Source organism: Neobacillus sp. plas4 (assembly GCF_057221695.1).
Genome location: NZ_CM170152.1, coordinates 1558955 through 1615733, shown reverse-complemented (window position 1 = coordinate 1615733; position 56779 = coordinate 1558955). Strand labels below are relative to the sequence as shown.

Sequence of the window (56779 nt, the reverse complement as noted above, 5' to 3'; positions counted from 1 at the left end):
TTTTTCATTACAGCACCGGTGCTCCTTGCAGCAGACTGCCAATCATGGCAAAGCCAATTCCGATTAAGAAGAAGACAATTGCAATCGTCCAAGCCAGCCCTTTTGAAAATTGTGCTGTTTTATGTAGTCCAATTGCCGTGACAATCATTGTCCAGATCGTGAATACCTCAAATGATCCTAAGATACCCACTTTATCTTGATTTAGTAACCCTGCTAAACTAGTAACATATATTTCTGGATTTCCGCCAATTGCATATCTAATTGCAGTATTTAGAATAACTCCCGCTGCACCGATTACCATGATATAAGTATTCATAGAGAAAAGTTGTTTAAACGTAACCGGAGAACTAGCTATTTTGCCAATAATCAGGTGGATTGCACTGCTAATGAGAACACCGATAATTGGTGTTATAATTCCAGTTATGGCGACTGTTACCTTCGTAATTCCCAAAACAATATCTACTTGATCCTCTGGAACCCCCTGATCAATTAATGTTGAGGCGTCCATGGATAATGCCATTAATGTCATTCCAATTGCATAAAGAACACTGATTATTATCAAAGGCACCCAAATTTTTGGCACCCTCTTAATCCTCTCAAACTGTTCACCCGGACTCGTGAACATTCCTAATAATGAAGGCTTTTGTTCTTTTGTAATGATTTCTGTTTGATTTTCCATCCATAACACTCCATTCTTCAATTGTGTAAAATTTCCCTTTTAATAATACGATAGATTAGGAAGAAGGTTTCATTTATCGCTAATGCTCTACGAATACTTTACCATTACTTTACTACTACTTTACACTTAGAAAGAAATCGGTTAAAAAACAATTAAAAAAAAGTTCTTTGAAAATGAATTACGTTCATGTTAGTGATACTATTAATACTGACTTGAAAGGAGAGATATTCATGAAAATCGTAGCACTTGTGGGTAGTAATCGGAAGGAATCGTTTAACAAAAAACTAGCAGTATATATGCAAAATCGTTATAAGACTGCTGAGATTGAGATTTTGCCTATTGAAAAACTGCCGATGTATAATCAAGATGATGAGTTAACACCTCCTGAAATCGTAACGGAAATTAAGAAAAAGGTGGCAGAAAGCGACGGGGTACTGTTTGTTACACCTGAGTATAACCACTCTATTCCGGCTTTTTTAAAAAATGCCATAGATTGGTTTTCTCGTGTTGATAAAGTAATGACCGGTAAACCTGTTATGATCGTCGGAGGCACCCCAGGAGCATTAGGAACCGCACGTGCTCAAATGCACTTGCGCCAAATATTAAATTCTCCTGGAATATCTGCACTAACTTTACCGGGAAATGAAGTATTTATCGGTGCAATCCATGAAAAGCTTGATGAATCCGGAAAGCTAGTCCATGAACCAACTGTTCAATTCATCGATACAGTAATGGACAATTTTATCAATTGGATAAACAAACAAAAATAATAAAAAACAACGCATGGATTTTTCTGATCCCTGCGTTGTTTTTTGGTTTAGTTTGAAATTTTCATTTCTTTTTCTAATTGTTCGATTCGCGAATCAATTGTTGATTGATTGTATTTTCTATTTACTTGATTCTCAAGAGTGTCGATATAATTTTCAATCTCTTCGAAACGTGTGATTGATTTATTAGAATAAGTGTTTGTTTCTAGTACATGGTTGATTCGATGGTTCGCTCTTGTAACATTTTCACGACCCATCAGCTCCATTCGGCGAAGCTGCATATCTTTGAGTTTATTTTTCATTTCTCCATGTTTTCTTTCAAGTTCGCCTAATTGACCATTTACTTGTTCTAGAGAGGATCTTACTCTTTCAGCCCGGTCGGAATAAACCTGCTGTTCATCTGCAGCAAATTGATACAGTTCTGTTTCTCCTGCCTTCAAGGCAACCTCTGCCTGATACTTTCTTTTTCCCGCCATTTCCTCCGATTGTTGCAGTTCTTTTGTAAATTCATCTTTTAGTGAAGTTTGACGGTCTATCAGCTTTCCGACTTTTTCGGTTTCCTGTTCGCATTGGCGAAGGTATTGATTAAGCAATGCGATTGGATTTTGGTTTTCTTTTTTATCAAGTGCCTCGTTTAAATCTGCTGTAATCGTATTTTTAATTCTTGTGAAAAGGTTAGTCATTTTTTTCTCCCCTTTGTTTAATAATTTTTTAATTCATTCCATTGCTTTTCAAAATTTACAAATGGATCTGATTCTTCATTGGTTACTTTGTGTTTACTTGAATTCCAGTTTTTATAAACCAGATAAAGAATGTAGGCAGCAACGACACCAATAATGGCTGGTGCATTAGAGATGGAAGCCATTAGAAGAATAACTCCGATAACGCCAAGTGCAATTCTTCCTCCTGTCGATTCTGTTTTAAGAAACTGTTTATAGATGAAATATAGAAGCGCCATACTTACTAATAACCCCACCATCGGACCAATTGTAGAAAGTAAGATGATGGCAGCAATTCCACCTGCAATAACTAAACCAAACTTTTTCATTTTGTTTTCCTCCTTCGTTTATCTTGATATCATCTTACCTTTTTTCTCAGTTTCATATAATTGAGCCTGAGCTTGATTTTCAAATAGGTCTGAAGACGTAGAAAGGGTCAGTCCTCTAAAAGGACTGACCCTTTACAAAAAAAATCCTAACATCAAATTGATGTTAGGATTAGTGATGACCTGTGAGGGATTCGAACCCACGCCCCCTTCCCTGTCAAGGAAGTAAAGTTAATCTGATTATAACAGTTTTGTTATGAAATGCCTGATTTAATAGGCAACAGTTCCAGCGTAAAAAGGTTTAGGCTGATTAAATTGGTGGCAGGATATTGGATTTTGCCCCCACCATGCCACCAACTCAACACCAGAGTGTTCCCGCATTCGATATGTCTGGACTGCTGACTGTAGACGCATTAATTGATGTAGCATTGTTCACCTTTCCTTTATCACCGTTACTGTCATCTAGTTGATTACATCATGCCGCCCATTCATGACTAAATATAATAGTAGTAAATTACGGATTATTATCAGGGTTTTACTAATCTTGTGTTAAGGCAAGGGTGTTAGATAACGGTCCTGACTATAATGTTAAAACCTGCCCCGGTACTGGATTTTTTGGAGGCAATACAACAACTAGTTCAATAAATAATTTTTACCCGCTAGTGTCCCGTAAAGTACAAGAAATAATAAATTCAAATCAATGAGAAAAACTAATAAACCCGCATGATGAATGCGGGTTTTATTAGTGCACACTTGTTTTTCCTAGCTAATCAAACTCCCTTTTAACCAGGCGCGGGGACGGTATGGACCGACCGGGATTTGGATTAGGCTTGTTTTTCCTTTCGAATTGATCCCATAAAGTCCATCACATCGGTTCGCATCAAATCCTAATAGCGGGTGCCCTCCCATTCCTAAAGCACACGATACCAAGAGCAATCGTTGCAAGAGTATGCCCGCTTCCATTTGTTGAATGCGGTATCCTCTATATCCCAATTCCTTTTTGAGATGTTCCCTGTCTCCAACAATATGCAGTACTAGCGGAACTTGAAACAGATTTACATTGGGCATTGTTAATCCATTTTGTAAAAACTCTCGAAAATCTCCCTGAGTTATTCTTCGAAGTGCATGAGTGGCATTGTCATAAGAATAGGCACCATTTGGAACTCCTTCCACGTTGTAAAAACTACCATATAAAGAAACAGGACTCTCCACATTCCCTTGTGTACCATCAAGGTCATTCTGATACGAGAAGGAAAAGGTCTCTTTTAACAAAATGGATAACTGCGTTTGACGGACTTGACCCATCATAAAATCGATATCTGGAGAATGCCGCTCTCTGCAAACGGATGCAAGATCGTATGAAAATCGCTCTGCAAAGGGAAGCAGGATCATTTCCGAATCTAAGGAAACTTTCACACTACTATCTTTCTTTATCTTCACAAACGACTCTGTTGTTTCAAACATGGATGCTTCATTAAATTTTCTCAAGCTTGGATAATCTATTACCCTCTTTGAACGGTTATAGGAGGTATGCTCCAACAGCGGCACTTCCCGGCACAATTCAGCGGCAGAAACAATTTCCATTTGATTATGATTGTTGCCTGCACTATTGACATTTTGATTAACAGATAAAGGAATTACGGCATATACACTTTCATCCTGATCAGACAGCCCAAGCAAATGATTAATAGTCCTATCAAGAAATTGGTAGCATACCCGCGAAGAAAACCCTATTCGTTTGGCCACTTCTAAAGATTGCCCAATTAACACACCTGCATCTAACCCTTGGAGCCTGTAGGAAAAATTATTGTATTTATAGAAATTTTTCCAAAATAGCGTCGAGACAAAAACAGTACAGAAACAGTCAGAAAGATCACAGCTATTTCCAAGACTTCTTGATAAGTATGAATCGTAATTTCCTTCTCGCAGCAAGAGGAGGCGATGGTGAGCCGCATCATAATGGTAAATTCCCATTGGTGTGTCCTTCAGCTTCACATACACATATATTTCATTGGGATATAACGCCCCGCCAGAGGGTACAAATCTGCGTAATAACTGGGCATAGCTCACAGCACCTTTTTCCTCGGTGTCCTCGATTAAAGCGATTTGCGAGTAGTGAGTAAGGCCGTATACATACCATAAGAAATGTCCTAGCTCCTCCCTGCTGGGTCCAGCCTTAGCTTCCCGTCCGCTGAGTGTTAAAGGTACATCTGCGCTCAGCGGAATCTCTGGCAAGCCCCGGTACAGTTTATAGGGAAGTGGCGCATCCTCCCAATCCACTTGCCAATCTGGAGGGGCAACTTTTTCCGTATCAAAGTGAAGATGATGTACAAATGTTTCAAGTTCCAATTTAATACCTCCTCCTTTTCAATTATGGGAATGGGTGGGGATCTGAATTAAGCTGTTCATACGATAACGGCTGTTCCATAAATCCAAGTTTCATTGGCACTTTAAGGACCCTCTCCAGCCCTTTTACACGGGTTAGGTGATGTCCGAATGTCATCGGTAACATACCAGGGATCAATACCTTCACACAGAATAATCCATTCCGTTTGGTTATCGATGTCGTTTGATCCACCACAATGACCTCCAGATCTAACCGGTGAAACCTCTGAAGAATATCCTGAAGATCCTCCTTCAAATCAGTAGTTGCAGGCGTCTCCTTAAATTCTTCTGCAAATGTACGTAATGGACGTTGATCATCCAGTAAAAAATTCAGCCGTTCCTCTGCTTCCCGCAGCCCGTAGAGCATACCATGGTCCTCCATGGTACGTACTTCGTACGGATTCTGTAACATATGTTGATATTTCTGCTCGTTTGCCTCCAGTTTTTTGTCATGCACCATCATTCCCGCAAGCTCGTAAATTGCGCTTTTTACAGCCCTTAAAGGATCAGGGTTAGCTCCGGCTGCACAAATGAGGTTTACCCCTTTGGATCTTCTGTTTTTTGCTACTGCCCACACACTTGGAATTCCATGCTCCATCGTCGAATTGAAAAAATGAAGGTCATATCCCGCCACCTCACGCATACGATCGACCATCAGCTGTAATTCTTTATCGTTAGCCGAACTAAGGTCAAGACGTGGAAGGGGAAGTTTTGCATACCAGGTTAACAAGAAAGAATCTCGCTCGACAACCTCCATAATGGCATGAAAAATGGCTTCTTCTAAACTACCCCCTAATGCACATCCATTGGAGGTTTCATAAACAAAGCCCTCCCCATGCCCCAAACTGTAATAGGCGAGTAACTGCGGAACCAATACAGAACGTTCTTGTAAAAACGAATAGCCCCAGACCCAATTCATTGGAGTGTCAGGATCAAACGGTTTAAAGGGAAACTGAGGCTTTGTATATTGTTCCTTTTCATGCAAACCTACTCTTTCAGGGTTTAGTGCATTTTGCTTTAAATTATGATAACTATCCCGAACTACCGGTCTTTTGCCTCGAGGCTCGATTCCGCAATATCGTTCCAACCCCTCTAAAATGGCAGTCAGCTCACTCATTTCATAAGAATTAGATCGGCCAGCGACTCCCTCGTCCGCTTCAAATAAAGGCATGTTTACATAAACATCAGCAAATGGCAGGGTGATATCCTGCATTTTTCCATTCATGATACCTGTACGGTAATCCAGATAGTCTTTGACCAGTACTGTTTTAAATTCATCCATCGAACGGCTGCGATAACCACTGCCATTAAATTTAGGACTAGATTCTAACCTAATTTGAGCTAATTCTGGTGTATCTTCAGGTATTGGACTGCAAATTGGGCAGGAAGAATTAGGCAAGAAATAGTGAATAAAATTAGTTAACGTTCTTAAGTTAGTAATGAACACTCTTTCTTCTAAATTGCAGGGTTCTCCTTTAAGAACCCTCTGCACTTCCTTACATATCAAAGCTGCCATTTGTGATAGTCCTGTTCTTGATGTCCATGCATCTTGCATGATATCTACTCCTGCTGCCATCTTTAGCTGTAGCTGCCACATTTCTTTCCGATCGGATCCAGCTATCATGCGCCGGATGTCAGCGCAGAATGAACATCCCGGTGTATCGGGGCGAACTAAAGGACCAATGATTCCCTCTCCAAACGAAACGAAACCTCGAAGCCACGGAATCCCAGTGTTCCTGTATTTTTCTTCTGCTTTTTGATGAATGGCTGGATTCCAGGCATCGTGCAGCACCAGAGCTAATTCTGTTTCTGCGGGTACCTCTTCTAATAGGCTTTGACGCCTAACGAGATAATTGCCGGACAATTGATCAAAAACATAATCCGCTAATAACCCCTCTCCGTCAATGAGAATATGGGCGGCCATTAGGATTCCTCCTCTCGAACCTGCACACCATAGACCCCTGCTAATTCCTGTTTTAAAAGAGGTTCAAACGCAAGATCATAAACGATTAGACGTTTGCTGTTTTGGTTCAAAACCTGAATGGAAGATTGTAATAGCTCCAATTGTGTTATTTCTTCACAAGAAGGGACGTCAAGTTTAAATTCCTTTTCTTTCAAAAAAACAGCTGACTCCGATATTCTTTCGGTTGCATGCACCTGATTTTGTTCATCCATAAGCACTTGTTGTAATGCATTCCGTAAAGCCATCGTTGTATTTAAACCTATACAAGTGTAGCGACGTCCCTGCGACTTTACCCAAATTACGGGGAAGCCTAGTATTTCACTTTCTAAACCGATGGTCGGTGTACCATTTAAAGTAGTCAGGGCATTTAAATAAAATCTGCAACGTTGATCTTCAATTTGTCCCAATTGTACGCGAAAAACAGGATTCAATGGATCGTCCTTTTTATTTCTCAATTCTTTCTCTAAATAGGCTTGCAAGCTGCGACAAACTGCCTCTTCGATTGTTTCACCCGCACCAATGCCGATCAAATCCCCTGCTATGTTTTCACCAGCCTTATCTTTTAGATCACTACATTCCTTGAACATTTGTAAAACATACATTTCAATACCAGTCAGTCCCGCTTCCCTCTTTGCCTCCTCATGTGTAAAACCCGAACAGACAACCTCTGGCAGTAAGTCTGCTGGCCCCTCTGACACTGGATTAGCCGCCTGAACATAACATTGCGAAAGAGGAAGCTGTGTCAAATTTCGCTCCTCCCAGGTATGGAAAATTCCTGTTTCTTCCGAAGTTAATAGACTGAAATATTCCAAGAGGTTACTCGAAGGTTCGTTTTTACTCTTTTCTTGCTTTATCCTTGCATCAAGATCTTCCACCAGTTCAGAAGGGGCAGCTTTATTGGAAACCAATGGATGTGTGATGAATGAAATCCAGTCCCCTTCAAGCGTTTCAAGATCAAGTTTGTAAATTTGGTTACTCTGATTTGACTCTGCAATTCCTGTAGCCTTCTTAAAATATTCGAATACGGTGACATTGGCCAGAATGGCTCCGGCAGTTGTAGAGAAAGATTGGGGCTGCCGATCTAATTGCAATGAAGATTGATGGATTCGGCGCCATGCTGACTCCCAGCATCCCTCTGATTCCGGATGAACCAATGGACCAGCAAGCCCTACTTGTTCTAAACATATGGCAGGAAAAAATGTTTTCTTTTGCTCTTTACAAACCATATTCAGATCCCTAAGTTCATTTACATTTCCATCCGGTGTGACATATAGAATCCAATCATACGGACGCAAAGCTTCTTGCCAAAAACTCCTTCCCTCCCTTTTTTCAAATCGTACCTGCTCAACCTCCACGTCAGCATCAGCATAGTAGGCATTACGCACTAACTCATTTATCCGCAATTGATTTGATGGTACTGAATCAGTCAACATGAAATGGAATTTGGGAAGTCCCGATTCAAGTAATGCGGCAGCCAATGAAACCATAAAGGCTCCAGAACCGATAGCCAGGACTTTCGTTTGACGGTATTCTTGAAAACGGTACGCACCAGAATCTACAAAATTCTCGATAAATTCAATTTGTGAAGCATACTTTTCTAGGACTTTTGGGTTTAATTCATGTGTCTTATCTTGGCTAACATCTCGAACAAAGCCACTCTTGTACAACGTTTCTCCAAGCTCATATACCCTGTTGCGATACTGCTCCGTTAATCCCTCTGTTATATCTCCCAATGAATGCTCTCCGTTAAACAGCGGCATTAATTTTTCAATCCATTGATAGATTGTATTTCCTTCCATTCGGAATGAACTTACGTTATTTCGAAAATACACACCACCCTTTGGATCTGGCAGATAAAATGAATCCCTTTTGACCTTCAAACGTGTGGACGAGGTAAGTTTTGTCATTCAGCTCCTCCTTCATTCAAAGCTATCCTAATTATGCACTATCATTATATGTTCATTTATTTGTCCATTATGAATTTAAAAGCGGAAGCGCCCTCGGACCAAGCCAGAGTGCAGCTTGGTCTTGCGATGATTATTCAAAGGAGCTTTCCTTAGTGGTCAGCAGAGTAATCATATTATTTCTGATAGTTCCCCCAAAAAAGAAGTGCCTCCTGCGGCACATATCCATGCAGGGGGCACTTCCTTTTTATAAAATAACGTATTTTTTTCTGAGATTCCAAAACGACTAAATAAAACCGAAGCCAAAACAGCCAAAACCCAAACCGAAACCTAAACCGAAACAGCTAAAACCGAAGCAGCCGCCGCAACCGCCGCAACCGCCACAGCCTCCACAGCCTCCACAACGGAAGCCTCCACAACGGAAACCGCATCCTCCGCAACGGAAACCGCATCCCCCGCAACGACCAAATATACGCATATCTTGGCTGTAAGAATCTATAGGCATTAATTCACCAACTTGGTAATGATCCATCCCTAATGATTGTAACCCATTCATGCATTTTTCCTCCCCTTTGTATTTATTTAACAGGTTGCACCTGCCAAGAGAGTGGAAACGAAGGTAATTTGCCAGTTTTGAGTAACCCAAACTTTAAAGTACCACGAGTACTCTCTTCAACAAAATATGATTTTTTTAGGTTGTTGCCACTGATTTAACAGCCTATTTTACGTTGAAGGTGTGAATAGAAGAAGCATTTCCTAATCATTGGCTATTTTAGAGCAAAAAAAGACCTCAACCAAATCGGTTGAAAGTCTTTAAAACGCCAATAATTAACGTTTTGAGAACTGAGGTGCACGACGAATTTTACCTACTTTTGGGCACAAACGTATGGACCAAATAAACACCATGCAAATTTTAAATTTTTTAGAAATATTAAGCCAGGATGGGATGAGGTCTGATGGAAAAACAAGCCATTTATCATCTGCAACAATTCAGTTTTACCATAGAATTTTGAAAAACACTTTTAGTAGAGTGGTTGATTGGAAGGTAATAAAAGAGAATCCAGTTGCCAGCATAAAAAAACCAAAGGTAGAATCAAAAAAAGCTAAAGTTTATACCGAGGTACAGGTTAGTACCCTTATGAACCATATTGTACATGAAGATCCAAAATGGCAAATGATTATAACCATAGCCATTACTACCGGGATGCGTAGGGGTAAGATTTTAGCACTAGAATGGGACCATGTGGATTTAGAAAGAGGTAAAATTTACATACAGCAATCACTTACTTATACGAAAGGAAAAGGCTACATTTTCAAGGAGCCAAAAACAAAAAATTCAATTCGGACAATATCATTGGCACCAAGTGTGACAGAACAATTACGGCAGTATAAATTACATAAGAACAAGGAAAAATTAAGTTTGGGAGATAAATGGAATGGTAAAGAACGTTTTTTGCTATTTACTACTTGCGATGGCGAACCAATGTATCCATCGTCAATTTCTTCGTGGTGGAGGAAGCGATTAAAAAAATATGGGCTACCGCAAATTACCTTCCATGAACTTAGACATACATCGGCAACCCTTTTAATAAACGAAGGCGTGCATATGAAAACGATTAGCGCTAGGCTTGGCCAATCAAAAATCGGCATAACCATGGACTTGTACGAGCATGCACTGGATAGTGCTGATGAGGCAGCAGCAAATAAATTTGATCACTTGTTTCAACCAAAGAAAACAGGAGAAGTTATAGGACCAGTATAGTAAGAAATAATCTGCCACCAATTCATCTGTACTAATTAAAAAATGAATCTATAACAATAGATAAAGCCTTGATAACTCAACGTTACCAAGGCTTTGTTTGATGACCTGTGAGGGATTCGAACCCACGACCCCTTCCCTGTCAAGGAAGTGCTCTCCCACTGAGCTAACAAGTCGAATTAAGCTACAAATATAATTATAGTAAAAACGCGAAAAAAGTCAATAGTTATTTATTAGAACACCTATTCTGAAAATAATTGAATAAAGAACAAATGTTCGGATATAATAATACTATATGATTAAGAAAGGCGGGATAGGCATGGATGGGCTTTTATTACGTTCTATAGAAGAACATATGCCGTTAGAGATGATTTATCTATCGGAAGATCAGCAAATTTCACAGCGCCAATTACTTGTGAAAGAAATCAATGATGATTACATTCGAGCTTATTGTCTGCTTCGAAAACAAATTCGTACCTTTCGCCGGGAAAATATCTTATCCATTATGCCAAATACTCGTTCAAATAATCATTTCCTCCATTAAATTCACACCTACCATCCTTCTTCCCTATTGAGCATTTCCTCCATTGTTATGATAAAATGCTGTTGTATATCGAACATTGGGGGAATGGTCACATGGAGATACTAAAAGGCACAATAAAAGAACTGACAATGAAAAGCGTTGAACTTGGGGAAGAAATCCTTCTTCTTATCTATTTGCCTGCAAATTTCTCACCATTATTTAAATACTCCCTGTTGATTGCCCAAGATGGCAGAGATTATTTTCAACTTGGCAGAATTGGACGATTAGCAGATGAGTACCTTTTTGAGCGCGAAATTGAAAAATTAATTATTGTTGGGATATCCTATAAAGATGTAGTGGATCGCCGCAGGAAATACCATCCCGCAGGTGAACAGAATCCGGCATACATTCGCTTTCTAGCACATGAATTAGCAGCTTTCCTAGATAATGAGTTTCCAACCTACAACATGGGTTCCACCAGAGCTCTGATCGGGGACTCTCTAGGAGCAACCGTATCATTAATGACAGCTCTTAACTACCCTCATACGTTTGGAAAAGTAATTCTGCAATCACCATTTGTTGATGAGCAGGTACTTGGTTTAGTCGAAAACTTCACAGAAACTGAGCTTTTAGAAATATATCATATCGTTGGAAATCAAGAAACAGAAGTTCAAATGACAAATGGCAAGACAAGTAACTTTTTAACTCCAAATCGGAAGCTCTCTTCTATCATAAAAAACAAGTCCATTACATATTTCTATGAAGAGTTCGATGGCAATCATACCTGGACCTATTGGCAGCCGGATTTAAAAAGGGCACTAAAGATGATGTTTTAACTGTCATTTCATATTTTTTGAAAATTTGCTATAATAACAAGAAGTTCTTAGAGCAGCACCTATCTAATCGCTGAAAAATTTCTTTTTAATGGAGGTTTATCATATGAAATTTGGGGTTGTACTATTTCCATCAAAAAAGCTGCAAGATTTAGCCAACTCATATCGTAAGCGCTATGACCCGCATTATTCACTCATAACTCCGCATTTAACGTTAAAAAATGCCTTTGAAGCAACAGAAGAAGAAGTTGTAACGATCGCAGATAAATTAAGGCAAATTGCCGGTAAAACCAATGCCTTTCCATTAAAAACAGTAAAAATTAGCTCATTCCAACCAGTAAATAATGTTATTTACTTCAAAGTAGAACCGACTGAAGAGCTAAGTAAATTGCACCATGAAATCAATCAAGAATTTAGTGAGCAGAATTTAGAGTATGCCTTTGTTCCACATATTACGATTGGTCAAAAACTGTCCAATGACGAACATTCAGATGTTTATGGATCATTACGGATGAAAAGATTCGACCATGTAGAAACAATTGACCGCTTCCATTTGCTATACCAATTAGATAATGGTTCTTGGACGGTATACGAAACATTTCGCCTTGGAAAGGAATAATGAATTGTGAATGTAAAAGTTGTAGAAAATGATAAAGAACTAGAAGATGCTTTTTCTGTTAGAAGAACTGTTTTTATTGAAGAGCAAAATGTCCCTGCTGAAGAAGAGATTGATGAGTTAGAGAATGAAGCTGCCCATTTTGTAGCCTACTCGGAAGATTCTCCGATTGCTGCAGGCCGGTTCCGTATTGTTGATGAGTATGGAAAAGTAGAAAGAATTTGTGTGGTAAAAGAAGCAAGAAACACTGGTTCTGGAAAAGCAATGATGAATGAAATTGAGGCTTATGCTCTAAAACAGGGGCTGCATAAATTGAAGCTAAATGCTCAAACACATGCTATCCCATTTTATGCTCATCTTGGGTATGAGGTTGTTTCGGAGGAATTTTTAGATGCAGGAATTCCCCATAGAACCATGATAAAAAAAATATAATTACATGCACTTGCCTCTTACACGGCAAGTGCTTTTTATATTCTTTCAAAGTTCAAGGCCTTTTCGATTTAATTCAGTTTTGATATGATGGAATTTGTCGTATTTCAGAAAAAAGAGGCTAAAAAATGAAAACTGCTATGAATCATAATCAAAGGATTGTTCTTGAACAGGTATCCAGAGAACAATATCAACGAATCTATTTACAAGGAAAAAATGGTGACTTAACTTGTCCTGTTTGCCTTGAAAAAGTACGTTTGTTTCTGGGAATACAGGAACAACCTCATTTTTATCATATAAAATCCCCGGAGAGGGCATGTCCGGAACCAGTTATAGAAGAACGTGAACCGATTATCGTCGAGCGGAATGGATTTCGTATTCCCCAAGGAAGAACGATTATTGAAACAACCAAAAGTACCGGTTTATTCCAACCTGCGAAAAGGATAGAATGCACGATACCCTTTAATAAAACGAATAACGCTTTCCTACTAAAAAATGACTCCTATTTACTCCAGCTGGCTTCCAATGGAGTAGTTCTTGATGACAATCAGGCAGCTGCTGTGATTGAAACAGAAGGTTCCTTATTAGTCCTGGCCGGTGCTGGGAGCGGCAAGACAAGAGTCTTAACTGCAAGAACTGCCTATATGCTATATGTAAAAAATATCGATCCGCGCACCATAATGCTTGTTACCTTTACTTCTAAAGCGGCCGGAGAAATGAAAAATCGTTTACTTTCGTATCCCGGTATTAGGAAGGATCAAATAAATCAGTTGGTGACAGGTACCTTCCATAGTATTTTTTACCGAATTCTAATGTTCCACGAAGGGAGTAATTGGTCTTCGGAACGTCTTTTGAAAAAGGATTGGCAGCGGGATAAGATTTTGAAGGAAGCAGGAAAGGAACTTGATTTGTCTGAGAAAGAATTTGCCTATGATTTAGCGCTTCAGCAAATTGGTTTTTGGAAGAACTCGTTACTTTTTCCACAGAATGTAAAACCGACATCCGATTGGGAAGAAAAAGTTGCCTTCCTCTATAAAAAATACGAGGAATATAAAGCAAAAGAAGGTCTGTTTGATTTTGATGATATGCTGATCGGCTGCTATCAGCTTCTGAGTTCCACCCCAGCTCTTCTCGAATTATATCAAAACCGGTTTCACTATTTTCTAATTGATGAATTTCAGGACATCAATAAAGTTCAGTATGAACTGATAAAGCTGTTATCAGGCAAGCACAAAAATGTCTGTGCTGTAGGGGATGACGATCAGTCTATCTATTCCTTTCGAGGTAGTGACCCAAGTTATCTGCTGGATTTTGAAAAGGACTTTCCCTATGCAAAGATGGTGACACTTGAACAAAATTATCGGTCATCTCATGAAATTATCTCTGCTGCCAATGAAATGATTTCGAAAAATAAAATTAGAAGAATCAAGAAAATGAAGGCACAATTTGAATCGGCAATACCCCCCCTTCTCTTCTTCCCCTTTGATGAGGAAGAGGAAGCAACGATGATTGTAACGGACATTCAAGAGAAAATTTTGCAAGGTGCAGCCCCATCTGATTTTGCGATTTTATTCCGGACTAATGCAGGTTCACGTGCTGTATTCGAACGCTTAGCAAGTTCGAATCTGCCTTTTAAAATTGATTTGGATTCAGAAGCTTTTTACGGACGTCGAATTGTAAAAAGCGTTCTATCTTTTCTAAAATTAAGCTTAAATGAGGATGAACATCAGGCAATATCTGATATTTTGCCTATTCTTTTTTTAAAGCAGACAGTCCTAAAAGACTTAAAGGCTGAAAGCATACTTAACGATTGTACTTATCTAGAGGCGCTTTCGCATGTAAAAACAAAGCATTCATTTCAGGAAAAAAAACTAAAACAAGCTGTACAATTGATTCGATCTTTGAAATTTACTTCTCCTCTTAAGTCAATTGAAATCATTGAAAAGGAACTAGGTTTCCTTGACTTTTTGAAAAAGAGAGGTAATGAATCGAATAAGCAGGAGAAAGGCTCTGATGATTTAAAGGATTTAAAGGTGGCGGCTAAAAGCTTTGATAACATTCAAGCTTTATTGTCACATGCAGAACATATGTCAGCGATGAATAAAGAAATTAAAAATTTAAGCAAGCACTTTACAGAAGCAATTAGCCTTAGTACCATTCACCGGGCTAAAGGCTTAGAATACAAAAACGTGTATATCATTGGATCGGTTGATGGCAGCCTCCCGCATGATTATGCATTGGATAGCAGTAGGAATGGTGATTTTACAGCACTTGAAGAAGAAAGACGGCTTTTCTATGTAGCGATGACCCGGGCTAAGCAATGGCTCCATATCTCTGTTCCTCAGAATCGAAGAGGCAAAAAGGCTCATCCCACCCGTTTTATAACACCATTACTGAAAAAGAAGAAAAGGTAATAGATCTATGGCCAGTTTCCATTAAGGGAACTGGCCATTTTTATTAATGTGTAGCTTAAGGACCTATGCTACCACTTTGCTTATTTCTTATTGATCATCTTAGATATGGTATTGAAATCTAGTTGTTTACCATCGTTAATGATGGATTGAACAATTTTATCTTCCATTTCTTGATTCACTGGCTTATTCGCAATTTGCGACACACGACGAATAACATTTCGAACGGTTTTTTCATCTTTAAAATTTGCATTTTGTAAGGAATTAGCTAATTCAAAAATATCTTTCATATTAACGCCAGTTTTCTTCTCGACGTTTTTAAAGAATCCATTATCCATGATAAATATCACACTCCCTCATAAACTACTCATAGTGTATGAAGGAAGTAAAAAAATGTGAAACAAATGTCAAAAGAAAAGGCTGGCCTCTGAAATGGCCAAACCCTTTCTTTTCCACTGCAAGTTTGTGCAGTTTTTTAATAAAAGCTTGCACCAACGATGATTAAAAGAATGAATAACACAACGATTAAAACAAATGTTGAACCGCCGCCGTATCCACCACCGTAGCCATAGCCGCCATAGCCGCCATATCCACAGAACATAGAGTGTCACCTCACTTTGTAAGTCTCATTTATAACATATGAGATATAGCTTCAAAGTGTACCGGGCTCTCCCCTAAGGACAACCTGTGAAAAGTGTAAAACTTTTTACCCCTTTGGTTTAAAGAGTAACGCACCGATAAATCCAAAAATAATAGCTGCTGAAATTCCTGAACTGGTTACTTGAAACATACCTGTTAACACACCAATCAGCCCATGCTTCTCTGCGTCCTGAAGTGCCCCGTGCACCAAGGAATTACCAAAGCTTGTGATTGGTATAGTAGCTCCAGCCCCAGCAAAATTCATGAGCGGCTCATACAGACCGAAACCATCTAAAATGGCACCTGCTACAACAAGCAGGCTTAATGTATGCCCAGGTGTAAGCTTAGCAACATCAAATAAAAGCTGCCCAATAACGCAAATGATTCCTCCAACAACAAATGCCCAAAAAAACATTGCAAACAACGAAATTACCTCCCCTCTTACATCATTTCAATTGCTACTGCATGTGCAATACATGGAATGGATTCCTTTTGTTGAAAACTAAGAGGCGACAACAAAGCACCTGTTGCAACAACTAATATTCTCCTATACATTCCCTTTTTCATTTGATTCAATAAATGACCATATAAAACGGTTGCTGAGCAGCCTGCGCCGCTTGCCCCAGCCTGAACCGGCTGATCCTCTTTATAAATCAATAGGCCACAATCTTGAAATTGCTTCCTATCTAATTTAAGCCCACTTTTGCAAAGTAATTCAAAGGCAGTATCATGTCCAATTCTACCCAAGTCACCAGTAATAATTAAATCATAGTGGGAAGGATCTAATTCCATATCCCGAAAATGTGCCATAATCGTATCCGCAGCGGCCGGTGCCATGGCACCTCCCATATTAAAGGGATCCGACAATCCCATGTCCATAACTTTTCCAATCGTTGCAGAAGTGGTAACAGGCAGTTGTTGTTCAGGAGTGTTCTCTGTAATAAGTGCCACCCCAGCACCAGTAACCGTCCATTGAGCTGTTGGCGGCTTCTGCCCTCCATACTCAGTTGGATAACGAAATTGTTTTTCCGTTGCAGCATTATGGCTGGAGGCACCTGTTAATACATTTTTAGCGCCTTGGTAGTTGATGACAAAAGAGGCTAATGCCAACCCTTCCATTGAAGTTGAGCATGCACCAAAAAGTCCAAAATAAGGTATTTGCATGGTTCTTGCAGCAAAGCTGGTAGGAGTGATTTGATTAATTAAGTCTCCAGCAAATAAAAATTCAATTTGTTCTTTCTCCATTTTGGCTTTTGCTAATGTTGTTTTAATGGCTTCCTCAAGCAGCACCCGTTGTGCTTTTTCGTATGAATCCATCCCCATCCATAAATCTTCATGTAAGATATCAAAATCATCAGCTAAGTTCCCATTAGCCTCAAAGGGCCCCCCGGAAACACCTGTAGCTGCTATCATTGGCCGATTATGAAAGACCCAAGATTGATGCCCTTTTAACAATTACAAAACCCCCCACATTCCCAGTAACGTTTTAATTAGCGCAACAACAAACGCAGAGAATACTCCAAAAAGAATAACTGAGCCGGCCAGTTTAAACATATTGCCGCCAACACCCAATACAAACCCTTCCGTTCGGTGCTCAATTGCAGCCGAAATCACAGCATTACCAAATCCGGTGACAGGCACCGCACTCCCTGCACCTGCAAATTGTCCAAGACGGTCATATATACCGAAGCCAGTTAGCAGCATCGATAAAAATACCATTGTCGCAACGGTCGGATTCCCGACATTTTGTTCAGTAAAGTCAAAAAAGTAAATATAAAAATAACTAATTGCTTGACCTACAACACATATTAACCCGCCAACCCAAAAGGCCTTTATGCAATTTTTTAGCACTGGCCTTTTCAATTCATGCTTTTGTTGGAGTTGTTGATATTTTTGTTGCTGCGGCGTCATGTTTTTTTGCTTGCTCGCCATATATTGTCATCCCTTCTCACTTCATATCTGATGTCATCTTAACAATTTCGTTTAGCCTTTTCTCAGCCTGTTTATCGGAAAGGGTTCCATTTTTCTTCCTTTCTATAAGCCGGGTAGCTTCTAAAAATATCTTATAATCACTCGAAACAGTAAATTCATCTTTTGGATATTTATCTTCCAGTGATTTGGTTAGGTTCTTTTCGATTTTCTTCATGTTGAAACGCTGCATATGCTTTACTTTATAAACGACAAGTGTTGCCTTTTTGCCCTTCACTACTGCCACATCATAAATTTCATCATAATCGCTGACTTCCTTCTTAATCTTTTTTACGTTGTCCTCACTGTTATTATCCACTGTAACAGTTGGGTTAGGATTGGTCGTTTTCATGAGAGCCATATTGCTTTCCTTAAGCTTTTGATCTTGACTACAGGAGCTCACGAAGAGAACGCTAGTGATTAATATAAATCGTATTATGTAGACCATTTTATTTCCTTCCCTTATTCAAATTATAGGAATTACACTATGGGTTAGTTTTTTCGAGTTTAAGCTAAATTATGACTAGACGGTACTAACATTTTTTTACTTGTTTTTTGAAAAAGAAAAACTGCCAATATGCACTGGCAGTTTACCCGATTATCTTTTAGTTTTTTTATTACAACCGCAACCTTTTTTCCGCCCTTGCTTATTCGTTTGAGAAGGCTTCGTAGCTTGGGTTTTCTTATTCTGACTGTTCATGAATCACCACTCCCATAAAGAATTTTCTCCTACTTCTAAGATATGAGAGCTTGACAACCTTGTCTAAGGCGGACGACTATTTCCACTAAATTTTCTATAACCATAGCTGGATTAATGTTTCCAATATTGCTGCTATACCGGCTACAGCAAGAATAAGAATTATAGGGACAAAAATGATTGGTAACCAAAGGTATCCTGCGACGACAAATACAGACATCCATACTCCTGTACACCAATAACAGCTAAGAAGCTCCCCAATAAATTTTCTCATTGGTGTCTCTTTAGGAACATAATATATTTCCATTGTCCCCTCTTCATTTTCTTCCCTGACTTCATCAAAGAATGGAGCACGGATAAACTCTGTTATTTTATCAAAGACAAATAGCCTGGTCAGCCGGAAACTGGCTAAGGCCAATAGTAAAAAATCGAAAAGGTCAACATTCATTAAATTCTAGTCCTTTCCTTAAATTTTCGCCTAATTTACTTCAAAAAGGCGATTGTCCGTTACCCAATAGGTACTGTTGAAATATGTTAGTAATGTAAGATATATATCACAGATAGGAGGAGTAATTAATGGGTTGTGGCCGAAATAGTGACGAGCGCAGCACCAGTGGCTGTGTATGCGATGTCGTTCGTGCAATAAAAGACATCCAGGATAATGCTGTACAAGATGATGATTGCCTAGATTGCCCAAGTTGTTTCTTGGAACCACTTGGTACATTGGTTTCACCGGCTAGAGATCGCGCTGATACACGTGTTTTTATATTAAAAAACGCTGATGGATCACCTTTCCACGCGTTCTTTATGCCAACAAACGGAGCATGCGTTTCAATTTACTTCCGCGTTGAGGATGTATTTGATAATTGCTGTGCAACACTTCGTGTTTTAGAGCCAGGAAACAGGGCCAATGGTAGATTTACGCCGGTTGACCTCGTTGGCGGAGGCGAAGTATGCTGTATTAACCTTGAAAGAGTATGCCAGGTTAACGCATTTCGTTCTACCAATGACTGTATTACGGTTGATTTAAATTGTTTCTGTGCTATACAGTGTATTGCTGATGTAGACCTTGGACTATGCGATTAATAATTGGGTATAAAATGAGCCAGTCGATAATCCGGCTGGCTTTTTTTAATAGTTAAGATAAGTTTTTAGACCTAGATTACTGTCCAGCTCAAGACCATACCCCGCTGACCACTAAGGAAAGCTCCTTCGAATAATCATCGCAGGACAAAGCCGCACTTTGGCTTGGTCCGAGGGCGCATGTGTTTTACTTATTACCTTTTTATCCCAATCAAAATGATGTCTTTTATATTTTTGACTGGTATGGTTTCTGTTGTTTGATTTGGAATTCTAATGGTTATTTCTTGTTCGTTGTATTCTACTAAATAACCTTGGTAACTCTTTTCTTCCGTATAAAAAACGCATGGAACAGGCGGTAATGCCTTAGGGAAGTTAGCCAGGTATTCCAAACGTTCAATCAGGTTCATTTCCTTAAAGCCTTTTACTCGGTTGAAATTTCGTTGTTTTTCTTGATTTGTTTGAGCTTTATTCTCCTTTTTCACTTCTTTTTTCTTAGACACTTTAGGTAGATCAGTCTTGGCCAGTGAGACCTCGAATACCTCTTTCTTTTCTTTTTCCTCCTCTAGCTGTGGTTCTTCGATTGGCAGCTGGACCTCCTGTCTATTTGTAAATATTTCCTGATTATTTTTTACAGGTGTATTTAGAAAAGTCTGAGATACATACAATAACGGTCCCTTTTTTGTGTTTTTCTCCACCCAATTCACCTCCATTTACATAGCCCTACACTTTATATGTATGCAAATTGGGTATCCTCGTTCACAAAATTTGGCATAGAAAAAGCCCGCTAATCAATTATTAGCGGGCATTACAATTATTTAATGTGAAATCCGGAATCAACGTGAATATTTTCACCCGTGATTCCACGAGAAAGGTCGCTGAATAAAAATAGTGCTGTGTCACCGACTTCTTCTGGCGTTGTGGCTCTACGTAACGGAGCTTTTTCTTCAATCAATTTTGTAATTAAATTAAAATCACTGATACCTTTTGCTGACAAGGTTCTTATAGGACCAGCTGAGATTGAATTGACACGAATTCCTTCCTTACCCAGGTCTTCAGCCAAATAACGAACACTTGCATCCAGTGAAGCCTTTGCAACTCCCATTACATTATAATTCTGAACGACTCGTTCTCCACCTAAATACGTTAGTGTTACGATACTTCCGCCTTCTGTCATCAATCCTCTGGCCTCTTTTGCTACAGCCGTTAACGAGTAAGAACTAATATTGTGGGCCAGCAAGAAGCCTTCTCTGGTTGTGTTTAAGTATTCTCCGCTTAATTCTTCTTTATTAGCAAATGCGATACAGTGTGCAATACCGTGGATCGTTCCAACAGTTTCTTTAATCTCAGCAAAGCACTTAGCCACTTCCTCGTCAATCGTTACATCACATGGAAGTACAAGTGTTTCTTCAGCTTCTAATGATTCCGCTAATTCACGGACACTGCTTTCCAGCCTTTCCCCTGCATAAGTAAAAATTAAACGCGCACCTGCACTGTGCAAGGAGCGAGCAATTCCCCAAGCAATACTTCGTTTATTTGCTACACCCATTACCACGTATGTTTTTCCTTTTAAAGAAAGATTCATAAAGAAAAAGTCCTCCCATTTAAAACTTTATATTAGTTATTAGTACTTGGTACTAATTTTACACTATTTCTTAAAAAATTGAAAGTATCTGCTTTACAGCTTGGATTTTTTAATTAGAATTCAAATTCTCTTTTTAACTCATCCACATATTTTTTAGATCCAGTAACAATTAAACGGTCATTTAATAAGAGTTCCGTATCACCATGAGGAACAATGGAGTCCTTTCCGCGGAAAATTCTTACAAAGATAACATCTCCTGTAAAGGGGAATCTTCTTAACGTCATTCCATCAAACTGTTCATTCTGCATTTTTATTTCATAAAGTGAGGTGTCTTGATTTGTTAATATGTTGATTACACTTGGAGTTTCAATTAAAGCACGAAGCAATGTTTTTGTAGACATGAATGACGAGAAAACTTCAATTTCATTTTCCCTTAAGGTTTGCTCTATTTCAGGAGTTTCAATACGCGTAATGATCCTTGATACGTCCATTGTTTTCGCTTTTAGAGATAAATCCGCATTTTTTTGATCATCACCTGTTGATATAACGAGTATATCTGCTTCAAAAACCTTATTCTCCTCAATTGTTTCCATCTTATAATCAGGAATTTCAACAATATCAAATAATGAATTGGAAATCAGTTTATCTGATTTATCTATTTTCGTATGATACAGGGTAGGTTCATATAAACTTGACTTTAGCTCCCTCGAAACAGGGAGTGTTACTTGGTTTGCTCCTAAAAAGGCAATTCTAAGTTTTCGTTCAACAGCCACTTCTCTTGGAAACAATTTCTTAAAGGCAATCGGCGTAAATATCGAACTGATGACTGCTACCAAAATAAGTGTTCCACTCATTGCTGGAGTAATCACCTTCATACGCTCTCCAATTGTCGCCGCTGCAATGACTAACGATAGTGTAGAAGTAAGCAAAAAACCTGAAGCAAAAACTGTTTTCGTATCATACCAGAATTTTAATAAATAGACCGGAACAAGCTTTGAAAGAAGGAGTCCCAATAATAAAAGCGGTATTAATAACAACAGCTTTTTATCTGCAAATAGCGACCAAACATCTAACTCCACTCCAATCATCACGAAAAAAATGGGAATTAAGAAACCATAACCAAAGGAATCCAGTTTATGAACCAGTTCCTGATTTGGTGATAGAAGAGAAACAAGTACACCAGCTAGGAAAGCTCCAAGTATGTTTTCAGCTCCTACACTTTCTGAAAGCCCGACTAAAACAATAATGAGCATAAATACCGCACGGGTACCGATTTGTATCGTTCCTCTTGACATTGATTCCATTAAAGGTCGATTCTTAAACACTTTTCCTACAAAATACAAGATAACTCCTGCCGCAAACAAAATGAGAAGCAGCCAAGTATTCCCCTGTCCTGGGTCATATATAGATACGAAGACTGCCAAGAGGATCATCGTGACTAAATCCGCTATGACCGCCACTAATAAAATAATTTGACCAATATTAGATTTCATCAGATTTGCTTCTTTTAATGTTGGTACAACCACCCCTAGAGAAATGGTTGAGATAATAAGGGTCATTAAAAAGGCATTGTCAATAAAGCCAGCAAATACAAATACATAAGATAATACCAATGAAAAAACAAATATTCCTAAAAAAATTATAGCTGAGACCAAGAAGGTGTTCGGTTCCTTTTTGCCACTAGGAAGTGTATTTTTCTTCTTTCCTCCACTAAAGGCCGTAAAGTCAATTTCTAGTCCGCTTAAAAACATTAAGAAGATAAATCCTAATGTGGATAGCGTGGATAACCACATATCTTCATGAACGACATTAAAGCCGCTTTTCCCAATCACAAGCCCCATAATAATTTCCGCAACCACGACTGGAATAAAATTTAATTTTAACCGATGTAATAAAATAGGCGTTACAAAGGCAACTGTTACTACTACTAATAAAGAAATTACAGAAGCATGCTGCTCCATAAATCAACCTCCTTTGTTTCTCTTATAAAAACATAAACTCGGGCAAAAATATAATGAAAGGGGGCACGATTCCAATGAAAATTGATATTATCGGTGATATACATGGCTGTTTGCCTGAATTTAAAGCTCTAACACAGGAATGCGGTTACGAATGGAAGGACGGACTTCCGGTTCATCCAGATAATCGCCTGCTAGGATTTGTAGGTGATTTAACTGACCGCGGACCATCTTCTCTAAAGGTTGCTGATATAGTATGGCGACTGGTAATGGAGCAAAAAAGGGCTTTTTACACACCCGGAAACCATTGCAATAAATTGTATCGCTACTTTATGGGGAACAAGGTTCAGGAAACCCATGGACTAGAAACAACCGTTGCTGAATATAAATCATTACCGAAAAAAGAGCAGCAAACGATTCGAAACAAATTTATCGACCTTTATGAAAAGTCACCGTTGCATGTAGTATTAGACGAAAATAGACTGGTTATCGCACATGCTGGAATAAAGGAAGAATTTATCGGGAAGACAAACTCTAAAATGAAGACATTCGTTTTATATGGTGATATTACCGGTGAAAAACACCCTGATGGTTCACCCGTCAGAAGGGATTGGGCAAAAAAATATCGCGGCAAAGCAATTATTGTTTACGGCCATACTCCTGTAAAGGAACCTAGAATCATCAATAATACCTATAATATTGATACTGGTGCGGTTTTCGGCGGAAAGCTTACTGCACTCCGATACCCTGAGATGGAAATCGTTTCTGTAGCTTCTACTATGCCATACATAGGTGAAAAATTTAAAGACTTTACTTAGAAAAAGGGAAAATAAGCCTAAAACTGCATCGACAAATTTCCTAGGAAATCATCAAATTACGCAATATAGGCTGACACTTTGGTGAGTCAGCCTATGTTTCGTAATTCATTCATATCTAATGGAAGTTCTGCCGTGAAACTCAATTGCATACGAGTAAACGGGTGATAGAATTGTATCTTTTTGCAATGAAGTGCCTGGCGTTCAATAAGATTGAGACTGCCGCCATATAGGTCATCTCCTAATAATGGGTAACCAATAAAGGACATATGAACGCGAATTTGGTGGGTCCTTCCAGTTTTTAACTGCAATTCAACATGTGTAAATTCTTTATATGTTTTTAGTACTTTGTAATCAGTACGGGCATATTGCCCATCACTTCGAACTTCTCTCTCTATTATGCTATCACTTTTTCTTCCAATCGGTTTCTCTATTGTACCTATTTCTTGGGTAAGAATGCCCTCAGCAAAAGCTTCATAGGTTCTTTTAACATTACCTTTTTGTTGCTGCTTGCTAAATAAATGATGGATATGACGATGTTTAGCAATTAACACAATCCCAGACGTATCACGGTCCAAACGGGTGACGATATGTGCAGTTGCCATAATCCCAATTTCTTCATAGTACCCAACCAAAGCATTTGCCAGGCTGCCAGTCGGATGTTCCCTCGAAGGAATGGTACTCATCCCTGCAGGTTTGTTTACTACGAGTAAATATGGGTCTTCGTAAAGAATCTCCAAAGGAATTCTTTCCCCTGCTATTCCTTCACTAGGCTTTTCTGGAGGAAAGATAACCGTTAAGGTTTCTCCTTCTTTTAATACATAACGAACATTCACTTCCCTGTTATTTACCACTATATTTCCGCCCCTGAATTTTATATCCGTTAAGGCAATGCGAGATATTTCCTCTTCTTTCAAGAATTCCTTGATTGTTTGTCCAGCATGTAATAGATTAATTTTCCACTGAAGTTGAAAACGAGAATTCATGTTGTTTCCTCCAGCTATTAGGATTAGTCGGAATCTGAAATAAATGAATCATGGACTCTTTTCCAAAAAGGAAATGGACGGAAACGTGCAAAGCGGATTTTTTCGTCAGGTACCCTAAATTGTATGGATTTTACGTCCTTATGAAGCAAAGTAAGATGATCAACAGTCACTTGGAAATCAACATGATTGACTGGTTTTAACATACAACTATGATGGGATGGCAGAATAAGCGGCGATCCGACTGTTCGAAACACACGGTTGTTAATTGACGCCATTTCAGCAACCTGCAGAGCAGAAATAGATGGATGGATAATTGCTCCTCCAAGCGCTTTATTATAAGCAGTGCTGCCGGATGGAGTTGATACACACAGGCCATCACCTCGGAATCGTTCAAAATGCTGTCCACGAATTTCGACATCCATAACCAAGGTCCCTTCTACACTTTTAACAGTGGATTCGTTCAACGCAAGGTATCGTGACTCCTTACCAGCATGTTGATAACGAATAATCACTTCAATTAAGGGATATTCCACCACTTGGTAAGGGGTTTTCGCTATTGCAATCACTAATTTCTCAATCTCATCAGGGGTCCAATCAGCATAAAAGCCTAAATGACCGGTATGGATTCCGACAAAAGCAGTTTTATCCAAGCGGCTGCTATATCGGTGAAAAGCATATAGAAGTGTCCCGTCACCGCCGATGGATACAACAATATCTGGTTGGTCCTCATCATAAATAAGATCAAAATCAAGTAAATACGTCCGCATCTTGTGCATTAAGATATTCGATTTCTGATCTCCTTTGGATGTAATGGCAAATTTCATAATCGTATGCTCCTCATACTGATATGCTTACAAAAAAACTATCAGCTTTTTTCCTCTTGCTTAAACTCCTTATTTCTTGTAAAAAATGCTTGTGCTTCTTGAATCTCACCACGGATTAATGACATTTCTTCATCTAACCGAAATGCAGCTTCCGAAGCTCGTTGTAATCTGATTTTAATATCCGTTGGGAAAGCCCCTTTATACTTATAATTTAAAGTGTGCTCAATTGTCGCCCAAAAGTTCATGGCTAATGTTCTTATTTGTATTTCAGCAAGAATCTTTTTCTCACCATGTATGGTTTGTACAGGGTACTGAATAACTACATGATATGAGCGATAACCACTTGTTTTTGTATGTGAAATATAATCTCTTTCTTCCAATATATCAAAATCATTCCGGTTTCTTAATAAGCTGACAACCCGATGAATATCGTCCACGAATTGACACATGATTCGCATTCCAGCAATATCTTGCATTTCCTCTTCCAATTTATCTAGTGCAATCCCTTTCTGATTTGCCTTATCAAGAATACTTGCAATTGGCTTAACTCTGCCTGTCACAAATTCAATAGGTGAATGGCTAGAATCTAACTCAAATTGCCCCCTCATTCCTTTTAATTTTATTTTCAGCTCCGATACTGCTTGTTTATATGGAGCTAAAAATTGGTCCCAATGCTTCATCATTCCACCTCAATAAAACTAAAATATATTAAAAAATTGCTTCTACTTTCGCAACCATCTCTTCACCATAATTACTGTTTCCTTTAATGTTGTTTATTAGAAAGACTAATTCCTCATAAAAATTAGTTAACTCTAATTCATCATCTTTAAATTGGACCCACACTGGAGTAGTCATTTCTAATGAATTTTTTATTAATGGCCAAATACTTTCTGGAATATCGAGATATGTATAACCATCTTGATTCTCCAATAAGTAAACAAACGAGAATTGCTTAGAATCAACAAGAATTTGTTCAGATGGCATGAATCCATTTATCGATTCGCTTGCCTGTAAAAGTAATTTGTTATCCGTAATACTAGCTTTTTGAATTGATATTCTTTTTTTCATTATGATTACCTCCACTATTTACTCTTCCATTTTAGCATAATCTATCCAATTCCCCCAAGAATTGCGATTCAAACTAAAGCTAAGATACAATAAATGAATGAAAAGAAAGGAATGGATCTAGATGAGCGAAACCATTGAAATAGAATTTAAAAATTTACTCACGAAAGACGAATACCAAATTCTTATCGGAGCATTTAAAGTTGAGGAAGGTCAAATCAAAAGCCAAAAAAATCATTACTTTGACACCCCAAATTTTGCATTAAAAAAATTAGGCTCCGCATTAAGAATTAGAGAAAAGGGTAATCACTTTGAAATGACATTAAAACAACCTGCAGCTGTTGGATTATTAGAGACCACTCAACTTTTAACTGCAAATGAATTCCAAGCGGCTATTCAATATGGAACACTCCCTAAAGGAGAAATTCATGATCGCATCCAACAACTAGACGATATCTCTTTTAGCCTTATTGAATATTTCGGATCATTATTAACAAAAAGAGCTGAATTCCAATATAAAAATGGAATACTAGTATTAGACCACAGCCTTTATTTAAAAACAGAAGACTATGAGGTTGAATACGAAGTAGAACACTTTCAACTAGGTCAAGCAGCATTCCAAGAACTGTTGCATCAATTTAGAATTCCAATTCGAAAAACACAAAATAAAATTGAACGGTTTTATCAGCAAAAATATTTTTTATAAGCGGTTTATTTGAGATATCAAAACTCCATTGATAGAATATAAACAACCAACATAATTAAAGGAGTTGTCAACATGTTTGAGAAAAAGCCTACTCCATATGAGGCCATTGGCGAAGACACCTTACACAGCCTAGTGGATAACTTTTATGGTCTAGTTGCACAACATCCTGATCTTGCTCCGATCTTCCCAAATGATCTTACAGAAGTTGCTCGAAGACAAAAGCAATTTTTAACACAATATTTGGGAGGTCCGCCAATCTACACGGAAGAGCATGGTCATCCTATGATGCGTGCACGACATTTGCCTTTTCCCATAACTCCTACCCGTGCAAAAGCATGGCTTTCTTGTATGAAACAAGCGATGGACAAGACTGGTCTTCGTGGTCCGCTAAGGGAAGATTTTTATTCTAGGCTCTATCTTACTGCACAACACATGATTAATACGCCTGAGACACGTGAGATATCAGGTGAAAATTCGTGAGTTACCCAGGATTCAATTCAAAACCGCCATTTTCTAATCATGACAAGAAGCCACTTGAAATATATATGTTCATCGATCCTTTATGCCCTGAATGTTGGGCACTTGAACCGATTTTAAAAAAGCTGTACATTGAATTCGGTCAATATTTTTCCCTGAAGCATGTGTTAAGTGGTCGTATCGCAAATTTAAATGTCAGCAAAAAGAAGAAGTATGAGGTCATTGCAGATTTATGGGAAAAAACAGCAAGCAGATCTGGAATGTCCTGTGATGGAAGCCTTTGGCTGGAAAACCCTGTTGCTTCTCCATATATTGCTTCCATTGCAATAAAAGCAGCAGAACTGCAAGGCAGACGAGCTGGAATTAGGTTTCTCCGTAAGCTCCAAGAAAATCTTTTTATTAATAAACAAAATATTTCTCATTTTGATGTACTAAAAACTTGCGCAAAAAGTGCAGGCTTAGACGTAGAGGAATTCATTTCTGATTTCCATTCAGAAAGTGCGGCTAAAGCATTTCAGTGTGACTTAAAAATCACTACTGAAATGGAGGTCCAGGAAATTCCAACACTTGTATTTTTTAATGATAATGCAGAAGATGAAGGGATAAAAATTACAGGACCATACCCTTACGAAGTCTATGTACAAATTCTTGAAGAAATGTTATCCGAACAGCCTGTAAAAAACCAGCCTCCCCCTATGGAGTCATTTTTAAGGTATTTTAAAGTAGTCGCTTCGAAGGAGATTGCAGTTGTTTATAATATGACCATCTCTCAGGTAGAGCGTGAAATGAAAAAACTACTTTTACTTCAAAAGGTCGAACAGCTCCCAGCAAAATATGGTACGTTTTGGCGCTATATTGAGGACTAATATTATCGCTTTCTTTAAAGATACGAAAAGACCTTGCAGCAAACTGCAAGGTCTTTTTCTATTAATACGAACAAAGGGGATGGGAGAAATTTTTCACGGTCAAACAAAGGGGTATATGTTTGTTGTGATTAACTTCACGTATAAAATATATCATGTGTGTGAACCATTGACAATATGATTGTGTATGATTTCACAATATTGTCAAAAACATATTTTTTGATATTGGACAATAAACTAGCTACTAGGTTGAAATGTACTATAACAAAAAGGTGGCATGCTTTCATGAAGAATTTACCGATATTCCTGATGGTTCTGTTTATTGTTTTAGGATTTTGTCTTCATATCCTTGCCTTATTGAAGGTCTTTCCCTTAGTCATTAGCATTCCGCTGTTGTTCATTGGAATCCTTACACTTCTTTTCTACCTGAATGACAGAAAAAGATTTAGAGGTTTTTAAAGGGATAGCACCGTTAGGTGCCATCCCTTTACATCTTATGATAATAGCTGTTCTAATTCATTTAACTTTTCTTCAAATACCTTACATGCATCCTTAATTGGGTCTGCGCTCGTCATATCTACGCCAGCTTTCTTAAGTACTTCTATTGGGTAATCTGAGCTTCCAGAACTTAAGAAATCAATATAGCGTTTAACAGCAGGCTCCCCTTCCTCGAGGATTTGTTTACTTAATGCGGTAGCGGCACTGAAGCCGGTAGCATATTGGTAGACATAATAATTGTAATAGAAATGAGGAATTCTAGCCCATTCCAAACCAATTTCTTCGTCAATCACAATATCCTCTTCTCCGAAATACTTCTTATTTAATGTATAATATTCACTCGTTAATAAGTCGGCAGTCAGCGCTTCATTATTTTGAGCCTTTTGATGAATTAAATGCTCGTATTCAGCAAACATGGTTTGACGGAATACAGTGCCTCTGAAACCCTCTAAATAATGGTTTAATAAATAAATCCTTTTTTGTTCATCATCAATCGTTTTCAATAAATAATCATTTAAGAGTGCCTCATTACACGTAGAAGCAACTTCTGCTACAAAGATTGAATAATTCCCATACGGATATGGCTGATTTTTTCTTGTATAGTAGCTATGAACAGAATGCCCAAATTCATGAGCCAATGTAAATAAATTATTTACATTATCCTGCCAGTTCATAAGAATATAAGGGTTTGTTCCATATGCTCCGGAAGAATAAGCTCCACTGCGCTTTCCTTTATTTTCGTGAACATCTACCCAGCGGTTCTCAAATCCTTCTTGTAAAATTTGTGAATACTCTTCACCTAATGGAGCAAGACCTTTAATAACAAGCTCTTCAGCCTCTTTGTACGGTATTTCCATCTTCACGTCTTTCACTAGTGGAGTATAAAGATCGTACATATGCAATTCGTTTACGCCTAACAACTTTTTCCGAAGTTTCACGTAACGGTGCAATAAGTGTAAATTTTCGTTTATGGTGTTAACTAAATTATCATAAACACTTTCAGGAATATTATTGGCTGAAAGTGCTGCATGCCTCGCTGAATTATATTTTCTGATTCTTGCATTAAAATTATCCTTTTTCACATTTCCACTAAGCGTGCTGGCAAACGTATTACGGAACTTTCCATATGTTTCATATACCGCTTTAAAGGCATCACGACGGACTTCTTGTTTTCCACTCTCAAGGAATCGGATGTAACGTCCATGTGTGATCTCAACCTCTTCACCATTTTCATCTTTAACAGTCGGAAACTTTAAATCTGCGTTGTTTAGCATCCCAAAAGTATTACTGGATGTGTCCATAACTTCACTCGCTTCTGCTAACAATGCTTCCAACTCCGCAGACAAGACATGTGGCCTCTGAATGTTTATTTCCTCAATCGCATGTTCATAAAGTTTTAATTCAGATTTCTCTTTTAAAAATCCATTCACCTTGCCTTCGTCAAGCGATAGGATTTCAGGGACAATGAATGCTAACTGACTGCCAGCCTGGGAGTAGAGGTTTTTCATTCTGTCATCTAATCCCTGGTAAAAGGAATTCGTCGTGTCTTGGTCATAGCGCATGTGGGCGTATGTATATAGCTTACCAATTCTTTCAAGAAGCTTATCTTGAAATTGAAGGGCATTATAAAGTGTATCAGCACTCTCACCTAGTTTACCTTCAAACTCTTTAATCCCAGAAATTTGATTTTTTACCTCTTTAAACTCTTTTTCCCATTCATCATCACTAGCAAAAATATCTTCTAATCTCCATGTATCCTCAACTGGAATTTCACTTCTTTGTGGCAGTGCCTTCACCGTAGAAGTTTCGTTAGCCATCTTTCTTCCTCCATTCAACATTTTTTCGGTTTACACTAAAGTTTTACAACCCTGTTAAATATTCTCCTTTTTCCTGCAATTTCCTCTTAAAAAAGGCTCTTTTCTTAACCTAAAATACTTTTTTGAGCAAAATTTTATAAGAAAAGAGCCTGCAAACTAAATTCTAAAGCGCAAAATAACTATTTCCACGTTAAAATCGGCTTTAAGATTTTAACAACAATATTTCGAGAACATTCCATCTTATTTAGATTTACCCATTATATTATGCCCCAAACTAATATTTCATTTATCCTTTTGCAAAGATAGAAGAATTTTTTTGAAAAAATGCCTGCTTACGTTCTTCCTTTTCCCTGTTAGAATTGGGGATCATGAATCCTTGTTGCATTTGATAAACAGATTCGTCCCTTTTTATAATGATTCCGAGTCTCTCTAGTAGTTGAAAATACTCCCTCACCACCATAAAAGGATTTACACTTGTGAGTTGTGGTAAATTCCGGATGATAATATTATTTATTTTTATTCTATCGTTAAATATTCTTTCCACATCCCTCAAATCAATATGGGTATTCGGTGATTTATTCTGGAAAACATCTACATACAAATACGTTTGCCAAATGATAGGTGGTGTTTGAATGAGAAGAGCATGACGAACCGGTAAACCGATTTCAGGTGGAAGCAAATATAAGTTGAGGTTATGAGGATATATTTCGTGAAGAAAATGATTTAATTCGGGACTAGCGTGAAGTGAAGAGTTAATCATAGATTTCTCCATTTCATTTGCCCATTTCGTAAAGTTAATTGGATTGAACAGTGTTGGTTCTAGAATTTCTTCGATCTTTGCCTTGTGAATAGAAAGAATACTGCTGCTTGCGGTTGTATTTTTTATAGAAAATGGGTGAATCTTACTGAGGATATGAAACCTTTTTTCTTCGGAGCAATAAGAAGGAAGGACCAATTGCCTGCTCGGTGTTTTTCTTAAAAAGAAATAATTAAAGTTTGATAAGGAAAAAACATTACCCCTTTTCGCTTTGATATGTTTGCCGCCTAAAATCCAAAAGGGAATGTAATGATGGTGGATGTAATTCTCTGTTCGTTTAACAAATATTTCTTCAGGTATTGGCGAACACTGATATTCCAATGCGTATTTGTTCCCTCTAAAATGGAACATGATATCAGGACGCTGCCCAATCAACGAATCATAATACTCTAATTTTGCGGAAATCCCCTGCATATGTAACCACTGAAAGAGCTGAAGTTTTCCTTCTAAATGATACAGAGATTCACTTTCATGAAAATCACTGCAAAAAGTGCCGCTTCGATGAGCGAAATGGTAAATACGTTGATTTCCTAATTTAAGAGAAACCGCTTCCCCGCAAACCGGACAGAAAAATTCCTCATTGTTTCGAAGAATTAATAAATTTTCTTTTTCATAATGATTACTTAAGCTAAATATTGTTCCTGATTTTGTTCGTGCTGTCAGCAAATAAAAACCAACCTCCTTTTGTACCTTACATTCGTGTTAACAGACTAGAACTCCTTTTTTTACTCAAAAAGAAAACTCGCCATTATGGCGAGTTTGTGAACTTAAAGAAGCGGTGACAGTAACCTTGCTGTTGACTCAAGCAACCGTAAGCCAATATGCCTTTTCTTAAACGATATTAATTCAAGCTGCTTTGCATATTCAAGGTCATTAATGTATTCAGCCACCAGCTTTTGGGTACTTTTTGTACGAAATAGGAAGGCATTTACCTCAAAGTTCAAATGGAAACTGCGCATATCCATATTTGATGTTCCAATAGAGGCAAGTTCATGGTCAACAATTACAATTTTACTATGCATAAACCCTCGTTCATACTCGTAAACCTTAACACCTGCTTCTAATAGCTCCGGAAAATAAGAGCGTGAAGCATGAAAAACAATCCGTTTGTCTGGACGGTTGGGTACAAGTAATCTCACGTCAATCCCGCTCAAGGCGGCCACCTTAATCGCAGAAAAGATGTCATCATCAGGGATGAAGTACGGAGAGGCAATCCAAACAGATTTTTTTGCGGAAGTAATCATTGAGAAAAAAATATTTTTTATGACACTCCATTCATTATCCGGACCTCCGGCAATTAATTGGACTCCTCCATGGTTTTTTTCATCAATTTGTGGTGACAAATATTCCGCCGTTAAAAAGCTATGGTTTGTCATATAATACCAGTCTTGTAAAAATATTAGCTGTAGAGACCGAACAGCTTCACCTCTTAACAATAAATGGGTATCCCGCCAAAACCCATATTGTTGATTCCTGCCTAAGTATTCATCACCAATATTAAGTCCGCCAACAAACCCAACCATACCATCAATGACAATAATTTTCCGGTGGTTTCTAAAATTAAATTTATTATTTAAAAATGGCAGCTTAACAGGACCAAAACAAACTATTTCTACACCGGCGGTTTTCAATTCATTTATGTATTTTTTCGATAATTTCCAAGAACCCACTGCATCATATAAGAATCTAACCTCTACCCCTTGTGCCACTTTTTCAACTAAGATGTTTTTTATTTCCTGCCCGATATGATCATCCCGGACAATATAATACTCCATATGGATATGATGTCTCGCTCTTTTCAATTGTTCAAGAATATGATGGAATGTTTCCTCCCCATTGGTTAAAACCTTGGTTGAAGTATCGAAGGAAATCGGGCTGTTTCCTAACTTTTGTGCCAACATAAATAATCTTGCTTGGTGCTCCCCCATTAAACTAAGCTTCTCTTCGCTTCTTGGGTCATTATCGCCCTCCACTGTTAAAAAAGCTTGTTTATCAAGAAAATACTTCTTCCGATACATTTTCTCCTTGCGATAGTTCCTTCCGAAAAGTAAATAGAAAAAGAATCCGACTAAGGGAAAACTGCCTAAAACCACTAACCAGGTTATCGTCTGGGTCGGATGACGATTCTCTAGGAAAATAACAAAGGCAATAAAAATGACCGATAACGTAATTAGCAGGCTTAGGAAACCAAATATGCCGCCATCTAAATACCCCTTAAAGAAAAATAAGAGGATGGAAAGAACCAGCACAAACAAAATAACCCTGACTGTGTTTTTCATTCTTATCACCGCCATTGATAATCAACCTATGTAAAAAATACCGATTTCAATAATAGAAATCGGCACAATTATTTAAAATGTTTTCTAATTTCAGCAAACACATTTTTAGAAATTATTTCTTTTCCATATTCTTGAATTCGATGGATCGTTAATTGCGTTTCATATCCATATTCAAGCAGGATACTTAATATATCGTCAATTTCGTCCTCACCAAACAAATCTTCAGGGAACTCAGTATATAAATAGTATTTATTATCAAAGTTGTACAACACGGTGATTAATTCATCTAGACCGCCACGATTCGATAACATGATGACATCTTCAAAATCCTTGAAGGCAATTAAAAATTCTAAAGATTCCTCTTCAAGTAAAAGATCTTCTTCATCACGAGGTGAATGGAAGTGCTGATCCAGGATATCTTCAATATTATTATCAACTGGTAAATCCTTTAATTTATCATTTGGAATAGGAAGCTCGAACTTTTGTCCATCCTTTGAAACCTGAGCTTTTGTTACAAGAATTTCCAAACCTTTTTCTAAAGCCTGTACTTGGATCCATAGTGGACCTTCCACAACAAACTCTTCCTCTTGATGGACCTCATCCATCATTTCCCAGAATAGTTCCTCACTTCGCTCCCGATTGTACCAAATTTCCTCACGATCAAAGCCTCGTTCTTCTATATCACCATAAGAAATGTAAAACTTAACAGTATTCTCATTAATTCTTTCAATCTCCATCTTTACCTCTCCCTTCCTTTCATATTGAAGGGACTAAATACCCCCAAACAGACAATGCTTTTTAGCAATTCCCCAAAGTAGAAAGGCTTTCTTTGTTGTGAAGAAACAAGGGTATAATCCTTGTACCTTCATTTTATGACAAAAGTATTAAATTGGGAAATAAATTTGCCCTTTATTGTAAAAACCATTCATTTGCCTATTAATTAGATATTCCTTACATTGTAACAAAATGACATAGAAATCTCAAACTTATTGAAACGGGAGGGTAAAAAAAAGCCTTCTAATGAAGGCTTTCATCTTTTTGTTAATTAACCATGCGCTGGGCTTCTCTTAATTGGAAAGTACGAACTCTCCTTGGCAGGAACCGTCGAATTTCATCCTCATTATAACCAACCTGCAATCGTTTTTCGTCAATAATAATTGGGCGGCGCAGCAGTCCAGGATTAGCTTTAATTAATTCAAATAAATCTTGAAGCGGCATTGTATCTAAGTTTACATCTAATTTTTGAAAAGTCTTTGATCTTGTTGAAATAATTTCATCCGTACCATCTTCAGTCATGCGAAGGATTTCTTTAATTTCTTCGATCGACAAAGGCTCAGAAAAAATATTTCTTTCCGTATATGGGATTTCATGTTCCTCTAACCATGATTTTGCTTTCCTGCATGATGTACAACTTGGTGAAGTGTATAATGTAACCATTCTTCTCCACACTCCTCTTTTAATTACTATTCAAATTTATAGTAAGCCATCTATATATTGATTGATTGTTGATCGTTGATTAAAATAATTATAAATAAGTAATTTATATCATTAATTATACACTACTGATACTAAAAAAGGTATCATTTTTTCAAAATTTATTGAATGTCAAACTTTTCGCCTATATTGGATATTTTCATTATATTAGACGAATATATAACAAAAAGGTTTCATTCTTTTTTTGTTTTCATCTAGAATTTTTCTATAACAACATCTTCACAACAATAGAATCTTTGAATCAGTAGACTTTATTGTATTTTTCTCAGAACTTTTTTAAGCAATGGTTACAAGTTGTTTTTCACTGAACAGATCCCATCTATTACACCTATGAATATTCTCAATTAAAAACCAATAAATGAAAACGCATTCAATTTTTATAAATATTATCGGTTTTATTCGTTTTCCTCTTTCAAAACCAGAGGGCTTCTTATAAAATAATGATAAGGGGATGTACAAAACAAACAGTTTACTAACTTTTGAATTGAAAATGGAGGTTTTATCATGGGTGGTTACATAGCTGATTTATCAATGGTTGCACTATTAATTATTGGAATTACTGCATTTATGGGTGTATTGACAAATGGATTCGGTGAAAAGGTTCTTGGAGGAAAAAAACGTTCTGAATTCGTTGACCAAAGCGCAAGGTTTCAAACCAGCTGGAAAAGCGTTGGCGGCAAGAAGAAGTAAACCTTATCCGACTTGATTACCATTATACATTTAATTATAATATAAATAAATAATTTATTAGCTTAAGCGATGATAAAGAATAGTACGTATTTTTAACCGATTCAGAGAGTTTGTGGCTGGTGAAAACAAACACGGAAAAATACCGAATGGACTTTTGAGCTTCTTTCTGAACTTCTATTTGATAAGTAGGAAAAGACGTTCCCTTGCGTTAAAAGGTTCCCTGATGATCAAGTTAAGATTCTCAGGAATTGAGTGACTCTTTTGAGTAATTTAGGGTGGTACCGCGAACCATTCGTCCCTATTGTTGTGGGGATGAATGGTTTTTTTATTTTATATATATAATTTAGGAGGAATTAGGTCATGCAAACCATTTTTTCAGGAATTCAGCCAAGTGGCACGATTACACTTGGAAACTATATTGGGGCAATGAAGCAATTTGTAGAATTGCAGAACGATTATAATTGCTACTTTTGTATTGTCGACCAACATGCAATAACGGTCCCACAGGATCGGTTAGTACTTCGAAAAAATATTCGCAGTTTGGCAGCTCTTTACTTAGCTGTAGGCATTGATCCAGAAAAAGCAACCTTGTTTATCCAATCGGAAGTTCCAGCACATGCTCAGGCGGGATGGATGATGCAATGTATCGCTTATATTGGGGAATTGGAAAGAATGACTCAATTCAAAGATAAATCTGCTGGTAAGGATGCTGTATCTGCAAGTTTATTAACGTATCCGCCATTAATGGCTGCAGACATTTTATTATACAACGCCAACCTAGTACCTGTTGGAGATGATCAGAAGCAACATATGGAATTAACCCGAGATTTAGCGGAAAGATTTAATAGGAAATATGGGGATGTATTAACGATTCCTGATATTCGGCTTCCTGAAGTTGGTGCACGGATTATGTCGCTGCAGGAACCAACAAAGAAAATGAGTAAATCCGACCCAAACGGTAAAGCTTTTATCACTCCAATAGATGAACCAAAACAAATTGAAAAGAAAATTAAAAGTGCAGTTACAGACTCTGAGGGCATCGTTAAATTTGATCAGATCAATAAGCCTGGAATATCAAATTTACTTTCGATTTACTCTATTCTTGGAAATAAAACCATCCCTGAACTTGAGGCATTGTATAGTGGTAAAGGATATGGGGATTTCAAAGGTGACTTAGCCAATTTGGTTGTAAATGTATTTAAACCAATTCAAGAAAAATATTTTAACTTAATGGAATCGAGTGAACTTGATAGAATATTAGACGAGGGTGCTGAAAAAGCAAACCAAGTTGCAAGTAAAACACTTAAAAAAATGGAAAACGCCATGGGATTAGGAAGAAAGAGAAGATAATAAGAAAAGCGCAAGTGCCCTCGGACCAAGCAAAGTACAGCTTGGTCCTGCGATGTTTATTCTAAGGAGCTTTCCTTAGTGGTCAGCGGCGTATGGCCTCCTCGTAAAAGCTAACGCTTTTCCTTCGTGCGAAGCTTACGATGCCGAAGCGTCCCTTGTGGAGGGCTCCAACTGAGATAAAGGAAACCCGAAGAGCCGGAGGCGCATTCGTGCTTGACTTATCGTAGGTAGGTAAAAATCCTGAAGGGATTTTTACTCGCGGAGACCGAAGGACACTAGCCGTTAGGGCACTCCTCAGAAAAGCTAACGCTTTTCTTTCGTGCGAGGTAACGCTACCGAAGCTTACTCTTGTGGAGCTAGAAAAAATTCCGGTCACGAAAAGTCTCGTGACCGGAATTTTTTAGTTTACTTTAGGTCCATGCTCCATTTCCCATAGTTTTTCGAAAAACGGCTGACCTTTTATTAGATTTTCACAAAATGTTTCATGCCTGGTGGACCAACCGTATTTTGTTTCCTCAAACAATTGCTGCCATGCATTTTCAAAGTTTAATTCTTGAATGGCTGTGTAACGCTCTGGACACCATTCAGTAAACCAGTATCGAACCTCTGCCTCATTCTTAGATGTATGTAATTGATCAAGTGCCATAAATAACAGTTGTTTTAGTTGACGTTCTTTTCGTGTTAGCCCTGTCATTAAATCTGGTTCAGGTGATAAAATATGGAAATCCTTATCCACTGAATTCTGTTGGAAATGATATTTTTTTGGCTCATGTGCAGCAATCATTTCATAGACAAGCTGCTCTTGTCTTGGAATAAGCCTGCTCTTTCTAATCGGAATCGAGTAACCAATTGTATCAACGGCTAAGATTCCAACCCCATCTGTAACGATGAAGCAATAATCTAGTTGAACTCTTTCATGATTTTTTCGTAAGTATGCCTTTTGAAAAATATCATCTAGAAGCTGTTGAGGTAATTCTGAGAGATCGTTCTCAATATAGTGAAAGAGAATCGGTTCTACTTTTAACAAAGGAGCCTGGTCTAACAGCTCTACACCGTCATCTTTGCGCCATTCATGAAAGTGGCACACATTATATCCATTTTCTTCACCTTCAAACCAATTTACCCAAACATCATGAAGATACAACATTGTACAACCCCTCACTTCAAGTAACTGTTTGTCAATCAGTATGGGCAGACATAAGTTAATTTATTCCTTAATATATATTTTGAGGAAGATAGTAGGACAAAAAAAAGCCTATTTTTTCCGGCTTTTTTTTGTAAAGCTATTTTCAGTCAATAAATATTTCTTTGCAGGTATTTTGAAGGAAAGTTTTGTAGAATAGTGATTATTCCGATAAAAATTCTCCACAATTTTAAATCCAGCCGCATACCCCAGTAAATTAGGAACCCTGCCTAACCCATATAAAAAATCGTCATGTTTTCTTTCGCTTTTTTTTAATTCCAAGTTATCTTGCAAATATATATTCCATAATTTCTCCAATTCTGCATCTGCATACATTTTGCACCAGTCTGCTAAATAGTTTCTCCCACAGTGAACAAGCACAGCGTATTCCGCAAGCCCTTCGATAATTATTGAATCCAGTAATGTGTAGTCTTCAAACCTTTTCGTTTGCATTTTCAACCTGCAAATATGATGGTATTCATGGACAAATAGCGCTTCCAACTCTTTTGAAGTTAATTTGTTAGAAAGAAATAAAAACATTTTATCTGGGTAGGAGACTCCACCTTTGACTTTTTCTTCTTGTCTGGAAAAAAAGCTCCTTTGCTGGCCAATTGGAAAAAGATAAATTGGTATATCAGGTCCTCCCCATGCCTTTTTATAATCATGAAAAATGCCTCTTACTTCATCCCACACATTTGTTTCTTTCATCATCGTGAAAATTTCTTTGGTTAGCGGTGATGGTTTATACATCCCGAATTCGGTTAATTGATTATAAATTTTTGGTGCACTTTGTCCATTGAAAGCAGGGAGCAGCTTTTCGCATATTTTTGTTGGTCGATCAAATTCCTCTTCCAACCATTTATCTGTTTGAATGATGCCCATTTCCTCACTCCATACTTTTTCATTTTTTACATTTTATGAATGGTATGGATAGAGGGTTCTGCAATACTTTCCCTAGATAATAAGAAAAGCGGAAACGTCATTCGTGCTTGACTTATCGTAGGTAGGTAAAAATCCTGAAGGGATTTTTATCGCGGAGAGCGAAGGACACTAGCCGCTAGGGTGCTGGAGCTGGAACAATAAAAAAAAACGACCAGGAGATTTCCTGGTCGAGCTGTTTACGCTTCATATTTCTTGAAAACAATCGTTGCATTGTGGCCGCCAAAGCCTAAGGAATTACTCATTGCTGCCTTAATTTCTTTTTGACGTGCCTTATTTGGGACATAATCCAAATCACATTCTGGGTCAGCTGTTTCATAATTAATGGTCGGAGGAAGAATACTGTTTTTCATCGACAATACAGTAAAGATTGCTTCAACCCCGCCTGCTGCTCCAAGAAGATGGCCGGTCATTGATTTAGTGGAACTCATTGCCAACTTGTATGCATGGACTCCAAAGACCTCTTTCACAGCAAGCGTCTCAAACTTATCGTTATACTCAGTGCTCGTTCCATGGGCATTAATATAATCAATCTCTTCAATATTTAACCCAGAGTCGTTAATGGCCATTTTCATGGCACGCGCGCCGCCTTCCCCACCAGGGGCCGGTGCTGTTATATGATACGCATCACCAGTCGCACCATAGCCAACGATTTCCGCATATATTTTTGCTCCACGGGCTAAAGCGTGTTCTAATTCTTCTAGTACAATGATACCCGCACCCTCACCGATAACAAAACCATCACGATTTTTATCAAATGGTCTGCTGGCACTCTTTGGATCAGGGTTTGTAGAAAGAGCAGTATTTGCACAGAAGCCGGCTACTGACATTTTCGTGATTGGGGCTTCCGCTCCACCTGTAATCATCGCATCCGCATCGCCGCGTTGAATGACTTTAAAGGCGTCACCGATTGAATTGGTTCCTGTAGCACATGCTGTTACTGTACATGAATTAAATCCTTTTGCTCCTAGTCTGATCGAAACTTGACCTGTAGCCATATCAGGAATTAACATCGGTACAAAGAATGGACTTACTCTCCGGTAACCTCTTTTTTGAAAGATTTCATATTGTTCTTCGAATGTTTCCATACCGCCAATACCTGAACCAATCCAAACCCCGATACGAGGGGCATTTTCGTCAGTAATCGTTAGTTTTGCATCCTCAACGGCCATCAGTGCCGCTGCAACCGCATACTGAGTAAAACGGTCCATTTTTCTAGCTTCTTTTCTATCCATAAAAGTTTCAGGATTAAAGTCATTTATCTGAGCAGCAACTTTTGCTGGATACTCTTCTGCATTCACTCTTGTTAAAGGGCCAATTCCAGACTTTCCTTCAATAATCCCTTTCCATGTCGTTTCAACATCGTTACCAAGCGGAGTAACCGCCCCTAAACCTGTAACCACAACCCTGCGCTTATCCATATAAGACATCTCCTTTAATACACTTCAATATATAGTTAACAGTTCCTTATTTTCCCCATCTAATCGCAATGGCGCCCCAAGTTAAACCGCCGCCAAAGCCTACCATTACAATGAGATCATCGTCTTTGATCTTTCCAGCCTCTATTTCCTCAACGAGAGAAATCGGAATAGACGCAGACGAAGTATTTCCGTATTTATGAACTGTCTTTGACATTTTTTCAACCGGTAGCTCCAGCCTTTGTCTAGAGGCCTCCATAATCCGAATATTGGCTTGGTGCGGGATTAAGAAATCAACATCATCTTTTGTCAGTCCAGCTTTTTCGAGAACATGAACACAGCTTTCCCCCATCTGTCGCACTGCAAATTTAAAGACTTCCCGTCCATTCATGATAATGTATTCATCTTGATAAAGATGCTTAGAACCAGTACCATCTGCACCCAGTTCAAACGAAAGAATTCCCCTACCTTCAGACACCTCTCCAACTACAACAGCACCAGCACCATCTCCAAATAGTACAGCAGTGTTCCGGTCATTCCAGTCAGTTATCTTTGAAAGCTTTTCAACACCCACTACTAGAACATACTTATAAGCTCCTGATTCAACAAACTGCTTTCCGGTAATAATACCGTACATAAAACCTGCACAGGCTGCACTAACGTCCATCGCTGCAGCTTTTTTAGCACCTAAACGTTCTTGCAGCATGCATGCAACGGATGGGAAAGGCTGATCAGGTGTTACCGTGGCAACCAAAATTAAATCAATATCTTCAGGAGTGATTCCTGCATCTTTGATTGCTTTTTGAGCAGCCACCAGCCCCATATCAGAAGTATTCGTATTATCGTCTGCGATTCGACGTTCTTCAATCCCTGTCCGAGTTCGAATCCATTCATCTGTTGTATCCATCATTTTTTCTAAGTCTGCATTTGTAACGATCTTTTCTGGCAAATACCTTCCAATTCCAACAATTCCAGCGTTCAAGGAATCATCTCCTTATATCAATTCATCTATTAATATCAATTATTATGACTTGGTACTAATTTTATCAAATAAAAGTGTATTTAAGCAACCTTTAATTGCTTCTACCCCCACTAATGTCTATACCATTTGACTATTCGCCTCATAATCTAATAGGGGAAATCATTACAAGAGGAGGATATTAAAATGGGAAAAGAGAAAAATCGTCCAGGTGATCCATTTTCAAAGTTGATGTTTGGTGACCGTGCGGAAAGTATGCAGAGAAGTCGTCAGGATGTTCCTAATTCCAACCAAAATTCACTTGATTTTGAATCAATTGTAGAAAACATCGTTAAACTAAAGGATTCTTCTCAAAACTTAAAACCTTTATTTGAAAGGGTATATCCTTATGTACAACAATTTTTAAAGAAAAAATAAGCTGCCTGTGTTCAAGGCAGCTTTTTAAATTAATAATTAACGATTCAAACGGCGGGTATGGTCCATTTGCTTGGTCAAAGCTTCTGAAATGGGAATTGAACTCTTAACCGTTAAAGAGATTATTTCTTCCTCCACTCTCTCTTCCGCTGAGTGATCTGTAATTGGTTTTTTGATTCCTAAAAACTCAGCACATAAATCCCACTGATCTTTCTTTCCACTTTGGAGTAAGTAATTTCCTGGTATTTTCTTTTCGATCGTTTCTAGGATTGATTCGACTGCATCCTCAATAAATAGGGCGTCGTTAGTCTGCTCCCGCAATCCTCTTAAACCCTTTCCCATATCCATTCCCTTTAGTATAGATTGTTGAAACAAAAAGGTATCAGGCTGCCAAGGACCATAGATGGTTGGCAGATAAAGGATTTGTATGGTGACATTCATTTTTTTGATCCTATTTATAAAATCAATTATGTCCGCTTTTGCGTCGGATTCCATTCCATTTGTAAGGATTTTGCTTGGAACAAGCATAACGAATTGGCCCTGAAAATCCTCATGAATGAATTTACTTATCCTGCATTCATTCCGCAAAAGGTTTTCCTTATATCGCATATATAAGTCGTAGACAGAGAGTATGATTGCCTCGTTTTGTCTGTATTCCATTAAAATTTCTTCTAGTTTAACCTCAGTAAAGTTTGAATTCCGTCCTATCTCTAATTTTTTCTCCATTAGAATCTCTTCATTTTCTTCAGCTTCAATCTGTACTCCCCTGACCTCAATTCCTTTATCAAGTAATGCTTTGCACACATGAAAAGTCACAAAGTCAAAAACTTCAGCTATAACGACCTTGTCCATTACAAATCCTGCCTCCCCAAGCTTCTTTAATGAATCCTATGCGGTTTCATAAAGAAATATTTCCTTTTATGGGGAGGGAGCGTTAAAGCACCTTCTCATACTGATTGAAAAACTTTTTCATCATATAGCCAAGCTGTTGTTTTTTTTCAGGGACAATATATGTTGGACTTATTTGTGTTTTAGCAAGTATTTCTTGCAGCAGTTTTGAATGGGTATAGGATTTCCCACTCGAAATAACATTGATAATTTTTACTGGAACCCCCAAATTTAAATTTACCTCATCATTCATGTTTTCAAGCTCCATTTCAAGTGTTGCTTGATCCTTCTTATAAGCCGCTGCCAGTTCCCTCATTAATTTTTTGTAAAAAAACTTGTGTTCTTTTTCAAGTGCAATATGTTTTTTTAAGGAGAGAATAGGATTTAATAAAACGACAGATCTTAATTGCCCCTCCATCTTTTCCATTAACCTTACTGCAACAAGTGCCCCCATCCCCTCAGCGATTAAATGCACTTTATTATTTAGAATTTCACTCCTAATAACTTGCTGATACAGCCTTTGTGCAAGCTCTACAGCATGATCACTTCCCCAGTTTCGCCCATACAAATTTGAGGAAAAAATAGTGTATCCTGATTCTTTAAATTGATTGATAATGGCCAGTTTACCCTCATTTTGGGACCAAAAGCATTTGTTTTCGTCAACAAAATGCCTTTCATCTCCAATTATTAATATTCCAAAACCTGTGGGCTTTTCAGGGTAATGGATGACGTTCCATTGAGTATCCATCTGAAAATTCCGGTTCTCCATCACTAAATCTCCTTTTACATATTTCCTCAAAATATTGTATGTGATTTCACATTTGTTGAAAGGGAATATAGCCTAGAATTAACGAAAACATCCGGTGATTTTATATTTTAAGGAGAGAAAAGTAATTGTCAAACTTTGCGTTTATTATTTCAAAAGCTTATGTTAATATTATTTAAGATGATAAATAGGGTAGAGGTGATACATAGTGCGATACTTTTGGACTTTTTTCTGGACATTTCTTTTAGTGCAAATGCTTTCATATGTAGTTAGTTCAATGACAGAAGGCGGAGTTTTTGACTTCAGTACAGGGGCGATTATATCTGTTGCTGTTGCCATTTTGATTATTATTGCAACTTCAGTCATTCCAAATGAACCTGCTCAAAAACACTAAATGTAAAAGGTCATCCATTATTCGGATGACCTTTTTTGTTTAGTTAATTGTGATTGCGATTTCTTCCTTTTCTATTGTAATGTTTACAACAGAGTGCTCTTGGACCTTGCCAGCAATGATAGCCCTAGCTAGTTTTGTCTCGATATTTCTTTGAATATACCTTTTTAATGGTCTGGCTCCATAAATAGGGTCGAACCCATTTACAGCAATAAACTCTTTTGCACTGTCTGCAATTACCACTTCTATCTCCTTTTCCTTTAATCTGCTTTGAAGTTCCTTCATCATTTTTACTACGATATCTTTTATTTCGGTTAACGATAACGGTTTAAAAAGAATGGTTTCATCAATCCTATTTAAAAATTCAGGTCGGAAATGACTTTTCAATTGTCCGAGAACCTTTTCCCTTGTTGCCTCTGATATTTCTACCTCATTTTCATTCCGGTCTAGTAAGAAATGAGAACCAATATTAGAGGTCATGATGATGACTGTATTTTTAAAATCCACTACCCTTCCTTGTGAATCTGTAACTCTGCCATCATCTAGTGCCTGTAAGAGAATATTAAATACCTCCGGATGTGCCTTTTCAATCTCATCCAACAGAATAACAGAATAAGGTCTTCTTCGAACAGCTTCCGTTAGTTGTCCGCCTTCTTCATATCCCACATATCCTGGAGGGGCTCCAATCAACCGTGAAACTGCGTGTTTTTCCATATACTCGGACATATCGATTCGAATCATTTGCTCTTCACTGTCAAACAATGCCTCTGCCAATGCTTTGGCAAGTTCAGTTTTTCCTACACCGGTTGGTCCTAAGAAGAGAAAAGAACCAATCGGTCTGTTTGGATCCTTAATTCCAGCACGGGCCCGTAAAACGGCATCTGCAACTAATTGGACCGCTTCATTTTGTCCGATAACTCGCTCATGCAATATGGATTCTAATCGCAAGAGTTTCTCCCTTTCACCTTCTACCAGCTTAGAGAGTGGGATTCCTGTCCATCTTGAAACAATGTTTGATATCTCTTCTCCTGTCACTTCCTCACGAAGAAGCTTCTCTTGCTTCGACGCAGCTGATTCCAGTTCTTTCAGTTCTTTTTCAGCCAAAGGAATCCGACCATGTCGGAGTTCTGCTGCAGTGTTTAAATCATATTTATCTTCTGCCTGTTGCAATTCTCTTCGGAGTTTTTCAAGTTGCTCCCTTTTATCCTGCAATTTTTGAATTCCTTGTTTCTCATGCAGCCACTGTGCTTTCATGCTGTTTGCATGATCTTTTAATTCTGCCAGCTCCTTTAAGAGAGTATCGAGTCTTTTTTTGCTTGCATCGTCCTGCTCTTTTCTTAATGCCGCTTCTTCTATTTCTAACTGCATTACTCTCCGTGTTACCTCATCAAGTTCTGTCGGCATAGAATCAATTTCTGTTCGTATTAGTGCACATGCTTCATCCACTAGATCAATCGCTTTATCCGGCAGAAAGCGATCGGAAATATACCGGTCAGATAAAGTTGCAGCTGCCACAAGAGCATGATCATGGATTTTCACACCATGGTGAACTTCAAATCTTTCTTTTAAGCCACGTAAAATAGAAATGGTGTCTTCCACATTAGGTTCTTGAACAAGTACTTGCTGAAATCTGCGTTCCAGGGCAGGATCCTTTTCAATATATTTTCGATGTTCATCAAGGGTGGTTGCCCCAATACAGTGCAGCTCACCACGAGCCAGCATCGGTTTTAACATATTTCCAGCATCCATAGCCCCATCCGTTTTTCCTGCTCCAACAATGGTGTGAAGCTCATCAATGAATAATAGAATCTGTCCTTCACTTTTTTTCACTTCATTTAGTACCGCTTTTAATCTTTCTTCAAATTCACCCCTGAACTTAGCCCCTGCAATTAATGCACTCATATCTAATGAGAAAATTGTTTTATCTTTTAATCCTTCAGGAACATCTTTCCTCACGATTCGCTGAGCAAGCCCCTCAACAATTGCTGTTTTCCCCACTCCAGGCTCACCAATCAAAACAGGGTTATTTTTAGTCTTTCTTGATAAAATTCGAATTACATGCCGAATTTCAGTATCTCTTCCAATAACAGGATCCAATTTACCTGCTTTTACTTCTGCCACAAGGTCTCTGCCATATTTACTAAGGGCATCGTAAACGGCTTCGGGATTTTGTGATGTCACTCTTTGGTTCCCCCTTATTTCCTTAATTGCGGACAAGATATCCTCTGGAGTTTTTCCGTTTGATTTAATAATCTTTTGTATTTCTGAATCGCCTGTATAGGAAGCAGCTAATAATATATGTTCAATCGACATAAAGTCATCTGAAAATTTGGCAGCAAAATCTTCAGCACTCACAAAAAGCCGCTGAAGCTTAGAAGTAATGTATAATTTCCCATGCTCTGTACCACTTCCGGTAACTTGTGGTTTTTTATCAAGAACTGATTGTAATGATTTTTCAACAACATCTGCCTTGATGCCAGCCTTTTCCAGGATCACTCGTAATAGACTATCTTCTTGACGAAGAAGTGTTAAGAATAAATGGGGTTCGTCAACCTCTTGATGGCTGCTCTTTATTGCCAACGATTGGGCATCTACTATCCCCTTTTGCAACCGTTCTGTCATACGATTTATATCCATATTTCACACCCCTTTGACCTTTTTTGACCTATTTACTTTTATTATATACGAATATGTAATTAAATAGAAAATAAAAGCCATCCACCTGGGATGACTTTTTTAAGGGCTCTTTTCTAAACTTTGTCAATTTGGAACAAATTTAAATGATTGTGCTAAGTTTACTCAATAAGAAAAGAGCCTGCAAACTTTATTCTAAAGTGCAAAATAGCTATTTCCACGTTAAAATCGGCTTTAAGATTTTAACAACAATCTTTACGAAAGATAGCCTTGTGAATAATTTAAGGTTTACGCTGGTAGGTCCATACACGTTCGTCATTTGATGTTTCCGGAAACCTGTCCCCTGCTTTTAACTTAATCTTTTTTGGATTATTGACATTTGACTCTGTATCACCGATTTCTATATATACACCATTGTTCGGTGCTCTTTGTCCAGATTTAAACTGCCTGCTTTGACCCATTAACTGTCCCTCCTTTTCTTGTACATCTTTATTATTTCCATTATATCCGGGGCCATTAAAGGAATAATTATGAAATAATGTCACTATATCGCTTATGGTCAATTTTGACGATTGTATGAATTTATGCCACAATTATTGATATATAAGCTTTGTTAACAATATAATTATAGTATTATCTAGTAAATGCAACCTTGACTGTCATTTATTTAGGAATACAAATTAGCGATTGATTTCGCCCCTTTAAGGTGGTTATTCGTATGCAGTCAATAATAGAATTACCTGTAAAATTAACCCAACTGTTTGAGACAGTTCACCATACAAAGAAAATTGAAAAGGGAACTTTTCTGTTTCAAGAAGGCTCTGTAGCCAATGAATTATATATTGTCCAAAGTGGTATCATTCAAATCGGAAAGATAATACCTGATGGCCGGGAACTAACACTGAGAATGTGTTCAAGAGGAGACTTTATTGGAGAACTAGATTTGTTTTCAACAGCGCCAAAGTATCTGTTAAGTGCACGTGTAGCTGAAAGCGGCGAAGTGGCTGTTATCATGAAAGTAGACCTTGAAGAAAAACTTGCACAGAGCACTGAACTCTCGCTTGAATTTATGAAATGGATGAGTCAACAATATCGGAAAACACAAACTAAATTTAGAGACCTCGTTCTTCATGGTAAGAAAGGTGCCTTATATTCTACACTTATCCGTATTACTAATAGTTACGGTACAAAAACAAATCAGGGAATTCTAATTGAATTACCATTAACCAATCAAGAATTAGCAAATTTTTGTGGAACATCACGGGAAGTAGTGAATCGATTACTAAGTGATTTAAGAAAAACAGGAATTATTTCCATTGATAAAGGTTCAATCACCATCCATGACCTTGATTATCTAAAGAATGAAATTGATTGTGAAGACTGCTCCCCAGAAATTTGTAAAATTGACTAAAAAAATCGGTCGCTTAGACCGATTTTTTTTAGTCAATTTCTTTTATTATCAAATTGATTAACAAGTTTAATTAATTGTTTCGAAATTTCCATCACAGCATTGTCTTCGGAAATATGAAAGACTGGAACCGTCAGATATTCCCTTACCACTTTCGTTAAAGCTTGATCCCAAACAATGACAGCCTTAATATTTTCTACATTTCTAATGAGTGATAGATCGTCATCATTCCTTAAAATGAGTAGTTTTGGATAGGCCTCTTTTTTATGTCCCTCAATTAAAATGAAATCCGGTCGAAAAAAACCCATAAAACGAATTTGTTCATCAAGGGTCCAAGCCGAATCTTCAGCTTGCACGACCATCCTGCCATCCCCTTCAACCAATGCTGCAGCTGCTCCTGCATCGAGATGTTTGGACGAATCCTTTTGAAGTGGTATATCCGGCCTACCACCGTGCCCATGATGCTTAATGGTGACTATCTTAAATCCATCCTTTTTTAATACTTGAAGCAGTTTTAATAAAAAAGTGGTTTTACCAGAATTTTGATATCCTGCCACTTGAAAAATGATGGACTTTACCAAGGCCATTCACTGCCAACTTGATCTTCAAGCAGCAAAATATCTACTTCATCACCCGCTTTAAAGCTTCTGGTCCCTCCTGGAAGAATCATCAAGGAATTAGCTCCAGAAAGACTCATGATGATATTCGATTTGTCTAATCCACTTGGTGTTGCATACAGGCTGCCATTTTTGATTGAAAAAGCACTGCGGACAAATCTCGTAAAAGGGTTAGCTTTAGGAAAATCAACCTCAAGTACCGCTTTTTCTTTTCGCAGATGTGGTTTGGCAGAAAAAAGCATTCTTCGAATAATCGGCCGAGTAAACAATTCAAATCCAACATAGCAGGCCGAAGGATTACCAGATAACCCAAATAGAAGCTTCCCTTCGAATTGAGCTACCGTTGTAACACTACCAGGTCTCATCGCCACTTTATTAAATAAAACCTCAGCACCCAGCTTTTCGTAAATCGCAGGTAGATAATCAAAATCCCCAACAGAAACGCCGCCAGTAGTAATGAGGATGTCTACCTTATCCAATGCATTTTTTACTGCAGTAAAGCACGTATCAAATACATCAGGGAGTTTACCATAATAGTGGACAATAGCGCCTGTTCTTTGAATTTGAGCAGCAATCATATGTGAATTACTGTTTCGAATTTTTCCAGGTACCAATTCTTCTTTTACCTCTAACAATTCAGTTCCCGTTGCAAATAACCCTATCACCGGCTTTTTTGCAACAGGCACTTGGTGATAGCCAAATGTCGCCAACATTGCTTGAATGCCTGGATTTATGAAAGTGCCCTTTTTTACTAAGATTTCACCCTCTTTGGCATCTTCGCCACGATAGGAAACATTATCACCCTTTTTGAAGCTGCGTTTTATCAACATAAATGGGGTCCCATTTTTTTCATAATCTTTTGCCACTTCAAACATCACAACCGCATCTGTACCTTCAGGCATCATAGCTCCGGTCATAATTCTAACCGCTTCGAACTGGTTTACGATCTTAGAGGATGTCATGCCAGCACCTATATGGTCGACGACCCTAAACTCCACCGCATTCGTTAAGGAGGCTTCCTTCGTATCGATAGATCTAACAGCAAATCCATCATATGGTGCCCTGTCAAAATGAGGTACATCGCTGGTTGCCTTTAAGTCTTCAGATAAAAAACGCCCAAAGCTTTCATCGATCGATACATATTCTGTTTTACCATTTAATTGATATTCCATTATTTTTTTTACTGCTTCCCCAATCGGGATTGGTTTTCTTCTCTCTAGCAACACCAACAACTCCTGCCATAACAAATAAAAGTTCAGATAATTGGTTGAACTTATTTCATTATAAGCCTATCTAATAGTAACCAATATAGCAAATATCACAATTATGGACAAAAAAGTTTTAATTCCTATCAAATAAGTGATTCAAGTCACCTATAAGATCTAGGAAATCCAGTATCCTTAAGTTATGAAATAATAATCTTTAGGAGGAAAATATGATTACTTTCCCTTTATCTTCAAATACATTGGTTAAAGATATTGTAAATGAACTGCCAAAAACGAGCGATGTGTTCAAGAAGTTTAGAATTGACTTTTGCTGTGGAGGCAATATTCCACTTTCACAAGCAATAGCTGAAAATGGCGTTAATGAAGGCGCATTGCTAGAAGAATTAAGAGTGGTATTTGAAAAAAACAGCTCAACTGAAACAGACTTAGAAGTATGGACGAAATCTGATTCAAACACCATTATTGATCACGTCATCAACCATTATCACCGAACATCTGAAGAGGAATTATCACTGCTTAGCCCATATGTTACCAAGGTTTCTCGTGTACATGGTGACAATCACCCAGAACTGTTAAAGGTTAATGAACTCTTTTATGAATTTAAAAAAGAATTAATCGAACATATGACGAAAGAAGAGGAAATTGTATTTCCGCTGATTAAACAACTTTCAGACGGAACAGTAGAAGATCGCGAAGAAGCAATCAACATGATTGTAGAGCTTGAAAAAGAACATGACCATGCAGGTGAAATCTTAAGACAAATTCGTGCAGTAACTTCTGATTATACACTTCCGCTTGACGCATGTGGAACCTATCGTTTAGTCTATAAACGCTTAGAAGAACTTGAAGGTCTTACCTTTATGCACGTTCACCTTGAAAACAACATCTTATTCCCTAGATATTTCTAATAAAGAACGATAAGAGGCTGGTGCAGCAGCCTCTTTTTCTATGCAAAAAAACCTCTCTTTTAAATAAGAGAGGTTAGCCGCCAATATAGGACATTTCAATTTTTTTACGGTTTTTTGCTGTCTCTTCTGTCCGTTCATCAGAATACCTATCATTTCGGGCATTCCAAATATTCATAACTCGGTTTCTCAGTTCTTCATCTGTTGCACCGTTTCTCATAAAGTTTCGAATATCATGACCATTTCCATTAAATAGACAAGTAAAGATTTGTCCATTTGCCGAAAGCCTCGAGCGGGTACAGCTGCTGCAGAATGACTCTGATACAGAAGTAATAAACCCAACATTCACGTCCGTGTTTTTATAATTATACAATTTTGCAACTTCACCAAAATAAGCTGGGTCAAGTGACTCTAACTGATAATGCTCTTTTAGCAGATAGTATATTTGCTTTTTTGTAATAACATCATCCATTTTCCAGCCATTCGATGATCCTACATCCATATATTCAATAAAACGCAGCTCCAAACCATTCTTCAGGCAAAAATCCGCCATCGGGATGATTTCTGAATCGTTAAGACCTTTTTTAACCACCATATTGATTTTAATCTTGAGACCTGCCTCTTTAGCAGCTTCAATCCCATCTAACACAGGCTGGGTAGCTACACCACGTCCATTGATTTCACCAAACAACTCATCATCTAACGTATCAAGACTGATATTAACTCTTTTAAGTCCTGCTTCTTTCAATTTAACTGCCAGTTTTGGGAGTAGGATCCCATTAGTCGTTAATGCAATATCGTGTAAACCGTCAATCTTAGAAAGCTTTTCCACCAAAATCGGAAGATCCCTGCGAAGTAGTGGTTCACCACCGGTAAGACGGATTTTTTCTACACCTATACTAACAAAAATTTTCGCTACACGTTCAATTTCCTCATATGTTAACAAAGCACTTTTTGGCAGAAACTCAAAATCATCACCAAATTGATCTGCAGGCATGCAATATTGACAGCGAAAATTACATCTGTCGATAACAGAGATTCTTAAATCTCGTAATGGACGATTTAATTTATCTTTAATAATGGTCTTTTCCATTTATATCAACTCCATTTTTTTCAAAAAGCGAGTAATATATTCATTCTACCAACAATTCATTAAAAATACTGTTACTTTATTCACTATCTTACCATTTCTTACGGTATTTTTTAATTTAAAAATAAGTTTTCACTATATTGTCATTGTTTACTTCTTTTAGCGGGCATCACCTAAGTTAAAATAAGAGTAATAATAATCTGAAATGTGACTAACTTTGAGGTGATATATAATGATGACAAAAATAAAGCCTACTCATTCAATAGAAATAAAGGAGTTACTTAGGTTTGCTGATCGGAAAATTAATAGTGAAAGAGGGAGCTATTTATTTCAAGAAGGTATGCTTGCTGAAGAACTTTTTATAATTGTTTCTGGTAAAGTACAAATTAGTAAAATTACCTCTGACGGCCGGGAACTTTCGTTAAGAATATGCGGAGAAAATGATATTTGTGGTGAATTAACGCTCTTTACCGATAATCCTAGATATTTATTAAGTGCGAAAGTGTTAGAAGAAGGCGAAATTGTTGCGATAAAAAAAGATGTAATTGAAAGTGAAATTTTCCAGAATAGTAAGCTGGCTTTTGAATTTATGAAATGGATGAGTGATCATTTCCGAAAAACACAGACAAAATTTCGTGATCTTGTTTTAAACGGAAAGCGCGGAGCACTTATTTCAACGTTAATAAGAATGTCTAATAGCTATGGTATTCATAAAGGAAATGAAATATTAATAGATTTACCATTAACCAACCAGGAGCTTGCCAACTTTTGCGGAACTTCTCGAGAAAGTACGAACCGTATCCTTAGTGAATTGAAGAAAGATAAAATTGTTAGTGTAAAAAAGGGAAAAATATCTATTTTAGATCTTCAATATTTAAAAGACGAAATTGGCTGTGAAAATTGTCCGGCGGTATATTGCAACATCGAATAGGAGGAGGAAGCAATCAAACATGATTGCTTCCTCCTCTTATTCATTATTGAGCTTGTTTTTCTCTTAAAGCCTTTGGAATGTAAACACAGAATGGTTCGCTTTCCAGGTAATCCCCTGTCATCGCATACGCTCGTGACCTTGAACCACCGCATACATGCCGGAATTCACATACACCACATTTACCTTTATATAAATCCGGATTTCTTAATGATTTAAAAATGGGTGACTCACGATAAATATCTGCTAATGGTGTTTCACGTACATTTCCTGCTTTAACTGGTAATAGTCCGCTTGGGTAGACATCTCCAATATGGGAGATAAAAACAAACCCATTTCCATCATTAACACCTTTAGGTGCGCGGCCAAGTCCGTCAATTGAACCTGTTAAGCCTTGTTCTGTTAATGCACTTAAATAATTTATTTCCTCCGTTTTTTCTTTTGCTTCGCGCATTTTTTGCTGAATAACAACACGGCGGTAATGCTGGGCAGCAGTAGTTTTAATGTCGAAAGGAACCCGCTTGCTGAGGTCATACAGCCATCTAAATACTTTCTCATGCTCAACAGGTGATATCATATCTGATTCTTGACCTCTCCCCGTCGGAACAAGGAAAAACACACTCCACAAAACGCAGCCCAGTTCTTCAACCATTTTTGCCATTTCATCAAGATATTCAATATTATATCTAGAAATTACCGTATTAATTTGAATGGGTATTTCAAGTTCATGCAGGTATTTTATTCTTCCCATTGTTAGGTCGAAAGAACCTGCTGTTCCACGGAAGTGATCATGAACGTCAGCTGTGGGACCATCAATACTAAATGCCCAGCGAGATAGACCTACTTCCTTTGCTTTTTCAATTGCTTCTTTTGTAACATTAGGTGTTGCACTTGGTGTCATAGAGACCCTGACGCCTTTATCTACTGCATATTTAGCAATGTCAAAAACATCTTGTCTCATTAATGGGTCTCCACCGGTAAAGACAAGCATTGGATTATTCATTTCGTATATTTGATCAATAAGGTTTTTACCTTCTTCAAAGGATAGTTCCCGTGGATCTCTTCTTAATTGAGCTTCTGCACGGCAGTGTAAACAAGCGAGTTGACATGCGCGCGTAAGTTCCCAAATTACGATAAATGGATCTTTATTAAAGTCTCGGCCAAATGCCATATATGAAACGCCTCCTAAAACGGCCATTTCAAAACCAAACAGCCTTATTACCTGTATTATATCGGGGTTTCCACTACGAATAAGTGAACTACCTCACATTCCGCTTAAATACATTTGTCCTTTTTGTGAAGACGAAATGTGGATAGGCATTTTTAGTTGAGCATAACTGGGGTTTGTTGTGGATAACTGAAATTAGTTACGCATAGGCTTTGGTTTGTTGCGGATAACTGATATTAGTTGCACATAGGCTGTGGTTTGTTGCGGATAACTGAAATTAGTTGCGCATAGGCTGGGGTTTGTTGCGGATAACAGAAATTAGTTGCACATAGGCTGAGGTTTGTTGCGGTTAACTGATATTAGTTGCGCATAGGCTGGGGTTTGTTGCGGATAACAGAAAAAAACAGCAGATGCATTCTGCTGTTTTGAGTTATTTAACGGATGCCTAATGCAATTTTCGCATAACGTGACATCATTTCCTTATTCCATGGCGGGTTAAAAACAATATTAACCTCTACATCCTTTATTTCCGGAATATCAGCTAACGCTCTTTTCACTTGGTCGACAATGGTTCCTGCAAGAGGACAGCCCATTGAGGTGAGCGTCATCGTAATCGTTACTACTCCTTCATCATCCATCTCTGCATCATACACCAATCCTAAATTGACAATATCCACGCCTAATTCTGGATCGATTACCAATTCTAATGCACCCATAATATTTTCTTTTAAATCTTCATTCATTACTCATACACTCCTCTATATTAAGTTAATAAATGTTTCTCGAGCCACGAAACCGCAGCTTGTAAACCTTCCCTGCTGACCTTATGATCCGCATTTTCATCACTTATGAAGTGAAGATTGGCTGGTGTTTCCTCATAATCATCCTTAACGGATTGATAAAACTGGTAGGTTAAATGAAAGGGAACAATTGGATCTTTTTTTCCGTGCCAAAATAATAATGGCCGATTCCCAAGCTTCTCCGGTTGAAGGCTCAAGTCAAATTGGCGAAGAAACGATAACTGCTCTTCAATCTGTTCCTTCGTGAATGAAAGTCCAATACTGAGTCTCTGCATTTGTTCTATTTGCCAATGTAGATATTCCTCATAAGCGGGCATTCCCATTAAGCTGACTGCAGCTTTAATCCATTTATATTTGGTTAATGCCCCCAATGTAACTATACCACCCATTGAAGTTCCCGCAAGTCCAATTTGCTCCTGGTCAGCTAATCCCTCATTAACATAGTATTCCTTATAATCGTTCAATTCATGGATGGTCTTAATAACAATTTCCCAAAAATGTTTGTATAGCGCGTTCTCAGATAAACCTTGTTCCCTTTCACCATGGTAAATTGCCTCTGGTAATATGACTCGAAATCCCTTTTCCGCTAATAAATAGGCATAATGAAGATTATGCTCCTTTGCACTGGTAAATCCATGGTTAAAAATGATGAACGGAAGTTTTTCTTGTTGGTCATTTTTATTTACTATATGTAGATAAGGGTTATTTTTCAGCCAACTTTTTTCAACGATAATCACTAAGGCAGGACCTCCTTTATACATAAATTCAAATTCTTATGAAGTGAATTTTTTTACAGGTATGGTATAAAATTGTTAACATAGTATCTATACAAATTTGATTTTCAACAAAATAAGAAATTCATAGTTGTAGTGTATCATTACATTCTTCAATTTTCTAAAGCTAAGCCTTATTGTATAAAAAACTATCAAAGAAGGAGTCAATATGGCGGAAAAACATTTAATTGCATTGGATTTAGATGGGACTTTATTAAAAGATGATAAAACCATTTCTACAAAAACAAAAAACGTTTTAAGTAAAGCAAGAGAAGAAGGACATGTGGTAATGATTGCAACGGGCAGACCATTTCGCTCGAGTGAACCGTA

The 56779-nt window shown here is 37.8% G+C and carries 62 protein-coding genes, 1 tRNA gene and 1 other annotated feature (2 of these 64 cut by a window edge); of the genes, 20 read left to right on the top strand and 43 right to left on the bottom strand.

The window, feature by feature from the left end:
• Together AC2TFD_RS08100 and yknW are read right to left on the bottom strand one after the other, a co-directional pair.
• Nucleotides 1–8, bottom strand: the 5' portion of a protein-coding gene (locus AC2TFD_RS08100) for an efflux RND transporter periplasmic adaptor subunit (protein WP_335515979.1). It extends 1120 nt beyond the left edge of the window; 8 of the gene's 1128 nt are visible here — the first part of the coding sequence; it begins with the start codon at nucleotides 6–8; its stop codon lies beyond the left edge, outside the window.
• Nucleotides 8–679, bottom strand: a complete 672-nt coding sequence (gene yknW, locus AC2TFD_RS08095) for a YknW family membrane protein (protein ID WP_335515981.1) — start codon at nucleotides 677–679, stop codon at nucleotides 8–10. Before yknW ends, AC2TFD_RS08100 begins: the two co-directional genes overlap by 1 nt.
• Before the next feature lie 230 nt (nucleotides 680–909).
• Here yknW and AC2TFD_RS08090 point away from each other — a divergent pair, with 230 nt between their 5' ends.
• On the top strand, nucleotides 910–1449 hold the full coding sequence (locus AC2TFD_RS08090; RefSeq protein ID WP_335515984.1) for an NADPH-dependent FMN reductase: 540 nt from the start codon (nucleotides 910–912) through the stop codon (nucleotides 1447–1449).
• A 47-nt stretch (nucleotides 1450–1496) separates the two neighbouring features.
• Here the strand turns inward: AC2TFD_RS08090 and AC2TFD_RS08085 are convergent, their stop codons facing one another.
• The 7 genes from AC2TFD_RS08085 to AC2TFD_RS08055 form a co-directional block, all read right to left on the bottom strand.
• Nucleotides 1497–2129, bottom strand: a complete 633-nt coding sequence (locus AC2TFD_RS08085) for a PspA/IM30 family protein (protein ID WP_335567560.1) — start codon at nucleotides 2127–2129, stop codon at nucleotides 1497–1499.
• A 17-nt stretch (nucleotides 2130–2146) separates the two neighbouring features.
• Nucleotides 2147–2494 (bottom strand): lmo0954 family membrane protein, encoded by a 348-nt coding sequence (locus tag AC2TFD_RS08080; protein WP_335519415.1) that lies wholly within the window; start codon nucleotides 2492–2494, stop codon nucleotides 2147–2149.
• A 267-nt stretch (nucleotides 2495–2761) separates the two neighbouring features.
• Nucleotides 2762–2920, bottom strand: a complete 159-nt coding sequence (locus AC2TFD_RS08075) for a hypothetical protein (protein ID WP_335519412.1) — start codon at nucleotides 2918–2920, stop codon at nucleotides 2762–2764.
• Nucleotides 2921–3253: 333 nt separating this feature from the next.
• Nucleotides 3254–4840, bottom strand: a complete 1587-nt coding sequence (locus AC2TFD_RS08070) for a SagB/ThcOx family dehydrogenase (protein ID WP_484675403.1) — start codon at nucleotides 4838–4840, stop codon at nucleotides 3254–3256.
• A 22-nt stretch (nucleotides 4841–4862) separates the two neighbouring features.
• Nucleotides 4863–6800, bottom strand: coding sequence for a TOMM precursor leader peptide-binding protein (locus AC2TFD_RS08065; RefSeq protein ID WP_484675402.1), 1938 nt, complete (start codon nucleotides 6798–6800; stop codon nucleotides 4863–4865).
• Nucleotides 6800–8746, bottom strand: coding sequence for a putative thiazole-containing bacteriocin maturation protein (locus AC2TFD_RS08060; protein WP_484675401.1), 1947 nt, complete (start codon nucleotides 8744–8746; stop codon nucleotides 6800–6802). Before AC2TFD_RS08060 ends, AC2TFD_RS08065 begins: the two co-directional genes overlap by 1 nt.
• A gap of 283 nt (nucleotides 8747–9029) precedes the next feature.
• Nucleotides 9030–9299, bottom strand: coding sequence for a heterocycloanthracin/sonorensin family bacteriocin (locus tag AC2TFD_RS08055; RefSeq protein ID WP_335515962.1), 270 nt, complete (start codon nucleotides 9297–9299; stop codon nucleotides 9030–9032).
• A gap of 330 nt (nucleotides 9300–9629) precedes the next feature.
• Between AC2TFD_RS08055 and AC2TFD_RS08050 the strand changes: the two genes are divergently transcribed.
• Nucleotides 9630–10505 (top strand): tyrosine-type recombinase/integrase, encoded by an 876-nt coding sequence (locus AC2TFD_RS08050; RefSeq protein ID WP_484675400.1) that lies wholly within the window; start codon nucleotides 9630–9632, stop codon nucleotides 10503–10505.
• A gap of 101 nt (nucleotides 10506–10606) precedes the next feature.
• Here AC2TFD_RS08050 and AC2TFD_RS08045 read toward each other — a convergent pair.
• Nucleotides 10607–10678, bottom strand: a tRNA-Val gene (locus AC2TFD_RS08045).
• Nucleotides 10679–10821: 143 nt separating this feature from the next.
• On the opposite strand from AC2TFD_RS08045, the gene AC2TFD_RS08040 reads away from it, so the two are divergent.
• The 5 genes from AC2TFD_RS08040 to AC2TFD_RS08020 all read left to right on the top strand — a co-directional run bounded on the left by AC2TFD_RS08040 (nucleotide 10822) and on the right by AC2TFD_RS08020 (nucleotide 15317).
• Nucleotides 10822–11046, top strand: coding sequence for a WYL domain-containing protein (locus AC2TFD_RS08040; RefSeq protein WP_484675399.1), 225 nt, complete (start codon nucleotides 10822–10824; stop codon nucleotides 11044–11046).
• 92 nt (nucleotides 11047–11138) lie between these two features.
• Complete coding sequence (locus AC2TFD_RS08035) at nucleotides 11139–11861, top strand: alpha/beta hydrolase (protein ID WP_484675398.1); 723 nt, start codon at nucleotides 11139–11141, stop codon at nucleotides 11859–11861.
• Between the two features lie 103 nt (nucleotides 11862–11964).
• Nucleotides 11965–12477, top strand: coding sequence for a YjcG family protein (locus AC2TFD_RS08030; protein WP_484675397.1), 513 nt, complete (start codon nucleotides 11965–11967; stop codon nucleotides 12475–12477).
• A 6-nt stretch (nucleotides 12478–12483) separates the two neighbouring features.
• Nucleotides 12484–12906, top strand: coding sequence for a GNAT family N-acetyltransferase (locus AC2TFD_RS08025; protein WP_484675396.1), 423 nt, complete (start codon nucleotides 12484–12486; stop codon nucleotides 12904–12906).
• A gap of 125 nt (nucleotides 12907–13031) precedes the next feature.
• Nucleotides 13032–15317, top strand: coding sequence for a UvrD-helicase domain-containing protein (locus tag AC2TFD_RS08020; protein WP_484675395.1), 2286 nt, complete (start codon nucleotides 13032–13034; stop codon nucleotides 15315–15317).
• Nucleotides 15318–15397: 80 nt separating this feature from the next.
• Here AC2TFD_RS08020 and spoVIF read toward each other — a convergent pair whose 3' ends face one another.
• From spoVIF to AC2TFD_RS07985, 7 genes are all read right to left on the bottom strand, one after another.
• The gene (gene spoVIF, locus AC2TFD_RS08015; protein ID WP_335515944.1) at nucleotides 15398–15652 is read right to left on the bottom strand and encodes a sporulation-specific transcription regulator SpoVIF; all 255 of its coding nucleotides are present in this window, start codon (nucleotides 15650–15652) and stop codon (nucleotides 15398–15400) included.
• 137 nt (nucleotides 15653–15789) lie between these two features.
• Nucleotides 15790–15915, bottom strand: coding sequence for a YjcZ family sporulation protein (locus AC2TFD_RS08010; protein ID WP_335515941.1), 126 nt, complete (start codon nucleotides 15913–15915; stop codon nucleotides 15790–15792).
• 105 nt (nucleotides 15916–16020) lie between these two features.
• Nucleotides 16021–16377 (bottom strand): stage V sporulation protein AE, encoded by a 357-nt coding sequence (gene spoVAE / locus AC2TFD_RS08005; RefSeq protein ID WP_335515938.1) that lies wholly within the window; start codon nucleotides 16375–16377, stop codon nucleotides 16021–16023.
• A 17-nt stretch (nucleotides 16378–16394) separates the two neighbouring features.
• Entirely contained in the window at nucleotides 16395–17408 is a 1014-nt protein-coding gene (gene spoVAD, locus AC2TFD_RS08000; RefSeq protein ID WP_335515935.1) for a stage V sporulation protein AD, read from the bottom strand.
• Complete coding sequence (gene spoVAC, locus AC2TFD_RS07995; RefSeq protein ID WP_335515932.1) at nucleotides 17409–17885, bottom strand: stage V sporulation protein AC; 477 nt, start codon at nucleotides 17883–17885, stop codon at nucleotides 17409–17411.
• 16 nt (nucleotides 17886–17901) lie between these two features.
• The gene (locus AC2TFD_RS07990) at nucleotides 17902–18369 is read right to left on the bottom strand and encodes a sporulation protein (protein ID WP_484675394.1); all 468 of its coding nucleotides are present in this window, start codon (nucleotides 18367–18369) and stop codon (nucleotides 17902–17904) included.
• Nucleotides 18370–18715: 346 nt separating this feature from the next.
• Entirely contained in the window at nucleotides 18716–19066 is a 351-nt protein-coding gene (locus AC2TFD_RS07985) for a DUF1360 domain-containing protein (protein WP_335515926.1), read from the bottom strand.
• A 128-nt stretch (nucleotides 19067–19194) separates the two neighbouring features.
• On the opposite strand from AC2TFD_RS07985, the gene AC2TFD_RS07980 reads away from it, so the two are divergent.
• Complete coding sequence (locus AC2TFD_RS07980; protein ID WP_335515924.1) at nucleotides 19195–19704, top strand: CotY/CotZ family spore coat protein; 510 nt, start codon at nucleotides 19195–19197, stop codon at nucleotides 19702–19704.
• 191 nt (nucleotides 19705–19895) lie between these two features.
• Here AC2TFD_RS07980 and AC2TFD_RS07975 read toward each other — a convergent pair whose 3' ends face one another.
• The 3 genes from AC2TFD_RS07975 to AC2TFD_RS07965 form a co-directional block, all read right to left on the bottom strand.
• On the bottom strand, nucleotides 19896–20396 hold the full coding sequence (locus AC2TFD_RS07975) for a CotO family spore coat protein (RefSeq protein ID WP_335515919.1): 501 nt from the start codon (nucleotides 20394–20396) through the stop codon (nucleotides 19896–19898).
• A 116-nt stretch (nucleotides 20397–20512) separates the two neighbouring features.
• Nucleotides 20513–21283: an enoyl-ACP reductase FabI gene (gene fabI, locus AC2TFD_RS07970; protein WP_484675393.1), complete on the bottom strand. Its 771-nt coding sequence runs from the start codon at nucleotides 21281–21283 to the stop codon at nucleotides 20513–20515.
• A gap of 113 nt (nucleotides 21284–21396) precedes the next feature.
• A complete protein-coding gene (locus tag AC2TFD_RS07965) occupies nucleotides 21397–23244 on the bottom strand; it encodes a monovalent cation:proton antiporter family protein (RefSeq protein ID WP_484675392.1) in 1848 nt (615 codons plus the stop codon).
• 74 nt (nucleotides 23245–23318) lie between these two features.
• On the opposite strand from AC2TFD_RS07965, the gene prpE reads away from it, so the two are divergent.
• Nucleotides 23319–24059: a bis(5'-nucleosyl)-tetraphosphatase PrpE gene (gene prpE / locus AC2TFD_RS07960; protein ID WP_335515910.1), complete on the top strand. Its 741-nt coding sequence runs from the start codon at nucleotides 23319–23321 to the stop codon at nucleotides 24057–24059.
• A gap of 86 nt (nucleotides 24060–24145) precedes the next feature.
• Here prpE and AC2TFD_RS07955 read toward each other — a convergent pair whose 3' ends face one another.
• Genes AC2TFD_RS07955 through AC2TFD_RS07940 form a run of 4 tightly spaced genes read right to left on the bottom strand, consistent with a single transcriptional unit; the run spans nucleotide 24146 to nucleotide 26934 of the window.
• A complete protein-coding gene (locus AC2TFD_RS07955; protein ID WP_335515908.1) occupies nucleotides 24146–25042 on the bottom strand; it encodes an RluA family pseudouridine synthase in 897 nt (298 codons plus the stop codon).
• A 23-nt stretch (nucleotides 25043–25065) separates the two neighbouring features.
• Entirely contained in the window at nucleotides 25066–25866 is an 801-nt protein-coding gene (locus AC2TFD_RS07950) for an NAD kinase (RefSeq protein WP_335515906.1), read from the bottom strand.
• A 41-nt stretch (nucleotides 25867–25907) separates the two neighbouring features.
• Entirely contained in the window at nucleotides 25908–26546 is a 639-nt protein-coding gene (gene yjbM, locus AC2TFD_RS07945) for a GTP diphosphokinase (RefSeq protein ID WP_335567570.1), read from the bottom strand.
• A 28-nt stretch (nucleotides 26547–26574) separates the two neighbouring features.
• A complete protein-coding gene (locus AC2TFD_RS07940) occupies nucleotides 26575–26934 on the bottom strand; it encodes a UPF0738 family protein (RefSeq protein WP_484675391.1) in 360 nt (119 codons plus the stop codon).
• Nucleotides 26935–27055: 121 nt separating this feature from the next.
• Between AC2TFD_RS07940 and AC2TFD_RS07935 the strand changes: the two genes are divergently transcribed.
• The 3 genes from AC2TFD_RS07935 to AC2TFD_RS07925 all read left to right on the top strand — a co-directional run bounded on the left by AC2TFD_RS07935 (nucleotide 27056) and on the right by AC2TFD_RS07925 (nucleotide 28980).
• Nucleotides 27056–27637 (top strand): CYTH domain-containing protein, encoded by a 582-nt coding sequence (locus AC2TFD_RS07935; RefSeq protein WP_484675390.1) that lies wholly within the window; start codon nucleotides 27056–27058, stop codon nucleotides 27635–27637.
• 72 nt (nucleotides 27638–27709) lie between these two features.
• Nucleotides 27710–28117, top strand: coding sequence for a globin domain-containing protein (locus AC2TFD_RS07930; protein WP_335515896.1), 408 nt, complete (start codon nucleotides 27710–27712; stop codon nucleotides 28115–28117).
• 65 nt (nucleotides 28118–28182) lie between these two features.
• Nucleotides 28183–28980: a ClpXP adapter SpxH family protein gene (locus AC2TFD_RS07925; protein WP_484676284.1), complete on the top strand. Its 798-nt coding sequence runs from the start codon at nucleotides 28183–28185 to the stop codon at nucleotides 28978–28980.
• Nucleotides 28981–29471: 491 nt separating this feature from the next.
• On the opposite strand, the gene pepF is transcribed toward AC2TFD_RS07925, so the two are convergent.
• From pepF to spxA, 5 genes are all read right to left on the bottom strand, one after another.
• Entirely contained in the window at nucleotides 29472–31292 is a 1821-nt protein-coding gene (gene pepF, locus AC2TFD_RS07920; RefSeq protein ID WP_484675389.1) for an oligoendopeptidase F, read from the bottom strand.
• 286 nt (nucleotides 31293–31578) lie between these two features.
• Nucleotides 31579–32775, bottom strand: a complete 1197-nt coding sequence (locus tag AC2TFD_RS07915; protein ID WP_484675388.1) for a competence protein CoiA — start codon at nucleotides 32773–32775, stop codon at nucleotides 31579–31581.
• Nucleotides 32776–32876: 101 nt separating this feature from the next.
• Entirely contained in the window at nucleotides 32877–34388 is a 1512-nt protein-coding gene (gene cls, locus AC2TFD_RS07910; RefSeq protein WP_335515882.1) for a cardiolipin synthase, read from the bottom strand.
• A 68-nt stretch (nucleotides 34389–34456) separates the two neighbouring features.
• A complete protein-coding gene (mecA, locus tag AC2TFD_RS07905; protein ID WP_335515880.1) occupies nucleotides 34457–35125 on the bottom strand; it encodes an adaptor protein MecA in 669 nt (222 codons plus the stop codon).
• Nucleotides 35126–35429: 304 nt separating this feature from the next.
• Nucleotides 35430–35825, bottom strand: a complete 396-nt coding sequence (gene spxA / locus AC2TFD_RS07900) for a transcriptional regulator SpxA (protein WP_045519743.1) — start codon at nucleotides 35823–35825, stop codon at nucleotides 35430–35432.
• A 561-nt stretch (nucleotides 35826–36386) separates the two neighbouring features.
• On the opposite strand from spxA, the gene AC2TFD_RS07895 reads away from it, so the two are divergent.
• Nucleotides 36387–36572 (top strand): hypothetical protein, encoded by a 186-nt coding sequence (locus AC2TFD_RS07895; protein ID WP_335519418.1) that lies wholly within the window; start codon nucleotides 36387–36389, stop codon nucleotides 36570–36572.
• 60 nt (nucleotides 36573–36632) lie between these two features.
• Nucleotides 36633–36875, top strand: a binding site (T-box leader).
• 57 nt (nucleotides 36876–36932) lie between these two features.
• Nucleotides 36933–37922, top strand: a complete 990-nt coding sequence (trpS, locus tag AC2TFD_RS07890; RefSeq protein ID WP_484675387.1) for a tryptophan--tRNA ligase — start codon at nucleotides 36933–36935, stop codon at nucleotides 37920–37922.
• A gap of 400 nt (nucleotides 37923–38322) precedes the next feature.
• Here trpS and AC2TFD_RS07885 read toward each other — a convergent pair whose 3' ends face one another.
• From AC2TFD_RS07885 to AC2TFD_RS07870, 4 genes are all read right to left on the bottom strand, one after another.
• On the bottom strand, nucleotides 38323–39069 hold the full coding sequence (locus AC2TFD_RS07885; protein ID WP_335514441.1) for a YjbA family protein: 747 nt from the start codon (nucleotides 39067–39069) through the stop codon (nucleotides 38323–38325).
• A 108-nt stretch (nucleotides 39070–39177) separates the two neighbouring features.
• Complete coding sequence (locus tag AC2TFD_RS07880; RefSeq protein ID WP_484675386.1) at nucleotides 39178–39987, bottom strand: DUF2268 domain-containing putative Zn-dependent protease; 810 nt, start codon at nucleotides 39985–39987, stop codon at nucleotides 39178–39180.
• Nucleotides 39988–40223: 236 nt separating this feature from the next.
• Entirely contained in the window at nucleotides 40224–41465 is a 1242-nt protein-coding gene (fabF, locus tag AC2TFD_RS07875) for a beta-ketoacyl-ACP synthase II (RefSeq protein WP_335514435.1), read from the bottom strand.
• 46 nt (nucleotides 41466–41511) lie between these two features.
• Entirely contained in the window at nucleotides 41512–42444 is a 933-nt protein-coding gene (locus tag AC2TFD_RS07870; RefSeq protein ID WP_335514433.1) for a beta-ketoacyl-ACP synthase III, read from the bottom strand.
• A gap of 183 nt (nucleotides 42445–42627) precedes the next feature.
• Between AC2TFD_RS07870 and AC2TFD_RS07865 the strand changes: the two genes are divergently transcribed.
• A complete protein-coding gene (locus AC2TFD_RS07865) occupies nucleotides 42628–42858 on the top strand; it encodes a hypothetical protein (RefSeq protein WP_335514431.1) in 231 nt (76 codons plus the stop codon).
• Between the two features lie 36 nt (nucleotides 42859–42894).
• Here AC2TFD_RS07865 and AC2TFD_RS07860 read toward each other — a convergent pair whose 3' ends face one another.
• Together AC2TFD_RS07860 and AC2TFD_RS07855 are read right to left on the bottom strand one after the other, a co-directional pair.
• Nucleotides 42895–43707 (bottom strand): hypothetical protein, encoded by an 813-nt coding sequence (locus tag AC2TFD_RS07860; protein WP_484675385.1) that lies wholly within the window; start codon nucleotides 43705–43707, stop codon nucleotides 42895–42897.
• A gap of 82 nt (nucleotides 43708–43789) precedes the next feature.
• Nucleotides 43790–44512: a lipase family protein gene (locus AC2TFD_RS07855; protein ID WP_335514426.1), complete on the bottom strand. Its 723-nt coding sequence runs from the start codon at nucleotides 44510–44512 to the stop codon at nucleotides 43790–43792.
• Between the two features lie 205 nt (nucleotides 44513–44717).
• Here AC2TFD_RS07855 and AC2TFD_RS07850 point away from each other — a divergent pair, with 205 nt between their 5' ends.
• Nucleotides 44718–44903, top strand: a complete 186-nt coding sequence (locus AC2TFD_RS07850) for a YjzD family protein (RefSeq protein WP_484675384.1) — start codon at nucleotides 44718–44720, stop codon at nucleotides 44901–44903.
• Between the two features lie 39 nt (nucleotides 44904–44942).
• On the opposite strand, the gene clpB is transcribed toward AC2TFD_RS07850, so the two are convergent.
• Together clpB and AC2TFD_RS07840 are read right to left on the bottom strand one after the other, a co-directional pair.
• Entirely contained in the window at nucleotides 44943–47537 is a 2595-nt protein-coding gene (gene clpB, locus AC2TFD_RS07845; protein ID WP_335514422.1) for an ATP-dependent chaperone ClpB, read from the bottom strand.
• Nucleotides 47538–47815: 278 nt separating this feature from the next.
• On the bottom strand, nucleotides 47816–47995 hold the full coding sequence (locus AC2TFD_RS07840; RefSeq protein ID WP_335514419.1) for a YjzC family protein: 180 nt from the start codon (nucleotides 47993–47995) through the stop codon (nucleotides 47816–47818).
• Between the two features lie 257 nt (nucleotides 47996–48252).
• Between AC2TFD_RS07840 and AC2TFD_RS07835 the strand changes: the two genes are divergently transcribed.
• The gene (locus AC2TFD_RS07835) at nucleotides 48253–48945 is read left to right on the top strand and encodes a Crp/Fnr family transcriptional regulator (protein ID WP_335514415.1); all 693 of its coding nucleotides are present in this window, start codon (nucleotides 48253–48255) and stop codon (nucleotides 48943–48945) included.
• A 32-nt stretch (nucleotides 48946–48977) separates the two neighbouring features.
• Here AC2TFD_RS07835 and mobB read toward each other — a convergent pair whose 3' ends face one another.
• Nucleotides 48978–49529, bottom strand: coding sequence for a molybdopterin-guanine dinucleotide biosynthesis protein B (mobB, locus tag AC2TFD_RS07830; protein ID WP_335514412.1), 552 nt, complete (start codon nucleotides 49527–49529; stop codon nucleotides 48978–48980).
• Entirely contained in the window at nucleotides 49517–50782 is a 1266-nt protein-coding gene (locus AC2TFD_RS07825) for a molybdopterin molybdotransferase MoeA (protein ID WP_484675383.1), read from the bottom strand. Before AC2TFD_RS07825 ends, mobB begins: the two co-directional genes overlap by 13 nt.
• Nucleotides 50783–50994: 212 nt before the next feature.
• On the opposite strand from AC2TFD_RS07825, the gene ric reads away from it, so the two are divergent.
• Complete coding sequence (gene ric / locus AC2TFD_RS07820; protein WP_484675382.1) at nucleotides 50995–51693, top strand: iron-sulfur cluster repair di-iron protein; 699 nt, start codon at nucleotides 50995–50997, stop codon at nucleotides 51691–51693.
• A gap of 73 nt (nucleotides 51694–51766) precedes the next feature.
• On the opposite strand, the gene moaA is transcribed toward ric, so the two are convergent.
• Nucleotides 51767–52783 (bottom strand): GTP 3',8-cyclase MoaA, encoded by a 1017-nt coding sequence (moaA, locus tag AC2TFD_RS07815; RefSeq protein ID WP_335514403.1) that lies wholly within the window; start codon nucleotides 52781–52783, stop codon nucleotides 51767–51769.
• Between the two features lie 229 nt (nucleotides 52784–53012).
• On the opposite strand from moaA, the gene AC2TFD_RS07810 reads away from it, so the two are divergent.
• Nucleotides 53013–53711, top strand: coding sequence for a Crp/Fnr family transcriptional regulator (locus AC2TFD_RS07810; protein ID WP_335514400.1), 699 nt, complete (start codon nucleotides 53013–53015; stop codon nucleotides 53709–53711).
• A 43-nt stretch (nucleotides 53712–53754) separates the two neighbouring features.
• Here AC2TFD_RS07810 and AC2TFD_RS07805 read toward each other — a convergent pair whose 3' ends face one another.
• The 3 genes from AC2TFD_RS07805 to AC2TFD_RS07795 form a co-directional block, all read right to left on the bottom strand.
• Entirely contained in the window at nucleotides 53755–54879 is a 1125-nt protein-coding gene (locus AC2TFD_RS07805; protein WP_335514397.1) for a TIGR04053 family radical SAM/SPASM domain-containing protein, read from the bottom strand.
• Between the two features lie 431 nt (nucleotides 54880–55310).
• Entirely contained in the window at nucleotides 55311–55619 is a 309-nt protein-coding gene (locus AC2TFD_RS07800; protein ID WP_335515233.1) for a metal-sulfur cluster assembly factor, read from the bottom strand.
• A gap of 20 nt (nucleotides 55620–55639) precedes the next feature.
• Nucleotides 55640–56413 carry a prolyl oligopeptidase family serine peptidase gene (locus AC2TFD_RS07795; RefSeq protein ID WP_484675381.1) on the bottom strand — a complete coding sequence of 258 codons (774 nt, stop codon included), beginning with the start codon at nucleotides 56411–56413 and terminating at the stop codon, nucleotides 55640–55642.
• Between the two features lie 205 nt (nucleotides 56414–56618).
• Here AC2TFD_RS07795 and AC2TFD_RS07790 point away from each other — a divergent pair, with 205 nt between their 5' ends.
• On the top strand, nucleotides 56619–56779 hold the 5' portion of the coding sequence (locus tag AC2TFD_RS07790) for a Cof-type HAD-IIB family hydrolase (RefSeq protein ID WP_335515239.1). 652 nt of this gene lie beyond the right edge of the window; 161 of the gene's 813 nt are visible here — the first part of the coding sequence; the start codon lies at nucleotides 56619–56621; its stop codon lies beyond the right edge, outside the window.

Bases quoted from the DNA above. Each gene is read 5' to 3' on its own strand.
- fabF (WP_335514435.1), bottom strand. From the start codon at position 41,465: ATGGATAAGCGCAGGGTTGTGGTTACAGGTTTAGGGGCGGTTACTCCG.
- AC2TFD_RS07955 (WP_335515908.1), bottom strand. From the start codon at position 25,042: ATGAATTCTCGTTTTCAACTTCAGTGGAAAATTAATCTATTACATGCT.
- AC2TFD_RS07810 (WP_335514400.1), top strand. From the start codon at position 53,013: ATGATGACAAAAATAAAGCCTACTCATTCAATAGAAATAAAGGAGTTA.
- AC2TFD_RS07990 (WP_484675394.1), bottom strand. From the start codon at position 18,369: ATGGTCTACATAATACGATTTATATTAATCACTAGCGTTCTCTTCGTG.
- AC2TFD_RS07925 (WP_484676284.1), top strand. From the start codon at position 28,183: ATGTTCATCGATCCTTTATGCCCTGAATGTTGGGCACTTGAACCGATT.
- AC2TFD_RS08075 (WP_335519412.1), bottom strand. From the start codon at position 2,920: ATGCTACATCAATTAATGCGTCTACAGTCAGCAGTCCAGACATATCGA.
- AC2TFD_RS07895 (WP_335519418.1), top strand. From the start codon at position 36,387: ATGGGTGGTTACATAGCTGATTTATCAATGGTTGCACTATTAATTATT.
- clpB (WP_335514422.1), bottom strand. From the start codon at position 47,537: ATGGATATAAATCGTATGACAGAACGGTTGCAAAAGGGGATAGTAGAT.
- yknW (WP_335515981.1), bottom strand. From the start codon at position 679: ATGGAAAATCAAACAGAAATCATTACAAAAGAACAAAAGCCTTCATTA.
- AC2TFD_RS08055 (WP_335515962.1), bottom strand. From the start codon at position 9,299: ATGAATGGGTTACAATCATTAGGGATGGATCATTACCAAGTTGGTGAA.
- AC2TFD_RS08020 (WP_484675395.1), top strand. From the start codon at position 13,032: ATGAAAACTGCTATGAATCATAATCAAAGGATTGTTCTTGAACAGGTA.
- mecA (WP_335515880.1), bottom strand. From the start codon at position 35,125: ATGGAGATTGAAAGAATTAATGAGAATACTGTTAAGTTTTACATTTCT.
- spoVAC (WP_335515932.1), bottom strand. From the start codon at position 17,885: ATGGCGAGCAAGCAAAAAAACATGACGCCGCAGCAACAAAAATATCAA.
- fabI (WP_484675393.1), bottom strand. From the start codon at position 21,283: ATGAATCTTTCTTTAAAAGGAAAAACATACGTGGTAATGGGTGTAGCA.
- AC2TFD_RS08040 (WP_484675399.1), top strand. From the start codon at position 10,822: ATGGATGGGCTTTTATTACGTTCTATAGAAGAACATATGCCGTTAGAG.
- AC2TFD_RS08050 (WP_484675400.1), top strand. From the start codon at position 9,630: ATGGACCAAATAAACACCATGCAAATTTTAAATTTTTTAGAAATATTA.
- AC2TFD_RS08065 (WP_484675402.1), bottom strand. From the start codon at position 6,800: ATGGCCGCCCATATTCTCATTGACGGAGAGGGGTTATTAGCGGATTAT.
- AC2TFD_RS07855 (WP_335514426.1), bottom strand. From the start codon at position 44,512: ATGGAGAACCGGAATTTTCAGATGGATACTCAATGGAACGTCATCCAT.
- AC2TFD_RS08030 (WP_484675397.1), top strand. From the start codon at position 11,965: ATGAAATTTGGGGTTGTACTATTTCCATCAAAAAAGCTGCAAGATTTA.
- AC2TFD_RS08090 (WP_335515984.1), top strand. From the start codon at position 910: ATGAAAATCGTAGCACTTGTGGGTAGTAATCGGAAGGAATCGTTTAAC.
- AC2TFD_RS07940 (WP_484675391.1), bottom strand. From the start codon at position 26,934: ATGAAAAAAAGAATATCAATTCAAAAAGCTAGTATTACGGATAACAAA.
- AC2TFD_RS08080 (WP_335519415.1), bottom strand. From the start codon at position 2,494: ATGAAAAAGTTTGGTTTAGTTATTGCAGGTGGAATTGCTGCCATCATC.
- AC2TFD_RS07930 (WP_335515896.1), top strand. From the start codon at position 27,710: ATGTTTGAGAAAAAGCCTACTCCATATGAGGCCATTGGCGAAGACACC.
- AC2TFD_RS07950 (WP_335515906.1), bottom strand. From the start codon at position 25,866: ATGAAATTTGCCATTACATCCAAAGGAGATCAGAAATCGAATATCTTA.
- trpS (WP_484675387.1), top strand. From the start codon at position 36,933: ATGCAAACCATTTTTTCAGGAATTCAGCCAAGTGGCACGATTACACTT.
- pepF (WP_484675389.1), bottom strand. From the start codon at position 31,292: ATGGCTAACGAAACTTCTACGGTGAAGGCACTGCCACAAAGAAGTGAA.
- yjbM (WP_335567570.1), bottom strand. From the start codon at position 26,546: ATGAAGCATTGGGACCAATTTTTAGCTCCATATAAACAAGCAGTATCG.
- AC2TFD_RS07880 (WP_484675386.1), bottom strand. From the start codon at position 39,987: ATGGGCATCATTCAAACAGATAAATGGTTGGAAGAGGAATTTGATCGA.
- AC2TFD_RS07800 (WP_335515233.1), bottom strand. From the start codon at position 55,619: ATGAATGAAGATTTAAAAGAAAATATTATGGGTGCATTAGAATTGGTA.
- AC2TFD_RS07885 (WP_335514441.1), bottom strand. From the start codon at position 39,069: ATGTTGTATCTTCATGATGTTTGGGTAAATTGGTTTGAAGGTGAAGAA.
- mobB (WP_335514412.1), bottom strand. From the start codon at position 49,529: ATGGCCTTGGTAAAGTCCATCATTTTTCAAGTGGCAGGATATCAAAAT.
- AC2TFD_RS07965 (WP_484675392.1), bottom strand. From the start codon at position 23,244: ATGGAGCAGCATGCTTCTGTAATTTCTTTATTAGTAGTAGTAACAGTT.
- AC2TFD_RS07935 (WP_484675390.1), top strand. From the start codon at position 27,056: ATGAGCGAAACCATTGAAATAGAATTTAAAAATTTACTCACGAAAGAC.
- AC2TFD_RS07835 (WP_335514415.1), top strand. From the start codon at position 48,253: ATGCAGTCAATAATAGAATTACCTGTAAAATTAACCCAACTGTTTGAG.
- spoVIF (WP_335515944.1), bottom strand. From the start codon at position 15,652: ATGGATAATGGATTCTTTAAAAACGTCGAGAAGAAAACTGGCGTTAAT.
- AC2TFD_RS07860 (WP_484675385.1), bottom strand. From the start codon at position 43,707: ATGGACAAGGTCGTTATAGCTGAAGTTTTTGACTTTGTGACTTTTCAT.
- AC2TFD_RS07840 (WP_335514419.1), bottom strand. From the start codon at position 47,995: ATGGGTCAAAGCAGGCAGTTTAAATCTGGACAAAGAGCACCGAACAAT.
- spxA (WP_045519743.1), bottom strand. From the start codon at position 35,825: ATGGTTACATTATACACTTCACCAAGTTGTACATCATGCAGGAAAGCA.
- AC2TFD_RS08085 (WP_335567560.1), bottom strand. From the start codon at position 2,129: ATGACTAACCTTTTCACAAGAATTAAAAATACGATTACAGCAGATTTA.
- moaA (WP_335514403.1), bottom strand. From the start codon at position 52,783: ATGGAAAAGACCATTATTAAAGATAAATTAAATCGTCCATTACGAGAT.
- AC2TFD_RS08035 (WP_484675398.1), top strand. From the start codon at position 11,139: ATGGAGATACTAAAAGGCACAATAAAAGAACTGACAATGAAAAGCGTT.
- AC2TFD_RS08060 (WP_484675401.1), bottom strand. From the start codon at position 8,746: ATGACAAAACTTACCTCGTCCACACGTTTGAAGGTCAAAAGGGATTCA.
- AC2TFD_RS07985 (WP_335515926.1), bottom strand. From the start codon at position 19,066: ATGAATGTTGACCTTTTCGATTTTTTACTATTGGCCTTAGCCAGTTTC.
- prpE (WP_335515910.1), top strand. From the start codon at position 23,319: ATGAAAATTGATATTATCGGTGATATACATGGCTGTTTGCCTGAATTT.
- AC2TFD_RS07980 (WP_335515924.1), top strand. From the start codon at position 19,195: ATGGGTTGTGGCCGAAATAGTGACGAGCGCAGCACCAGTGGCTGTGTA.
- AC2TFD_RS07805 (WP_335514397.1), bottom strand. From the start codon at position 54,879: ATGGCATTTGGCCGAGACTTTAATAAAGATCCATTTATCGTAATTTGG.
- ric (WP_484675382.1), top strand. From the start codon at position 50,995: ATGATTACTTTCCCTTTATCTTCAAATACATTGGTTAAAGATATTGTA.
- AC2TFD_RS08010 (WP_335515941.1), bottom strand. From the start codon at position 15,915: ATGTTCTGTGGATATGGCGGCTATGGCGGCTATGGCTACGGTGGTGGA.
- cls (WP_335515882.1), bottom strand. From the start codon at position 34,388: ATGAAAAACACAGTCAGGGTTATTTTGTTTGTGCTGGTTCTTTCCATC.
- AC2TFD_RS07865 (WP_335514431.1), top strand. From the start codon at position 42,628: ATGGGAAAAGAGAAAAATCGTCCAGGTGATCCATTTTCAAAGTTGATG.